This is a genomic window from Streptomyces sp. NPDC004327 (assembly GCF_042873935.1).
Classification (GTDB): domain Bacteria; phylum Actinomycetota; class Actinomycetes; order Streptomycetales; family Streptomycetaceae; genus Streptomyces.
This window is the reverse complement of the sequence record NZ_JBIAME010000001.1, coordinates 619,261-675,138: the sequence shown is the minus strand read 5'-3', so window position 1 is coordinate 675,138 and position 55,878 is coordinate 619,261. Positions and strand designations below refer to the sequence as shown.

Here is a 55,878-nt window from a genome sequence, read left to right as displayed (position 1 = left end):
GTCCCCGGTGCGGATCCAGCCGTCGCGCAGCACCTCGGCGGTCAGCTCGGGCCGCCGCCAGTAGCCGCTCATCATCATGGGCGTGCGCACATGGATCTCACCGGTCTCGCCCGGTGCCAGAACCGCACCGTCCGCGCCGCGGATCTCGATGTCGACGCCGGGCACCGCCCGCCCGGCCGTGGGCCGGCCGCCGGGTCCCGTCCTGCCGTGTTCGTGCGGCAGCACCTCGGCGATGTTGCCCGCCTCGGTCTGCCCGTACCAGCCGTGCAGCACCGGGCCGAGCGCCCGGGCCGCCTCCTCCAGGCGGCGCGCCGACGCGGCGGTCCCGCCGTAGAACACGCGGCGCAGCGCGGAGACGTCGGTCGCGGGAAGGTCCGGGTGGTCGAGGAGTTCGTACAGCAGGGGCGGCAGCAGCCAGATGTCGGTGACGCGCTCACGGGCGAGGGCGGCGAGCACCGCGCCGGCGTCGAACCCGGCCTGGAGCACCACGCTGCCGCCGGCGAGAAGGGTGATGTCGGCGAGGATGCCGGCCATGTGCGCGAGCGGGGTGCAGGCGAGGGCGCGGGGCCGTGATCCGGCCGGGATCCGGGCGGCGTAGTGGGCCAGCGTCGCCGCGTACGGGCCGTGGGCCATCCGGATGCCCTTGGGGATGCCGGTCGTGCCGCCGGTGAAGCGTACGCACCAGTCGTCCCCGGCGCGCGCGGCGCCCGTCATCGGCCGGGGCTCCCGGCGCGCCGAGGCGGCCGGCAGGTCCTCGCCGACCGGGGACGGCCCGAGGGCGAGGACGGCGGGGACGGGGCCGCGGGCGAGCAGTGCCTCGGCGGCCGTCCGCGCGGCTGGGTCGACGAGCAGCATCGCGGTCCCGGCCTCGGCCGTGATCCGCGCCTGGACCGCGGGGGCCGTGCCCGCGTTCAGGAACACGGCCCGGGCGCCGAGCAGGTTCACCGCGTACCGGGCGACGAGCGCCTCGGGCCGGTTGCCCGTCAGGAACGTGACGGTGGCGCCGCGGCCGATGCCGCGCGCCGCCAGTTCCGCCGCCGTCCGCAGGATCTCGTCGCGTAACGCGCCGGCCAGGAGGGTGCGGCCCGAGGGCGCGACCAGGGCCGGGCGCCCGGGGTCACCGGCCAGCACGTCCAGGAGCGAATCGACGTAACTCTCGTACGCAAAGCAGGTGTTCTCGGTCATGGGCCGAGGCTATGGGCGGCTCGCTCATACGGTCCAAGACCGGTTCGGCCATGAAATGATGCCCCGGCGGTGATGAGAGAGAGGGCCGGGATGGATCTGCTCGCGCTGCGCTGTTTCCAGGTCGTCGCCCGTCACGAGCACATCAGCCGGGCGGCCGCCGAACTGCGGGTGGCCCAGCCCTCGGTGAGCCGCACCATCGCGCGCCTCGAAGCGGACCTGGGCGTGGAGCTGTTCGAGCGCCGCGGCCGCCGCATCCGGCTCAACCGGCACGGCGCGGCCTTCCTGCGCCGGGTCGACCGGGCGCTGGGCGAACTGGAGGACGGCCGCCGCGAGTTGGCGGACGCGGCGGGCTCCGGAAGCGGCGCGGTGACGGTGGCCGCCGAGACGCTGATGACCCTGGCCGCTCTGCTCCTGCGCTTCCGTGGCGCCCGGCCCGGCGTGGACGTCCGGCTGCGCCAGTGTCCCGCCGACGCGATGGCGCACCTGCTCCGCACCCGCGAGGTGGACCACTGCCTCACCTCCCGCCCGCTCTCCGGACCCGGCATGGAGGCGGTGGAGCTGCTGCGGGAGGAGGTGCTGCTCGCGGTGCCCGCCGGGCACGCGCTGGACGGCCGGGAGGGTGTCCCGATGACCGCGCTGGACGGCGAGCCGTTCATCGCCCCCGGTCCGGGGCACTGGCAGCGGGACCTCACCGACAGGCTGTTCGCGGGTGCGGGGCTGCGGCCGCTCATCGTGTGCGAGGGCAACGAGCCGGGCGCGATCCTGGACATGGTCGGCACGGGCCTCGGGGTCGCCCTGCTGCCGGCCATGGTGCGGGACGCCGGCGATCGCGCCCCGGCCACGGTCGGCTGGGCACGGCTCGCGACGCCGGACAGCCACCGGGTGCTGTGGCTCGTACGGCACCGGTCGGCCTATCTGCCGCCCGCGGCCCGGGATTTCGGCGACTTCACCGTCGGGTACTTCCAGGGGGAGGGCCGGGGGCGGGTGCCGCGGGATTCTTGACGATTCCCTGACGCGGCGCCCGGATCCGCCGGGCGCCGTCCACGGTCCTCCTCTCTGTCAGGTTCGCCTCATGAGAAGGGCAGTCGCCATGGACGGCGCTGTTGTCGCATTCGTGGTCGTCATCGTCTTGGTCCTGCTGGTGCTGCGGAGCGGGATGCGGGTGGTCAATCAGGTCGATCGCGGGGTGGTGTTCCGCCTCGGCAAGGCGCTCCCCGGCTACCGCAAGCCCGGCATCACCTTCCTCATCCCGTTCGTCGACCGCATGCGCAAGGTCAATGTGCAGGTGGTGGTGCTGCCGGTGCCGACACAGGAGGGCATCACGCGCGACAACGTGTCGGTGAAGGTCGACGCCGTCGTGTACTTCAAGGTGACCGACCCGGTGCGGGCCGCCATCGAGGTGCAGGACTACGTGTTCGCGGTGGGCCAGGTCGCCCAGTCCTCGCTGCGCTCCGTCATCGGCAAGAGCGAGCTGGACGCCCTGCTCTCGGACCGCGAACGGCTGCACGAGGGGCTGGCGTTGATGATCGACAGCCCGGCGGCCGGCTGGGGCGTGAACATCGACCGCGTCGAGATCAAGGACGTACAGCTGCCGGAGTCGCTGAAGCGGTCGATGTCCCGCCAGGCCGAGGCCGAACGCGAGCGGCGGGCCCGGGTGATCACGGCGGACGGCGAGTTCCAGGCGGCGCAGCAGCTGGCCAACGCCTCGCGCATCATGTCGGACACGCCGGAGGCGATGCAGCTGCGGCTGCTGCAGACGGTGGTCGAGGTGGCGGCGGAGAAGAACTCCACCCTGGTGATGCCGTTCCCGGTCGAGCTGCTGCGCTACTTCGACCGGGCCGCGCACCGGCTGGGGCAGGAGGCGACGGCCCGTACGGGCGCGGGCGACACGATCCCCGCCCAGGCGCCGGACGGCCCGGCAGCGAACGACACGATCGCCCAGGCGCCGGAGCGCCCGGCGGCGGACGCCGCGAGCCCCGCCGCGGTGCCGGACGCGCCCAAGGCGCCGCAGGATCCGCGCGCGTAGGGGTCGCGAGCCCGGCATGACCGGGCCGGGACCGGCACGACACCGGCTGGGGCCTGTCCGGCGGATCAGGCCCTGGGGCCGGAGCGGCCCCGGCCGCCGCTTCCCGGGATCAGCGGCGCTCCCGCTCGAAGGCCAGGAGCAGGTCGGCCGCGACGCTCACCGCGATCGTGGCGGGTTCCTTGCCGCTGATTCCGGCGATGCCGATCGGCGTCTTGATGCGGTCGATGGTGGCGTCGTCGTGGCCGCCCTCGTCCGCCAGGCGCTTGCGGAAGCGCGCCCACTTGGCGGACGAGCCGATCAGGCCGATCGAACCGAGGCCGCCGGTGCGCAGGGCGGCGTCGCAGAGCGCGGCGTCCTCGGCGTGGTCGTGCGTCATGATCAGCACGTGGGTGCCGGGCGCGAGCTCTTCGAGCACCTCCTCCGGGAGGAGCGGGGTGTGGTGCACGTGGATCTGCGCGACCGCGTCCGCCGTGAGCACGTCGAGCCGTTCCTCGGCGAGCATCTCGGCGCGGGAGTCCGTCAGGTGCAGGTCGATGTCGTGGCGGGCCAGGATGCGGGCGAGCTCCAGGCCGACGTGCCCGATGCCGAAGACCGCCACGGCGGGGACCACCGGCAGCGGTTCCAGGAACACGGAGACGGCGCCGCCGCAGCACTGCACGCCGTGCCGGCCGGTGACCTTGTCGTTCAGGGCGAACTCCATCAGCTCCGGCTCCGCGTCGGCCTTGCCGATCAGCTCACGGGCCCGGTCGATCGCGACGGCCTCGATGTTCCCGCCGCCGATCGAGCCCCATGCCTGGTCACGTCCCACGACGAGTTTGGCGCCGGCCTTGCGAGGTGCGTGACCGCGCACGGTCGCGACGGTCACGAGCACGCCGGGTTCCCGGCGGGCCCGCAACCGCGCGACCGCGGCGACCCAGGTCGTGTCAGGCATGGCTGAGCGCGGTCGCGCCGGCGGGGATCCCGCCGTCGCGTCCGTCTTCCTGACGGACCGATTCGATGGCCCAGTACACCGCTTCCGGTGTCGCCGGGCAGGCGAGGTCCACGCTGGCGCCGGCCGGCCCGAAGGCCGCGGCGGCCTGGCGCAGTGCCTCCCGCACCGAGAACGCGAGCATCAGCGGAGGCTCGCCGACGGCCTTGGAGCCGTAGACGGCACCCTCCTCGGTGGCGTTCTCCATCAGGGTGACGTTGAACTCCTCCGGCATCTCCGAGAAGCTCGGCAGCTTGTAGGTGCTCGCGGCCTGGGTCAGCAGCCGGCCCCGGTTCGGGCCGTCGCTGGTGTCCCAGCGCAGGTCCTCCAGGGTCAGCCAGCCGGCGCCCTGCACGAAGCCGCCCTCGACCTGGCCGATGTCGATCAGCGGGGACAGGCTGTCGCCGACGTCGTGCACGATGTCCACGCGCCGGATGCGGTACGCGCCGGTGAAGCCGTCGACCTCCACCTCGGTCGCGGCCGCGCCGTGGGCGAAGTACTTGAACGGCGAGCCCCGGAAGGACTTCGCGTCCCAGTGCAGCCCCTCGGTCCGGTAGTAGCCGGCCGCCGACAGCTGTACCCGCTGGAAGTACGCGGTGTGCACCAGGTCGTCCCAGGCCAGCTCCTTGTCGCTGCCCAGGGCGCGCGCGACGCCCTCGACGATGCGCACGTCGGAGGCGTTGGCGCCCAGCTGGGTGGCGGCCACCTGCAGCAGTCGCCCGCGCAGCTGCTCGCAGGCGTTCTTGATCGCGCCGCCGTTCAGGTCCGCGCCGGAACTGGCCGCGGTCGCCGAGGTGTTGGGAACCTTGTCGGTACGCGTGGGGGCGAGCCGCACCTTGTGCAGCGGGATGCCCAGCGTGGTGGCGGCCACCTGCATCATCTTGGTGTGCAGGCCCTGGCCCATCTCGGTGCCGCCGTGGTTGATCAGGACGGAGCCGTCCTTGTAGATCAGCACCAGCGCGCCGCCCTGGTTGAAGGCGGTGAGGTTGAACGAGATGCCGAACTTGATGCCGGTGAGCGCCAGCGCCCGCTTGGTGTGCGGATGCGCGGCGTTGAAGGCGGCGATCTCGCGCTTGCGGTCGGCGATGCCGGCGTCGTCCTGCACCTGGTGCCAGACGGCGGCGATCCGCTCGGGCTGGGTGACCGGCTGCCCGTACGGCGTCGTGTGGCCCTGGCCCGGCTGGTAGAAGTTGCGCTCGCGCAGCTCCATCGGGTCCAGGCCGAGCAGCGGCGCGCAGCGGCCCAGGATGTCCTCGATCACCAGCATGCCCTGCGGGCCGCCGAAGCCGCGGAAGGCGGTGTTGGAGACCGTGTTGGTCTTGGCGATGAGGCCCGCGACGCGGGCGTTGGGGATCCAGTACGTGTTGTCGATGTGGCACAGCGCGCGGGCGAGCACCGGCTCGGACAGGTCCAGGCTCCAGCCGCCGTCGGCGACCAGGGTGGCGTCGAGGGCCTGGATGCGGCCCTCGGCGTCGAAGCCGATCTTCCAGGTGGCGTTGAACCCGTGCCGCTTGCCGGACATGGTCAGGTCCTGGGTCCGGTTGAGCCGGAAGCGGACGGGCCGGCCGGTCAGCTTGGCGCCGAGCGCGGCGACGGCCGCGAAGCCGTGCGGCTGCATCTCCTTGCCGCCGAAGCCGCCGCCCATCCGCAGGCACTGCACCGTCACCTCGTGGGCGGGGACGCCGAGCACGTGCGAGACGATCTCCTGCGTCTCCGACGGGTGCTGGGTGCTGCTCTGGATGAAGATCTGCTCGTTCTCGTCGACCAGGGCCAGCGCCGCGTGGGTCTCCAGGTAGAAGTGCTCCTGGCCGGAGAACTGGAACTCGCCGGTGAACACGTGCGCGGAGTCGGCGAAGCCGGCGTCGATGTCACCGGTCTCCATCAGGGGCCGGGCGCCGTGGTAGCTCTCGGCCGCGATGGCGTCCTGCAGCGTGACCACGGCGGGCTTCTCGTCGAGTTCCACCTCGACGGCCGCGGCACCGAGACGGGCCGCCTCCAGGGTCTCGCCGAGCACCCAGGCCACCGCGTGGCCGTGGAACATGACCTCGTCCGGGAAGAGCGGCTCGTCGTGCTTCATGCCGGCGTCGTTGACGCCGGGCACGTCGGCGCCGGTCAGCACCCGGACCACGCCGGGCACGGCGAGCGCGGGCTCGGTGCGCAGCGCGGTGATCCGGCCGTGGGCCTTCATGACCTGCACCGGGTAGGCGTGCAGCACGTCCTTGGTGCGGTGGACCAGGTCGTCGGTGTAGAGCGCGGTGCCGGTGACGTGCAGGCCGGCGCTCTCGTGCGGCATCGAGACGCCGACTACGGGCTTCTCGGGACGCTCGGACAGATGACTCATGACGACACCGCCTCGGTGGTCTGGGCGTACAGCTTCAGCAGGCTCTGGCCGAGCATGGCGGAACGGTAAAGGGCGCTGGCGCGGTGGTCGTCCATCGGCGTGCCTTCGCCGCGCAGCTCGCGGGCTGCGGCCTCGACGGTCTCCGCCGACCAGGTCCTGCCCTCCAGGGCGGCCTCGGTGGCGAGGGCGCGGATCGGGGTGGCGGCGACGCCGCCGAGGCCGATGCGGGCCTTGCGGACGATGCCGTCCTCGATGTCCAGCGCGAAGGCGACGGCGACGCTGGAGATGTCGTCGAAGCGCCGCTTGGCGATCTTGTGGAAGGCCGTGACGGGCGCCAGCGGGAGCGGGATCCGCACCGCGCGGATCAGCTCGTCGGGGCGGCGCACGCTCTGCCGGTAGCCGGTGAAGTACTCCGCCAGCGGGACCACGCGCTCGCCGTCGGCGTCGGCGAGCACCAGCGACGCCTCCAGGGCCAGCAGCACCGGCGGGCTGTCACCGATCGGGGAGCCGGTACCGAGGTTGCCGCCGAGGGTGGCGCTGTTGCGGATGAGCCGGGAGGCGAACTGCGGGAACAGCTCGGCGAGGAGCGGCACTTCGCCGTCCAGGCGGCGCTCGATCTCGGTGAGCGTCACGGCCGCGCCGATCTCGACGTGGTCGGACTCGACGCGCAGCTCGCGCAGTTCGGGCAGCCGGTCGATGGCGACCACGCAACCCGCGCGGCGGGAACGGATGTTGACCTCGACGCCGAAGTCGGTGCTGCCGGAGACGAGCACGGCGTCGGGACGCTCGCGCAGCACCCGCAGCGCCTCGGCGAGGGTGCCGGGCCGCAGGAAGGTGCTGCCGTCCTGGCTGTAGTCGGTGGCGACCGGCTCGGGCGGGGCCTGGTCGCGGCGCTGTGCGAAGGGGTCGTCCTCGGCCGGCTCGCCGACGGCGAACGCGGCGTCGCGGATCGGCCGGTAGCCGGTACAGCGACAGAGGTTTCCGCTCAGCGCGTGCAGGTCGAAGCCGTTGGGACCGTGCTCGGCGTCCGCGTGGCCGGCGGCGTCCGCGTCCGCTTCACCGTGCGCGCAGCGGTCGGGGCGGTAGTACTCCGAGGCCATGCTGCAGATGAAGCCCGGGGTGCAGTAGCCGCACTGGGAGCCGCCGCGGACCGCCATCTCCTCCTGCACCGGGTGCAGCGTGGGGGGCGTGCCGGGCTCGCCGGGGGTGGCGAGGCCCTCGGCGGTGACGATCTCCTGGCCGTCGAGCGCGGCGACCGGCACCAGGCAGGCGTTGACCGCCACCCAGTCGGTCGGCTTGTTCACGCCGGGACGGGCCACCAGGACCGAACAGGCGCCGCACTCACCCTCGGCACAGCCTTCCTTGGTGCCGGTGAGGCCGCGGTCGCGCAGAAAGTCCAGGACCGTCGTGTGGGGTGAAGCGGGTGAGATCGGCGCTTCTTTCCCATTGACCGTGATCCGTGCCTCTACCATGACATGTCCCCATTTCGGTGCACGGTCGATCGGTTTAGCCTAGTCGCCATTTAAGGAGCCTTCTACTATCGGTGGCGCAGCTCAAGAAGCCGGATCGCACATCGGGGCGCGGAAATGCGCGGAGAATGTGCGGACCCGGTGACAGATGTCAGATGACAGAAATCAGAAAATGCCGGGGCCACACAGGGGCACTCCGGAAAAGGGCTGTTCAGCAGCCGTGTGCGACACGACCCGGAACCCAGGCGGTCCGCAGAGCGAGGCGATGCAGGTCGGAGAAGATCGACATCCGACTTCGCCCCCTTTCCGCAGCTCACGAGTCGGTGCGCCGAAAGTACGTCGCCGCGGGTCGATCGGTCAAGCCTGATGCGACGAAATATGAGACGGCGTGTTCCGCGGTGTGCGGGAGGCCGCGTCGCCCGTCCCGGAACGCCCCGCCACACGGTCACCACGATCCCCTCGATCCACCCCGCGGGAAACGGCAGCGTCAGGGGGCGTCGGCCGGGCGACAGGACACGCCCGGTCGCCTGGGGTATGCCTTTCTCATGGACCCGCGCGAGCCAAGGCTCACCCCCCGCCTCTCCCGGCGCGGGGGCCGGCTGCTGCTCGCCGCGCCCTTCGCACTCATCGCGGCGGTCACCGTGGTGGACGTCCTGGCCCCGCCCGACGTCCACCTGGGGCCGTTCCTGATCGCCGCGCCCGCGGTGACCGCGTCCTTCGCGGGGCCGCGGATGACGGCGTTCGTCGGCGCGGTCGCGGTCCTCGCCCAGACGGTGGTGGCGGTCGCGCGGACGACGCTCACGGACCTGAACCACACCTACCAGATCATCGCGCTGGTGCTGATCTCCGTCATCGCGACGTTCTTCGCCTATCTGCGGGAGCGGGACGAGAGCCGGGTGACCCGGTTGCGGGCCGTCGCCCACGCCGCGCAGAGTGTCGTCCTGCGCCCCCTCCCCCAGCGCGCCGGGCCGCTGCGCATCGCCTCGGTCTACCTGGCCGCCGAGGCGGAGGCGCAGATGGGCGGCGACCTGTACGCGGCGGCCCGTACGGCGCGCGGCACCCGGCTGCTGATCGGCGACGCCCGGGGCAAGGGGCTCGACGCGATCAGCGAGGCCTCGCTGGTCCTCGGCGCCTTCCGGGTCACCGCGCGCCGCGAGCAGGAGCTGCCGGAGCTGGTCGGGCACCTGGAGGAGGGCGTCGGCTCGGAGGAGGACACGGGCGCGCCGGGGGCGGGGGGCGACGAGGCGGCCGGCGACACGGCCGAGGCGTTCGTCACCGCGCTGGTGCTCGACATCCCGGACCAGGAGCCGGTCGTCCGGCTCGTGAACTGCGGCCACCCGCCCCCGCTGCTGCTGCGCGAGGGGCGGGTGATCCCGCTCGACTCGGCCGACGCCAGCCCCCCGCTCGGCCTGTCCGACGTCGTCCCCCCCGACGTGACGGTGGAGACCTTCCCGTTCGGCGTCGGCGACGTGCTGCTGCTCTACACGGACGGTGTCATCGAGGCCCGCGACCACTCGCGGGCCTTCTATCCACTGACGGAGCGGCTCGCCGCCTGGACGGGCGACGACCCGCGCACGCTGCTGGGCCGGCTGCGGGCCGACCTCCAGGCGTACGCGGGCGGCCACCTCGGCGACGACGCGGCGCTCGTCGCGGTCGAACGGCTCCCGGCGGAGGCGTAGGGCGGCCTTCGGCTCCTGCCGGGCCCGGCCCGCGCTCGCGGACGGGCCGCTCAGCCGAAGTCGGGGATCGGGTGCCCCGGAGCGAGGGCGGCGGCGATCCGCTGGGTGATCACATGGGCGTGGTGGCCGTCCGTGCTCGTGGGGCCCTGGGTGGTGGAGACCGCGATGGACAGGTGCCGGGACGGCAGGTAGGCCATGGAGGCGGAGTAGCCGAAGAAGAGCGGGTGCTGGGAGATCCAGTCGCCGAGGACGAGGATGCCCAGCCCGTCGTGGGTGGCCTCGGTCTGCGCCAGGCAGACGGTGGCGGGGCACTTCTTGGTGGCGTGGCCGAGCCCGACCGTGCCGGGGTTCAGCAGTTCCCGGTACGAGGACGGGGAGAGCAGCTCGCCGGAGCCCAGGCCGCCGGCCGAGCGTTCGAGGTCGCAGATGTCGGTGGTCTCGACCGCGCCGGGCGCGGTGGTCCAGGAGGGGTTCCAGAAGGTGGACTCCTCGTAGCGCCCGCGGTCGGCGTCGAAGGCGTGCAGGACGGGTTCCGGGATGTCGGGGGTGAAGGCGTTGCGGGTCTCGCGCAGGCCGAGCGGACCGGTGACCTCCTGCCGGAGCAGGCGGTCGAGCCGGGTGCCGGTGATCTTCTCCAGGGCGGCGCCGAGGAGGACGAAGTTGGCGTGCGAGTAGCTCCAGTTGGTGCCGGGGTCGTACCACCGCTCCTCGTGGGTCGACAGGTCCACCACTTCCTTCGCCGTCCACTGGCGGAACGGGTTCGCGCCGACGGCCTGCTGGAACGCGGGGAGGCGGACGTAGTCGACGAGGCCGGTGGTGGACGCGCCGAGCATGCGCAGGGTGATCCTGTCGGCGTCCCGCAGGCCGGGCAGCCAGCGTTCGACGGTGTCGTCGAGGCGGACCCGGCCCTGGTCGACGAGGCGCAGCAGGGCCGTGCCCAGGTAGCTGATGGCGATGTTGCCGTTGCGGAAGTGCATGGCGGGGTCCGCCGGGACCCCGGTCATCGACTCGCCGAGCGCGGTGGTGATCACCTCGCGGCCGTCGACGGTGACCCGCAGGATGACGGACCGGAGGTCCAGGTCCTTCTTGGCCCGCTCGGCGATCCGCAGGATCTCGGCGGCCGGGCCGTGCCGCGCCGGCCGCGAGCTCGCGCAGGGCCGGTGGTGGCCGCCCTCGCCGCCCGTCGCGCCGCCGGCGGTGGTGACCGGGGCGGCGAGGGCGGCCAGGGCGGTGAGCGCGGCGATCAGGGCGAGGCGCGGCCGCGAGGTGGTACGGGCTGGTGTCATGGCCGGAGTATCGGCCGGGCCGCTCGTGCGGCGGCCCCGCCTCTCGCCGACCCGCGCGAACATCACCCGTCAGGCCCGCGCCGGGCCCGGGAGGCGGCGTCGGCAGTACGGGTCGCCGCCGTGCGGCCTGCCCGCCGGCACACCGACAGCGACGCAATCTGATCAGTTGCTGTCAATTTCAGAACAGAATTCGTCGACTTATGAGTTCGAATTGATTGATGGAGGCTTCCGCTCCATCGAGGTCACATGTCAAACCCGAACTGACTATGCTCCCCACATGTGTTGCGCTGCGCTCACAGCGAGTCATGACCGCTGAAGTGGGCGCGGACGGAACGTGGCTGCGAGGAATATTTCCTGTCGGCGCGACACACCGCCTCAGTCCGCTCATTCCAGACTGTTTAGGGACCCTCTTGATGGTTCGTGCAGGTTCGACTTCCAGAGCCAGGCCCGGCGCAGTGGCTCCGGTGTGGCTCATCCCTCCCGGAACCCTGGCCGTCGCCCTCGCCATAGGACTGCTCTTCACCCCTGCGCAGATACGGACACCGCTCGCCTGGTCCGGCCTCGCCGCGGTCGCCCTGACGACCCTCACCTCGGCCGTGACCGTGCACCGGCTGCGGTCGGCGGAGGCGGTCCGCCGGGCGCGGGCGTTCACCGAGGCGCAGGAGTACCACGCCGGGCGCGAGGCCGCGCTGCTCGGGCGGCTGGCCGACCAGCGGTCCACCACCGTGTGGATGGCCGAGTCGCTCCTCCCGGCGGCCGTCGCCCGCCTGAAGAAGGGCGAGTCGTCGTCGGACATCCTGCACTCCGCCGCGTTCGGCGAGCACCTCGACCCCGACTTCGCCGAGGCGCTCCGCGAGGCCCTGCGGACGCTCCTCGAAGCCGTGGAGACCGAGGAGACCACCAAGGACTCGTCCCAGCGGGCCCTGGTGGCGGTCGCCCGCCGGATGCAGGCGATCGTGCACCAGCTCGCCAAGGACCTGCACGCCATGCAGATCCTGCACGGCACGGACGTCGTGGTCTCCCGCGGTCTGCAGGGCATCGACCACCGCAACGCGCTGATCGGCCGCCTGGCCGCCAGCATCGCGGTCCTGGGCGACGCCCGGCCCGGACGCCAGTGGTCCAGGGCGATCCCGCTCTACGACGTGCTGCGCGGCGCCATGTCCCGCATCGTCGACTTCCCCCGCGTCAAGCTGCAGTCGGTGACGGAGGTGGCGGTGGTGGGCCCCGGCGCCGAGCCGCTGATCCATCTGCTCGCCGAACTCCTCGACAACGCCACGACGTTCTCGCCGCCGCACACCCCCGTGGAGGTGACCGCGAGCGAGGTGCCCACCGGCATCGCGATCGAGATCGAGGACCGCGGGGTCGGGCTCACCGAGGAGGTCCGGGCGCGCATCGACCGCGTCATGGCCCAGGCGGCGCGGGGCAACCTGATGTCGGGGCTCGGCGAGGTGACCCAGCTCGGCCTGCCCGTCGTGAGCCGGCTGGCCCGCGAGCACGGCTGCGTGGTCGATCTGCGCACCTCCGCCTACGGCGGCGTACGGGCCGTCGTGCTCGTGCCCCGGCGCCTGATCACCACGGTCCCGCAGCCGCTCGTACGGATGCCGGAGCCCCCGCGCAAGCGCCCGGCCGGCCCGTCGCGTCCCCGGCCGCTGTCGACGCCCCCGCCCTCGCTCCCGGCGGCGCCGGTGCCCGCGCCCGCGACCGCGGCGGATGCCGCGACGGATCCGGCCGGGACGGCCGGCACCACCCTCAACGGCCTGCCCCGGCGGCGCCGCGAGTCACCCGTACCGACGCCGCTCGTCCGCACGCCCCCCGCGCCCGGCACGGCTCCGGCCGCGCCCCGGGGGACCTCCGGCACGTCCCCGCAGCCGGGCCTGATGTGGGAGGCGTTCAACGGCGGCGGGCGACCGGCCGCCGAACCTTCCACTCCCCACAGCCATCCGTCAGATGAGGTCGAGTAACCATGCAGCCACTGCCCAACATCGACTGGATGCTCACGGAACTCGTGGGCGGCGTTCCGCACGTACGGCACGTGGTCGTCCTGTCGTCCGACGGCCTGTGCATCGGGCAGGCGAACACGGCTCCCGACACCGCCGACGCCATCGCCGCCGCCTGTTCCGGCATCCAGAGCCTGGCCAAGGCCATCGCGCAGATGTTCCCGCACGGGGACGGCTCGACGCGGATGGTCGGGATCGAGGCCGACGGCGGGTACTTCTCCATGATGGCGGCCGGCCCCGGGGCCTATCTCGCGGTGCTCGCCGACGCGGAGGTGGACGCCGGACTGCTCGGCGACCGCATGCGGACACTGGTCGTCCGGATCGGCCAGCACATGACCAGCCCGCCTCGTGATGACGTCCGGCAGGCGATGTGACATCGGAGAACCAGTCCCCCTGGGACGAAGGCACTCCCGTTCCGCTCTACGTCATTACCGGTGGCCCGGGTTCCTCGGCCAAGGCGTTCGACCTCGTCACCCTCATCGCGTCCCGGGCCCAGCCCGACCCCGCGATGCAGCCCGAGCAGGCGGCCATCCTCTCGATGTGCCAGTACCCGCTGTCGGTGGCCGAGGTGTCCGCGCACCTCAGCCTCCCGTTCAGCGTCGTCACCGTGTTGCTGTCCCAACTCGTCGAGGACGAACGTGTCGAGGCCATTGCACCCGTGCCCGTCGCGGCGTACCCCGACCGCGGCCTTCTGGAGGCGGTGATCCATGGACTACGTAAGCTCTGACGCGCCCCAGGCGGGCGCCGGCGGCACCGACCTGCTGCTGCCGCACGGCGCCCGGGGCGTCAAGGTCGTGATCGTCGGCGGCTTCGGCGTCGGCAAGACGACCATGGTCGGTTCGGTGAGCGAGATCCCGCCGCTGACCACCGAGGAGCGCATGACCCAGGCGGGCGTGGGGATCGACCAGAATCCCGGCGTCGCGGGCAAGAACACCACGACCGTCGCGATGGACTTCGGCCGGATCAGCATCAACCGGGAGCTGGTCCTCTACCTGTTCGGCACCCCCGGACAGGAGCGCTTCTGGTTCCTGTGGAACGGCATCTTCGAGGGCGCGCTCGGCGCCGTCGTCCTCGTCGACACCCGCAGGATCGAGGTCTGCTTCGAGGTCATCACCCGCCTGGAGGACCGCCGGGTCCCGTTCGTGGTGGCCGTCAACGCCTTCCCTGAAGCCCCCCGGTACCCCGTACCCGAACTGCGCAGCGCGCTGGCCCTCAGCGAGTCCGTGCCCATCGTCGACTGCGACGCACGTGACCGGGCGTCCTGCCGTGACGCCCTTCTCTCGCTGATGGTCTACCTGTGCACCCTCGCCGCCCAGGAGACCGCATGACCGTCCCACCCCCCGAACACCCCTCCCTCGCCGCCGGGCCGGTCCCGCCGCCGGGCTGCCCGGCGCACGCCACGACGGGCCCCGGCGGAGCGACCCGGCTCTACGGCGAGGCCGCGGCCACCGATCCGATGGGCCTGTACGAGGAGCTGCGCGCCAAGCACGGCCCGGTGGCGCCCGTGCTGCTCGACGGCGACGTACGCGCCTGGCTCGTCCTCGGCTACCTCGAGAACCGTGACGTGGCCACCCGCTCCACCCAGTTCTCCCGCGACCCCCGCGTCTGGCACGGCTGGACGAGCGGCGAGATCGACGCGGCCACCTCGCCGCTCGTGCCGATGATCGGCTGGCGCCCGGACTGCGTGTGCGCGGACGGCGAGGAACACCAGCGGCTGCGCGGGGCGGTCACGGCCGGCCTCGACCAGTTCGACCACCGGGGCGTCCGCCGGCACATCACGCGCTTCGCCCACGAGCTGATCGACGGGTTCTGCGAGGACGGCGAGGTCGAGCTGGTGGGCCGGTTCACCGAGCACCTGCCCATGCTCACCCTCACCCGGCTGCTCGGCATGTCGGACGAGTCCGGGCCCGCGCTCGTGCACGCCGCCCGGGACCTCTTCAAGGCCACCGAGACCTCGCTCGCCAGCAACGCCTACGTCCTCGAATGCCTGGAGAAGCTCGTCGCCGAGAAGCGGCTGCGTCCGGGGCACGACATCGCCTCCGCGCTGCTCGCCCATCCGGCCGGCCTCACCGACGAGGAGGTGCAGCACCACCTGCGGCTGATCCTCCTGGCGGGCTACGAGACGACCGCCAACCTCATGTCCAACGTGCTGCGGATGGTGGTCACCGACCCGCGCTTCCGCGGGTCGCTGGCCGGTGGACAGATGACGGTGCCGGAGGCGGTGGAGCAGGTCCTGTGGGACGAGCCGCCGCTGATGGTGTGCCCGGGCCGCTGGGCCAACAGCGACACCACCCTGGGCGGGCAGCGGATCAAGGCGGGAGACATGCTCCTGCTCGGTCTGGCCGCCGGGAACGTCGACGAGGCGATCCGTCCGGATCCGGTGGCCCCGGTGCACCACAACCGGGCCCATCTGTCGTTCAGCGCCGGCAACCACGAGTGTCCCGGCCAGGACATCGGCCGCATCATCGCCGACACCGGCATCGACATCCTCCTCACCCGGCTGCCCGACATCCTGCTGGCCGTCCCCGAGGAGGAGCTCGACTGGCGCTCCTCCACCTGGGCGCGGCACCTGACGGCGCTGCCGGTGACCTTCGCCGCGCGTCCTCCCCGGGCCCCGGACATCACGGCGCCGTTGCCGGTCCCGCCCGCGCGCAGCAGCGGGCTGCCGCCGGCGGCGCCGTGGCCGCAGGGGCCGGACGGGCCGGCGGGCGTCCCCGTGCCCGGGCAGCGGCCGGCGCCCGCCGCCTCGTGGTGGGTGCGCCTCGGGCGTCGGCTGCTACGGCGATAGCCGCGCCACCGAGGGGGTCGCCGGCGGGCGTTCGCCGGCACCCCTTCGGTGCTGCTCCGTGACGGCGGGGTCGGCGGGTACGTAGCGGGGTGCCCCGGTGTACCAGGCGTGCAGACCGGACAGGAAGCCGCAGGCGCCGCGGAGCCACGCCGCCAGCTCGGCCCGCTCGCCGTGGTGCAGCCCGGACCGCTGGACCAGCAGGGGGAGTTCGCCGTGACCGAGGCGGTCGAAGTCGCGCAGCCGGGCGTTGACCAGGTGCACGGCGGCGGGCACGGCCTCGTGGAGCGGGATGCCCAGGGAGGTGCCGATGACGACGACGAGGTTGTTGACGTCGCGTTCCTCGTGGACCTCCCGTTCGTAGGAGGCGATGTCGTTGGCCAGCCCCATGACGTCCATGAAGGCGTCGAGCAGACCGCGGACGACCCGGCTGTGCCGTATCTGCTCGGGTATTCGCGCGCCGGTGGCGAGTTCGACGGAATAGGGGGCGGTGTGGGCGGCGAAACTCTCCCGCCGGAACGGCGCGTATTCGATCAGATCGGGAACCCGTCCGCCGAGGCTGTTGGCGAGTTCCAGTACGCCCGCGTCGATGTATTTCGCCAGCGCGACATTGAAATCGCGCCGCCAGTGCGCCAGCCTGGCCGGAAAGAGATCTCGTTGAAGATCCGCTATTCCCCGCTCGACGGCATTCACCGGCTCGGGTAAGCGCGCGCCCGGCTCCGGTCGCAGGAAGGCGTGGAGCCGGGCGGTGAATTCCAGTGCGGCCGGGAGGTCACCGGTGCGCTTGAAGGTGGCGGCGAAGTAGTCGTCCCAGGCCAGCGCCCAGATGTTGAAGCGGTGGTTGAGCCTGAGCTCGGCCGGCCCCGCGTCGGGCAGGGTCCAGGCGGTCAGCTGGTCCACGGTCATGGCGTGGAACTGGGACCGGGTCCAGATCGCGCGAGGGGCCGCCGGCCCCTCGTCGTCGGCCAGCATGCCCATCTCCCGCGCCCAGGTCTCGCTCTCCGCGCGCAGATCCGGCAGATGCGGGTTGCCCCGTACCGGATACGGCATCCACAACTCCGGGAGCTCGACGGCACTCACGGTCATGGCGGATCAACCTCCTTCTCCCCGACGGTCAGGTCGACGATCCGGGCTACGGCGCCACTGCCAGGTGCCTATGCCACTGACGCCGGACCCTTCCCCGCGTGCCGCCCGGCAAACCCGCCACCCTGGCCGATTCGCGCTCCGCCGTCGCGCGGGCCGCCCGGGCGGGGCCCCGGGGTCAGGTGCGCGCGGTGATGTCGACCATCCACGTGATGCCGAACTTGTCGGTGCACATGCCGAACTCGTCGCCCCACATCTGCTTCTCCAGGGGCACGGAGACGGTGCCGTCGGCGGACAGCTTCGCCCAGTAGCCGCGCAGCTCGTCCGCGTCGTCGCCGCTGAGGCTCACGGCGAAGTTGTTGCCGGGCTCGTGCGGCATGCCGGGCGGCACGTCGGCGCCCATCAGCGTGAAGCCGCCGTCCGTCTCCAGCATGCCGTGCATGACCTTGTCCTCGTACCCGGGCGGCGTCTCGGAGCCGAACTCTCCGTAGCCGCTGAGGCTCAGCGTGCCGCCCAGGACCGTCTTGTAGTACTCCATGGCCTGCCGCGCGTCGCCGGAGAAGCTGATGTAGGGGTTGAGCCGCGATGCCACGAGATGCTCCCTTCAGGGGTGGGTCGGTGGGGGCAGCGTACGGGCATAAGTGATCAAATCAGGATAATGAGCTTGATAACACGCCACCTCATCGCCGGTGGGCCGGCGCCGAGGTGGCGTGGGCGGCCGGAGCGCGCCCGGCGGTACGGGCCGCGCGCGGGCTCAGCAGCTGATGGTGCCCCTGCGCAGGGCGTGGCCGCCGGTGTTGCTGTCGTCGGACCAGTAGACGGGCTTGCTGCCGGCCACGCACTCGTCGGCGCCGGCCAGGGTGAAGCCCTCGTTGTTGATGTCGGGCATGCCGCTCGGGCGGTCGTAGACGGCGTCGAGCGTGAAGGCGCCGGAGGTGCCGACCTTCATCGTGCGGTGCTGCCCGGAGCAGGTGTCGTCGCAGACCACCCAGAGCCGGGCGGCCTGCGGCTCCCACTGGAGCTCCATCACGCCGGACATGCCGCTCGCAAACGTGGCGACCCTGGTGGCGGCGCCGCTGTCCTGGAGCACGTAGGCGTGGACGGTGGCGGTGCCCTCGACGCCGAGGAGGAAGATGCCGCCGGTGTGGGCGCCGTAGCGGTTCGGGTCGTAGGCCGCGCCGGTCGACTCGTCCTTGAAGCCGGCGGCGGTGAGGGTGGCGTCGGGGATCCAGGTGACCGCCTCGAAGCCGAGGTTGGAGCCCACGGCCGGCAGGCCGGCGGTCAGGTTCCACTCCTTCGTCGCGGTCAGGGTGCCGCCGGTGCCGGTGGTGACGTCGTAGCGGAGCACGGAGAGCCGGCTGGTGCCGGAGGCGTCGCCGTTGCGCTCGGTCGCGACGTACGCGCCGCCGGCGGCGCCCGCGGCGGTCAGGGTGACGGCCTCGCTGTCGGGGCTGCCGGTGCCGTCGGGGTAGCGCAGCGTCTTGCCGGAGGCCCAGCCGTTCGCGGTGTCGGGCTTCCAGCCGCCGGAGCCGTCGCGGACCAGCCGCCACAGCTTGCCGGAGTTCTGCGCGCCCCAGAGCACGGGGCCCTCCTGGTAGAGGCCGCTGAGGTCCTGGCCGAAGACGTTGGCGCCGTCGGCGGTCGCCACGGTGCTCGCGCCGGGCCACGGCACCGGGCCCGTACCGCCGCCGGAGCCGCAGGAGTTCGGCGCGCCGAGCGTCAGGGGCGCCTTGCCGAAGGCCCCGGTGCCGTCGGGACAGCGCGACCAGGACGGGTTGGAGTGGCTGGTCCAGCCGAAGCTGTCGACCAGGGTGCTGCCGTCGGGCAGGTAGAGGCGGGCCTTGTCGCTGGAGCCGAGGCCGAAGGAGCCGGCCACGTCGAAGGCGCGGGCGGCGCCCGGGGCGAGCGTCGTCCCGGACGGCACCGTGTACTTCGAGCTGTTGTTGTCGTCCCTGAGGATCCAGCCCGAGACGTCGACGGCGGCCGTGCCCTTGTTGAACAGCTCGATCGAGTCGTCGACGCTGCCGGTCGTCACCACCTCGTTGATCCGGACGTCGTCGGCCGGCGCCGCGTGGGCGGCGGGCGCGAGCAGCGCCGCGGCGGCGGCCAGGGTCGCCCCGACGACGGCGAGGCGGCGAGGGAGGCGACGCCGCCCCCGGGGAGTGTGGACTTCGCGCACGGTGTCCGTCCTGACTGGAGTGGAGGTGTGGGGCCGGGCGACACGAGGCTCGCGGCCGGCACCGAACGCCGGTCGGCTTCGGACGGGTTGCCGTGTGAACGCATGTCGAACGGCAGGTCGACCACGGCCAGTCGTACGAGGGCTTGACCCGGGACCGTACACCGTCGTGATCAAGCCTTTCCGCAGGTGCGCCGCATGGCGCCGGGGGCGGCGGGGCACCGTTGCCCGCGTGCCCATCACAGACGAGATTCACCGCTTCAGCGCCGTGTCGGCGCGGCTGACCGGCTTCGACGGAGCCGACCTGGCGGCCACCGGACTGACCGAGGTCTACCGGGCGTTCGCCGCGGACCGGCTCGGCGCGGAGCGGTACGGGCGGCTGCTGCGCGAGCTGCGGGAGCCGTACGAGGCCCTGGACGACCGCACCGACGACGAGCTGCGGGACGCGGCCCGGGCGGTGACGTACCTCTGGTACACCGGCAGCTGGCCGGGCCGGCCGCCGGTCCTGGTGTCCCCGCGCGCCCAGGCCGAGGGCCTGGTGTGGAAGGCGGCCGGTGTGAAGGCTCCCGCCACCGGGCCGGAGGGGTACGGGAGCTGGGCCCGGGCCGGCACCGGCGCCGGCCCGGACGGCGGGGGCGGCCGGTGACGCGGTACGACGTGATCGTCGTCGGCGCGGGTGTCGCGGGCTCGCTCGTGGCGCACCGACTCGGCGCGCACGGGCGGCGGGTCCTGGTCCTGGAGGCGGGCGCCGCGGGCGACGGCGCACCGCCGCCCGGCCCGTCGTACCGGGCCCATCCGGCGGCACCCTGGCCCGAGGCCACGGACCTCGTCGGCACCGACGGGACGCCCGGCTTCCGGACGGGCGGCCATCTGTTCCAGGACGGCCCGCTGCCGTACGCGAGCGGCTACGTCCGGATGAACGGCGGCACCGGCAACGTGTGGACCGGGCTCGCGCCGCGGATGCTGCCGGAGGACTTCGACACCGAGTCCTTCGGCTACGGGCGGCGGTGGCCGCTCACCTACGACGAGCTGGAGCCCCACTACCGGGCGGCGGAGCGGGAGCTCGGGGTGGCCGCCGACGCCGGGGAGCAGCGCGAGCACGTCGGCCTGCCCTTCCCCGACGACTACGTCTTCCCCATGCGGGCGCTGCCCGCCGGACGCCTGGACCGGCTGCTCGCGGCCCGGCTCGACGGGCGCCGCGTCAAGGACCCGGTGGCCCTGAGCGAGGTCGAGCTGCGGGTGACCGGCACTCCGCACGCGCGCAACGGCATCCCGGACCCTCGCTACGACGGCGGCCGCGGCTATGTGCCGCTCGGTCGGGACGGGCGGCCGGAGCCGGACAGCCGGTGCGTGGGCAACGCGACCTGCATCCCGCACTGCCCCTCCTACGCGAAGTACACCCCGCTCAAGACGCAGGGGCGGTGGAGCGGTTCGGTGCGGCTCCGGGACCGCTCGGTGGTGAGCCGGGTGCTCGTCGACGGCCGCGGGCGGGCGACGGGCGTGGAGTACCGCTCGTACGACGGGGAGGTGTCCGTCGCGCACGCCGATGTCGTCGTGCTGGCCGCGCACGCCGTCGAGAACGCCCGGCTGCTGCTGCTCTCCGGGCTCGCCGGCGGCAGCGGCCAGCTCGGCCGCAATCTGATGGACCATCCGGTCCTGCTGACCTGGGGGCTGTTGCCGGAGGACACCGGGCCCTACCGGGGCCCGGGCTCCGTCTCCGGTTTAGAGGGCTTCCGGGCCGGTCCGGGGCGCCGGCTGCGGGCGCCGTTCCGGATCGAGTTCGGGGCGTGGGGCTGGCTCTGGGCGAAGGGGCCCGTCGACACGGACGTGGCCCATTTCCTCTCCGAACGCGGCCTGTTCGGGCGGGAGTTGCGGGAGGCCGTCGGGGACAGGATCCGCCGCCAGTTCACCTTCCAGTTCGAGATGGAGCAGGGCGCCGACCCCTCGAACCGGGTCACCCTCCATCCGACCGAGCGCGACGCCCTCGGTCTGCCCCGCCCGCTCGTCACCTACGACCTGGACGAGCACGTGAAGGAGGGCATGGCGGCGGCCCGGGCGGTCTCGGAGCAGCTCTTCGCCCTGCTCGGCGCCGAGGACCACACGGACTACACGCCGGTGGCGGCCTGGCCGGGGCGCTTCGAGCACCGGGGCCGTACGTACGGCTACCGCGGTGCCGGCCATGCCGCCGGCACCCATCTCATGGGCGACTCCCCCGCCACGTCCGTGGTGGACTCCTGGCAGCGCTGCTGGGACCACCCGGGGCTGTACGCGGTCGGCTGCGGCAGCATGCCGTCGGTCTCCACCGCCAATCCCACCCTGACCATGGCCGCGCTCGCCCTGCGCAGCGCCGCACGCGTCGAGGCCGACCTCGCGGCCCGCGACCGGCCCGTCTCCGCCGGCTCCCCCACGCCGTCCGCTCCCGCCCTGCCTTCCACGCCCTCCCTGCCCTCCACGCCCTCCGCCCCGTCGACCCCGGGAGCCCCCGCATGACCCCGCTGCCCCTGCCGCCCGTGACCGAGCCCTTCCAACTCCCCTTCCACTACGGGGCGTTGCATCAGATCGGCGTCGACTGGCTGGTCGCCCCCGACCCGGTCCGCGAGCTGCTCGCCAAGCACCACCCGGACCTGACCGCGGCGACGTTCGAGGGCGGGCGGGCGCTGGTCTCGCTCAACTACCAGCTGTACTTCGCGCAGTACGCGTTCGGCGGCGGCGTCACGCAGGAGATCGAGTTCAGCGTCATCGCCTTCCCGACGGCCGAGGAGAAGCGGCTGCCGGGCCTGACCTACGCGCAGTACGCGCAGGGCTGGGACCAGACGAAGCTGCTCGGCATCGCCCGGATCCACGTCGTGTGCGACAACCCGTTCGCGATCACGGCCGGACGCGAGCTGTACGCGGAGCCGAAGTACCCGGGCTGGTTCGAGGTGGCCCTGCCGTCCCTCAACGGACCGGCGGGCGACACCTGGACCGTGCGGTGCAACGGGGCCTCGATCGGCGCGGACGGCGCCCTGGAGCAGGCGGACGCCCCGCTGCTCGACCTCACGGCGAAGCTGGACGGCCTCGCCGCCGTGGCCGCCAACTCCGCTCCCGTCACCGGCTACGGCACCGACCGGGAGGGCCGTCTGCTCGCCGGCCCCATGAACGTCTACCAGCCCTACCGCTGGTACGACCTCTCCGCCGCCGCGCACTCCGGGCGCACCCGGATCACGCTGCACGCCCCGGACGGCGACCTCGGCCGTGACGTCCACGCGCTCCTCGGCGACGACGCGCCGGCCGCGGGCGCGTGGACGTACCAGTCGCCCCCGGTGGCCGCCCACAACCGGCCGTACTACCTGCCGTCGTCCCACGGGTGACCGCGCCGGGACTCACTCGATCGGAGTAAGCCGTCCGTCGTGCGAGGCGGCCGGTGTTTACGCAGGTCGGGCGGGGCGGGAGCGCGGGGAGGTCGCGGTGCGGCGGCCGCGCCACATGGCCGCGAGCCGGGGCCGGTCGTCTCCTGGCAGCAGCGTCGCCAGGAGATGGGAGAAGCTCATGGCCAAGAAGGACAAGAGGCAGGCCGTCCCGCCCGAGAAGGCGAAGGAGACCCGGGTGCTGGGGCTGCAGGGACTGCAGACCGGTGAACCGGTGTCCGGGATCGCCGGTTTCCACAGCACGCAGTCGATCGGGTGCAGCTCCATCAGTATCGGCTGCCCCGGCGGCGGCGGCACCACGATGCAGCAGTGATCACGGAACGTCGTCTCGTCCGCCGGGGCCCTCTTCGCGGCTCCGGCGGCTGAGCGCCCGTGGAGCGTCACGCGGCCATGGCCGCCCACCATCTCTTCGGTCTCGTCGATCCGCGGCACTACGAGCCCCTGTCCCGTCGCGAGATCACCCCCGAGTACCGCGACGCCCTCACCGGGCTGCTGCCGGACACCTGGAGTCTCGAGCGCGGCGACGTGTGGTTGCAGGCCCGGCGGCCCGCGGGCCCCGGGCCGCGGACGGCTCCGTCGCCCACCCAGGGCTTCAAGATCCATGTCTCCTCGGCGCCCGCGCACACCTTCCGGCTGTTCGAGCTCGTCGTGCCGGTGTGCGTGGAGCACGACGTCGAGTTCAAAGCCGCCGCCGACCCGGTGATGCTGGGCCTGATCAACTCGAAGACCCAGGAACGCGGCTTCGCCGGCAAGTTCATGACGGTCTATCCGCCCGACGAGGACGTGTTCGTCCGGCTGATCGAGACCCTGTACCGGCGCACGGCCGACGAGCCGGTCGAGGGACCGTACATCCTGTCCGACCGCCGGTACCGGGACAGCAAGGTCCTGTTCTACCGGTACGGGGGCTTCCGGCCGCCGCGGCGGCTCGGCGTCGACGGAACGCAGACCACCTTCCTGGTCGCGCCCGACGGCACGTACGTGGCCGACGAGCGCTTGCCGTGCTTCAGACTGCCGTCGTGGGTCCGCGACCCGTTCGAGGAGGAGCCGGAGCCCGGTCCGGAGCAGGAGCAGGAGCGGGAACCGGGGCCGGAGCCGGAACCTGACGGCACCCTGCTCAAGGACCGCTACCTCGTCGAGGGCGCGCTCACCTTCTCCAACGCGGGCGGTGTCTACCACGGCACCGACCGGGTCACCGGGCGGCAGGTCGTCGTGAAGGAGGCCCGGCGGCTCACCAACTGCACGGCGATCGGGGGCCGTACGGTCGACGCCGTCGACATGCTGCGCCACGAGTACGACGTGCTGCGCCGGCTGGACGGCCTGGAGTTCGTGCCCCGGCCCGTCGACCTCTTCCCGGAGTGGGAGCACACCTTCCTGGTCGAGGAGCGCGTGACGGGCATCGCCTTCCACGACTTCTGGGCCCGCGACGACGTCATCCTCGCGCCGTACCTGCGGCGGCCGGGCCGGGTCGAGGGGTTCGTCCCGCTGTTCAGGGAGGTCGCCGGTCGCCTCGTCGCCATGGTCGAGGCGGTGCACGCCCGTGGGGTCGTGCTCGGCGACCTGTCGCCGAACAACGTCCTCGTCGATCCCGAGACCCGCCGGATGTGGTTCATCGACTTCGAGAGCTCGGTCGGCGAGGACGACGATCCGGCGCTGCTGGCCTACGGGACCCGCTGGGGCACGCCCGGGTTCCTGCACCCGCGGCGCTCCTCCCGGGACCGGCTGCTCCCCTGCGACGACTGGTACGCCGTGGCCATGCTGCTCTACAGCAGCGTCGCGCCCACGACCGCTTTCTTCGCCCTCAATCCCGTGGCGCAGGACCTCATCCTCGACGAGCTGGTCGCCCTGGGCGTCCCCGACCGGGTGAGGTCCGTGGTGGCGTGTCTGGCGGCCGCCGACGTGGCCGGGGCGAAGGCCGTGCTGGCCGACTGGGAGGAAGGGTGAGGCCATGACGCCCCTGGTGACCGGGACATACCCGGCGGCGGAAGCCGTCCGGGCCCACCCGTACCCGGAAGTGCGGCGCACCCTGCGCGGCCTCGGCGACACGCTGCTGCGGACCTACGACGGGCAGCGCACCGACCGTCTCTGGCCGGCCGACTACATGGTCTACGCGACGAACCCGCTCAGCGTGGCCTACGGCGCCTGCGGGCCGGCCCTGTTCCTGTCGGCCGGCGGCCCGCGCTCCGGCGGTCCGCGGTCCGGCGGCCTGCCCGAGGAGGCGGCCGCGTGGATGCTGAGCCGGCCCCTCGACAACGACACCTACCCGCCGGGCCTCTACGTCGGCCTTGCCGGCATCGCCTGGGCCTTCCAGGAACTCGGCATGCGGGAGCGGGCCGAGACCGCGATGGCGACGCTCTACCGCTCTCCCCTGCTGTTCGACGATCCGAGCCTCTTCCTCGGCGTCGCCGGGTGGGGGCTGGCCTCCCTGCGCTTCCACGCGGCCACCGGCCGCCAGGTCTACCTCGACCACGCCGTGCGGGCGGGCGAGGAGCTGCTCCGTACGGCGCGGCGCGAGGGCGACACCTGTTTCTGGCCGACCTCCCACGACGGCCGGGTCCACCACGGGTACGGCTACGGGCCGAGCGGCATCGCCCTCTTCCTGCTGTACCTGCACCTGGCGACCGGCGACCCCCGCTTCCGCTCCCGCGCCGTCGAGGCCCTGGAGTTCGACCTGGCGCACGCGGGCGAGAGCGGTCTCGGTCTGCAGTGGCCGCGCTTCCAGGGCGACTCCGTCCTGTATCCGTACTGGATCCACGGCAGCGCCGGCATCGGCAGCGTGCTGGTCCGCTTCCACCGGCTGCTCGGCATCGAGCGGTACGGCGAGCTCGCACGACGGGTCGCGGACGACACGTACGTCACCTACGCCTACGCGCCCGGCCTCTTCGAGGGGCTGGCGGGGATCGGCGAGTTCATGCTGGACATGTACCGCGGCACCGGCGAGGAGGAGTACCGGGACCGGGCGGCCGCCATCGCCCGGACCGTCCTGTGGTTCCGGATCGAGAGCGCCGGAACCACCGAGAAAACCGAGAAGCCCGCGAAAGCCGGGGACGGGGCCGGGATCGCGTTCCCCGGCCGCTGGCTGAACCGGATCGCGCACGACTACGCGACCGGCTCCGCCGGCATCGGCATGTTCCTGTCCCGGCTGGTGGACCCGGGCCCCCGCCTCCTCGTGGACCTGTGAGCGTACGGCGGTCAGGCGAGCACGTGGAGCGCGGCGGGCCGCACCCGCACGGTCACCGGGAGGGTCGCGTCGACCTCGCCGTCGGCGCCGTACGGGAGGGCGCGGTCGGCCTCGATGCGGATCTCCTTGCCGCGCAGGATCTCGACCTGGGGCCGGTCGACGTGGGCGCCGGTCTTGAGCTCGTTCATCATGGCGAAGAACAGGTGCTTCGGCGCCTTGTTGATGACGACGACGTCGAGCATGCCGTCGTCTACGCGGGCACCGGGCGCGACCTTGCGGCCGAAGCCGTAGAAGCCGGAGTTGGCGGCGATCACGGTGTAGCCGGTGCGCTCGTGCCGGACGCCGTCGACGGTGATGCGGTAGGCGGCGGGCCGCCAGGCGAGGACGGCGCGCAGGCCGCCGGCGTAGTAGGAGGCGGCGCCGCGCAGCAGCCGGGAGTGGTTGGCGTGCCGGTTGGCGACCGCGTCGACGCCCGCGTACACGCTGCCGAGGACGCTGATCCGCGGGTGGGCCGCGGACTCGACCTCGATGGTGTCGACGGCCCGCGGCTCGCCGTGGAGCAGGATCTCGGCGAGCCGCTCGGGGTCGGTGGGCAGGCCGAGTGCGCGGGCGAAGTCGTTGCCGCGGCCGGCCGGGACCAGGCCGAAGACGGTGTCCGTGCCGCTGAGCGCGCCGCCGATCCGCCCCGCCATGCCGTCGCCGCCGACGGCGAGGACGACATGGCCGCGCGCGCCGGCGTCATGGGCGAGCTCCTGGGCGTGCTCCAGGCTGCGGCTGTAGACGGTGTCGAGCCGGGCGCCCGCCTCCCGCAGCAGCCGGGCCAGCGGGAGCAGGCCCGCCGTACCGCTGGACCCCCCTGCGGTGGGGTTGACGACGGCGGTGAACTGTCGCATCGAGCATGCCTCCGGGCGGCGGGAGTGGGACGGCGGGAGCGGGGATTCGGCGGGCGGTGCGGCGGGTGCCTCAGCGGACGGGGATGAGGACCCCGGGGCTGAGCACGCCGGACGGGTCGATCTCGGCCTTGACCGCCTGGAGCATGCGGATGCCGAGCGGGCCGATCTCGCGGACGAACCAGTCCCGGTGGTCGGTGCCGACGCCGTGGTGGTGGCTGATGGTGCCGCCGGCGGCCAGGATCGCGTCGTTGGCGGCCTGCTTGACCGGGGCCCAGTGCGCCACCGCGTCCTCGCCCTGCGCGGAGACGACGGTGAAGTAGAGCGAGGCGCCGTTCTCGTAGGTGTGCGAGATGTGGCACATGACGAGCGGCGGGGTGCCGGCCGCGGTGAGCGTGCTGGTCAGCGCGTCGCGCACGGCGGCGTAGAGGCCGGGGATGGCGGACCAGAAGGCGGCCGTCTCCAGGGTCTCGGCGAAGGCGCCGGCGTCGAGGAGGGAGTCGCGCAGGTAGGGCGCGTTGTAGCGGCCGTGCTCCCACTTGTCTCCGGGTTCCTCGCCGAGGTACTCGCCGCCGGAGGCGAGCAGGACCTCTCGGGCGGCGGCGCGGCGGGCGGCGGTGTCGGCCTCGGTGCCCTCGTAGCCGACGATCGCCATGCAGCCGGGGTTCTGCGGGAGTTCGGTGTCGCCGATGGCGTCCGGCTGGGCGAGGCCGACGAAGGTCTCGGACTCGTCGGACAGGCGCAGCACGGTGGGCCGCGGGCCGTCCTGGGCGAGCCGGCGCAGGGCGGCGGTGCCGGTGGCGAAGTCGGCGAAGCGCCAGCCCTCGTAGACCCGCTTCGCGGGCAGCGGGCGGATGCGCACGGTGACGGCGGTGATGACGCCGAGGGCGCCTTCGGAGCCGAGGATCAGCTGGCGCAGGTCGGGGCCGGCCGCGGAGCGCGGGGCGCGCCCGGTCTCCAGGGTGCCTTCGGGGGTGGCGACGGTGAGGCCGAGGACCATCTCGTCGAAGCGGCCGTAGCCGGCGGACGCCTGGCCGCTGGAGCGGGCCGCGGCGAAGCCGCCGATGGTGGCCCACTCGAAGGACTGCGGGAAGTGGCCGAGGGTCCAGCCCTGTTCGTTGAGCAGCTCCTCGCACCGCGGGCCGCGCAGTCCGGGCTGCAGGGTGGCGGTGCGGGACACCTCGTCGACGGCGAGGAGCGCGTCGAGGCGGCGCAGGTCGAGGGCGACGAAGGGCCGCTCGGTGGTGGGCGCGAGGCCGCCGACGACGGAGGTGCCGCCGCCGAACGGGACGGCGGCGAGGCCGTGGTCGGCGCAGGCGCGCAGCACGGCGAGGACCTCGTCGTGGCTGCCGGGCAGGACGACGGCGGCGGGGATGTCGGCGACCTCGCCGGCGCGGATGCGCAGCAGGTCCGGGGTGGACTTGCCGCGGGTGTGCCGGATGCGGCTCTCGGCGTCCTCGCGCAGGGCGTCGGGCGCGGCGAGGGCCGCGGTCAGGGCCTTGCGGGCCTCGGCGGTGAGGGCCGGGGCGGGCGCCTCGATGTCGGCGAGGCCGGCCGGGCCGCTCTCGCGCGGGGTGACGCCGAGCAGGTCCCGCAGCAGTCCGGTCACCGCGTCGGGCAGCGGGGCCGCCTTGGCCGGGTCGCCCCAGCCGCTCCACAACATGTCCACTTCGAAGGTCCTCACGGTGCTGTTCACGCTGCTGTTCAGGTCTGTTTCCGGGGTCGGTCCCGAGTCGGCGCTGCCGCTCTCCCCGTCCTGCCATTACACTGTGACAGATGACGCCCATTCGTCACAACGCCTCGGACGCAGATTCCGTACTCGACGCCGCCCGCGACTGCGTCCTCGCCGTCGGCGTGCGGCGCACCACCCTCACCGACATCGCCCGGCGCGCGGGCGTGTCGCGGATGACGATCTACCGGCGCTGGCCCGACGTACGCAGCCTGGTCGGCGACCTGATGACCCGCGAGTGGATCGCGGTGGCCGCCGGTGCCATGCCGCCGGCCGGCGACCCGCGTCCCGTGCGCGCCCGGATCGTCGACGGACTGGTCGCGGGCGCCGCCGCGTTCCGCGCCCATCCGCTGTTCCACAAGATCCTCGACGTGGACCCCGAACTGCTCCTGCCGTACATCCTCGACCGGCGGGGCGCCAGCCAGGAGGCCCTCCTGGAGATCGTCGCCGCGGCGCTCGCCGAGGGGCACGAGGACGGATCGGTGCGGCGCGCCCGCACGGACCTGCAGGCCCGGTCGCTGCTGCTCGTCGTCCAGTCCTTCACGCTCTCGCTGCGCACCATGACCGACGAGACCGATCCCGAACTGAGCGAAGCCGCCTTCCTCGACGAGCTGCGCACCCTGCTGGAGAGGACCCTCACCCCATGAACCCCACGAGCAGCCCCGCCGCCGCCCTGCCCGGCTCCTCCCTCGACGCCGCACGGCGCCGCCGCGAACTGGAGCAGCTCGGCCAGGGCACCACCGTCGACGTGCTGGTCGTCGGCCTCGGCGCCACCGGCGCCGGCGCCGCCCTCGACGCGGCCGCCCGCGGACTCTCCGTCGCCGCGATCGACGCCCACGACCTCGCCTTCGGCACCTCCCGATGGAGCTCCAAGCTGATCCACGGCGGACTGCGCTACCTCGCCTCCGGACAGCTCGACGTCGCCCACGAGAGCGCCGTCGAACGCGGCATCCTCATGGAGCGCACCGCGCCCCACCTGGTCCGCGCCCAGCCCTTCGTACTGCCGCTGACCCCGCTGGTCAGCCCCGCCCAGGCGACCCTCGCCCGGGCCGGTTTCCTCGCCGGCGACATGCTGCGCCTCGCCGCCCGCACCTCGCGCCGCACGCTGCCGAGGCCGCGTACGCTCTCCGCCGTCGAGACCCGGCACCTCGCCCCGGCCCTGCGCTCCACGGGGCTGCGCGGCGGACTGCTCTCCTGGGACGGCCAACTCGCCGACGACGCCCGGCTGGTGACCGCGATCGCCCGCACCGCGGCCGCTCACGGCGCGCGCGTCCTCACCCGCACCCGCGCCCTGGAACTCCACCGTGACGGCGCGCTCGTCCGCGACGAGACCACCGGCCAGGAGCTGACCATCCGCGCCCGCGCGGTCGTCAACGCGACCGGGGTGTGGGCGGGCGGCCTCGTCGACGACATCCGGCTGCGGCCCTCCCGCGGCACCCATCTCGTGCTGCGCTCCGAGGACCTGGGCCGGCTCTCCGCCGGTCTGCACATCCCGATCCCCGGCGAGACCAACCGCTTCGTGCTCGTCCTGCCGCAGGGCGACGGCCGGGTGTACGTGGGCCTGACCGACGAGCCCGTCGACGGCGACATCCCGGACGTGCCGGAGGTCCCGGAGACCGACATCGGCTTCCTGCTCGACGTGCTCGGCTCCGCGCTCGACGTCACCGTCCAACGCGCCGACGTGGTCGGGGCGTTCGCCGGCCTGCGCCCGCTGCTCGACACGAGCGGCGACGGCGGCCGCACCGCCGACATCTCGCGCAGGCACGCCGTGCTCACCTCGCCCGACGGCGTCGTCACCGTCGTCGGCGGCAAGCTGACCACGTACCGGCGCATGGCCCAGGACGCCGTCGACGCCGCCGTGGCCGCGAGCGGCCTCGACGCCGGCCCGTGCCGCACCGCGTCCCTGCCGCTCGTCGGCGCCGCCCGGCCCCGGACTCTGGCCGGGCTCGACGCCCCGACGCGCCTGGTGCGCCGCTACGGCTCCGAGGCCCCGGCCGTGCACGCCCTCGGCCTCGCGGACCCGGCGCTCGCCGAGCCCGTCGTGCCCGGCCATCCCGTCACCGGCGCCGAACTGCTGTGGGCCGTACGGCACGAGGGCGCCCTCGACACCGGCGACCTCCTCGACCGCCGCACCCGCGTCGGACTCGTCCCCGAGGACCGGGCGAAGGCCGAGCGGGCGGCCCGGGAGGTCCTCGCCCGCACCGAGTAGCGGGAAGCAACTCCGTGCCCCCGCGGGCGGCGTTGAGGCAGGATTCCTCCGGTGCGTCACGGACCGCGGCCGGCGGCCCGGGCGCACCCGGCCGACCCGTTCGTGAACAAGGAGAGTTCGACGTTGAATCCCGCATACCCGCTGGTGCGCACCGACCGCCCGGTCCCCGACGCCGAGCGCGCGGCCGTCCTGGCCGCGCCCGGTTTCGGCCGGCACTTCACCGATCACATGGCCTCGGCCGTCTGGACGCCCGAGGCCGGGTGGCACGAGCGCGGGGTCGGCGCGCTGAAGCCGTTCTCGCTGCACCCGAGCGCGGCCGTGCTGCACTACGCGCAGGAGATATTCGAGGGCCTCAAGGCGTACCGGCACGCGGACGGCAGCGTCTGGCTGTTCCGGCCCGGGATGAACGCGCGCCGCTTCGCCCGGTCCGCGGAGCGGATGGGCCTGCCCGAGCTGCCCGCCGAGGACTTCCTCGCGAGCATCGAGGGGCTGGTGCGCGCGGACGAGGCGTGGGTGCCGGTGTCGGAGGGCGAGGAGAGCCTCTATCTGCGCCCGTTCATGTTCGCCGCCGAGGCGTTCCTCGGGGTCCGGCCGGCCGAGCGGGTCGTCTACTCGGTCATCGCCTGCCCCGCGCAGCAGTACTTCGCGGCCGGTTCGGGCGGCATCACCCTGTGGGTCAGCACGAACTACACGCGGGCGGCCAAGGGCGGCACGGGCGCCGCGAAGTGCGGCGGCAACTACGCCTCCAGCCTCGCCGCCCAGACCGAGGCGCAGCAGCACGGCTGCGACCAGGTCCTCTACCTCGACAGCACGGGCGACGACGGCTGCGTCGAGGAGTCCGGGACGATGAACCTGTTCCTGGTCACCTCGGGCGGCGAGCTGATCACCCCGGCGCTCGGCACGATCCTGGAGGGCGTCACCCGCGACTCGGTCCTGGCGCTGGCCCATGAGTTCGGCCTGACGCCGGTCGAGCGGCCCATCTCCTTCAGGGAGTTGAGCGCCGGCGTCACCGACGGGACGGTGACGGAGATCTTCGCCGCCGGCACGGCCGCCGTGATCACGCCGGTCACCGGCATCAAGGGCGAGGGCTACGCGCTCACGGTCGGCGACGGCAAGCCGGGCGAGCGGACGACCGCGCTGCGCGAGCGGGTGCTCGGCATCCAGTACGGCCGGTCCGAGGACACCTACGGCTGGCTGCACCGGGTGGTGTGAGGACGCGGCCGGCAGGCGACGGCACGGCGGCCGGTGCCCGGCCCCATGGGGGACGGCCGGACCCCGGCTGCCGTGCTCGCCGCAGGCCCCGGCGTCACTGCGCGCCGAAGACCTGCGTCCAGTAGGGACCGCCGGCCGGGTGGAGGCCGATGCCGATCTCCTTGAAGGAGCAGTTGAGGATGTTGGCCCGGTGGCCGGGGCTGTTCATCCAGGCGTCCATCACCTCGGCCGGGGTGCGCTGGCCCTTGGCGATGTTCTCGCCGTACGTCGACCAGCGGTAGCCGGCGGCGGTGACGCGCTCGCCGGGGCCGTCGCCGTCCGGGTTGGTGTGGTCGAAGAAGTCCCGGGCGGCCATGTCGTCGGAGTGGCCCTGCGCGGCCCGGGTCAGCAAGGCGTTCTCGGTCAGCGGCCCGCATCCCGCCTTCGCCCGTTCGGCGTTGACCAGCTCGATGACCTGGCCGGACTCGGACGTCGGGGCGGGCGGCGCGGGCGTGTCCGCCGTGGGGCGCGGCGGGCGCGCCGGCCGCGGCGGGGCGGGCTTCGACGTGGTCCGGGCCGGGGACGGCTTGGGCGGGCGGGTCGTGGGGGCCTTGCTCGGGGTCGCGCTCGGCGTCGGCGTGGCGGGCGCGGCGGAGGTGGTGGTGGCCGGGGGCGCCCCCGGGACGGTGGCGGTGTCGGGGGCCGACGCCTGGGTCACGTCCTCGGGGTCCGCGGTGCCGCCGTCGGGGCCGGTGAGCAGGTGGAAGGTGCCGCCGGCGACGGCCACCACGGCGAGGCCGGCGGCGGCGACGGCACGCCGGCGGCCCCGGCGGCGCTGTTCCGCCTTGCGCCGGGCGCCGCGCGTGCCGGCTCCGGATCCGGCGGCGTGCCGGGCACCCGTACGGGACGCGGCCACGGATGCCGAGCCGGCGGCGGAGCCGGACGGTGCCGGGGCGGAGGCGGCGGCGAGTCCGAGGCCCGCGCTCTCGCGGACGCCGGTGAGCAGCAGCGCGGACGGGGGCACGAGCAGCAGTCCGGCGAGCAGCCCCTCGGCGGGGACGAGACCGTGCCAGAGTCCGGCGCAGTGCGGGCAGGTGCGGGCGTGGCGGGCTATGCGCTTGCGCCAGAGTGCGGACGGGTGGCCGTCCCAGCTGCCGAGCCCGTCGCGCAGGGTGGGGCAGAGCGGGTCGGCGGTCAGGGCGCGTACGACGATCCGGGCGGTCTCCAGGCGTTCCTTCATCCGCTGCACCCGGACCGCGGTGTGTTCCGGGGTCAGTTCCAGGGCGGCGGCGACCTCGTGGCGGCTGAGTTCGCCGGCGCATTCCAGCCACCACAGGGAGAGCAGGGCGCTGTCCTCGGGTTCCATCCAGCGGGTGGCCTCGGCGGTCTCGCGGCGCTGGCCGGAGAGCTGGAGCCGGGCCACGGTGAGCTCGACGAAGTCGGCGCCGGGGTGGGCGAGGTCGCGGGCGTCGTCGAGGGCTCCGGCCGCGTGGCCGGCGCTGCGGCGCTGCCAGTGGGCGCGCAGGGTGTTCATGGCGATGGCGACCAGCCAGGAGCGGAAGCTGTCCGGGGCGCGCAGGGTGCCGAGCCCGTCGAGGGCGCGCAGCATGGTCTCCTGCACGACGTCGTCGACGTCGTGGTGTCCGTTCATCGCCCGGCCGACGATGTTGTAGACGAGCGGCAGATGGGCGGCGACGAGCCGGTCCCGCGCCGCCGGGTCGCCGCCCTGCGCGGCCCTCACCAGCTCCGTACCGACCATGGTCACCGTCCCCGTCCGCGTGCCCGTCGCCGCCGTCATGCCGTGCTTCATCCTGTTCGTCCCGCCTGTTGCCGATGCCCTACGACTGGGAGACCGGAGAGCGGGAGCCGGATAACGGAAATCGCGAAAGAACTTTCGATGCCCGCTCCGGGGCCGCCGGGGCGGGCCGACGCCGGGTCAAGAACGGTAAAAATCCCGGGAATTGGTCTATGCCAATCATCGTCGCCATGGACAGGGAAAACGATGACGGAAGGCGCACGCCGGTCTACCCGCCATTTGGTCCAGACCATTGACCCGCCGCGCGGCGCGCCGCTATCTCCTTAGCGACCCCACCCGACCCCTCACACCCCCTGGGACTGACATGAGACGCACGCGCTTCCTGCGCGCGGTCATCGCGGCCGTCACCACCGCCGTCGCCGCGGCCGGCCTGACCGCGCTCGGCGGCGGCACCGCCCAGGCGGCGACCCCGCTGCCGTCGCGGGTGTTCGCCCCGTACTTCGAGGCGTGGACCGGCGAGAGCCCGGCCGCCCTCGCCGCCGCCTCCGGCACCAAGCACCTGACGATGGCGTTCCTGCAGACCGCCACCAAGGGCTCGTGTACGCCGTACTGGAACGGCGACACCGGCATGCCGGTCTCCTCGGCGGTCTTCGGCAACGACATCAAGACGATGCAGGGCCGCGGCGGTGACGTGATCCCCTCGTTCGGCGGCTACACCGCGGACACCACGGGCACCGAGATCGCGGACAGCTGCACCGACGTCAACCAGATCGCCGACGCCTACGAGAAGGTGCTCACGACCTATGACGTGAGCCGGCTCGACATGGACATCGAGGTCGACTCGCTGGACAACACCGCCGGCATCGACCGCCGCAACAAGGCCATCAAGATCCTCCAGGACCGGGCGGCCGCCGCCGGCCGCAAGCTGGAGATCTCGTACACGCTGCCGACCACGACCACGGGGCTCGCCGCGAGCGGCCTCAACGTCGTGAAGAACGCCGTGAGCAACGGCGCCCGCGTCGACGTCGTGAACCTGATGACCTTCGACTACTACGACAACGCCGCGCACGACATGGCCAAGGACACCCAGACCGCGGCCGGCGGACTCTACGACCAGCTCGCCAAGCTGTACCCCTCGAAGACCTCCGCCCAGCTGTGGGGCATGATCGGCGTCACCGAGATGATCGGCGTCGACGACTTCGGCCCGGCCGAGACCTTCAGCCTGGCCAACGCGCGCACGGTGTACGACTGGGCCGTGTCCAAGGGCATCAACACCCTGTCGTTCTGGGCGCTGCAGCGTGACAACGGCGGCTGCGCGGGCGGCGCCGCCGCGGACAACTGCTCGGGCATCGCGCAGAACACCTGGGACTTCAGCCACGTCTTCGCCCCGTTCACGGGCGGCACGACGGTGCCGTCCGACGACTTCTCGCTGACGGCGAGCCCGGCGTCCGGCACGGTGACGGCGGGCGGCACGGCCACCGGCACGATCGCCACGGCGGTCACGTCGGGCGCGGCCCAGTCGGTGAGCCTCGCGGCGAGCGGCCTGCCCGCCGGCGTCACCGCCACCTTCAGCCCGGCCTCGGTCACCGCGGGCGGCTCCGCGACGCTGTCGCTCGCCACGACGGCGGCGGCGGTCTCGGGAACGTACCGGATCACGGTGACCGGCTCCGGCCCCAAGGCCGCGCACACCGCCACGTACACGCTGACGATCACCGGCGGCAGCGGCCACCAGTGCACCGCGGCTCCGTGGTCCAAGACCGCGGTCTACACCGGCGGCCAGCAGGTCTCCCACCAGGGGCACACCTGGAAGGCCAAGTGGTGGACGCTGGGCGAGGAGCCCGGCACGACCGGCGAGTGGGGCGTGTGGCAGGACCTCGGCGCCTGCTGAACGACTCCGAACCGGTCCGAGCCGGCCTGAGCCGCTCCGAACCGACCTGAGCCGACCTGAGACGGCCTGGCACAGCCTGGCACGGCCTGGCACGGCCTGAGCCGGCATGAGCGGCTGAACCGACTCGATCCGGCGGGGCCGGTGCCGGGGGACCTCCCCCCGGCACCGGCCCCTTCGCATGCCGCCGCCCGCGCTCCCGCCGTCTCGTTGACAGCCCGCCCCGAGCTCCCGATACTGACTGATGGTTCAGTCAGTAGGTCCAGTACGCACGGAGGCACCATGTCCGACCTCTCCAGGAAGGACGCGCTGTCCGGCGGCGAGGCGCTCGTCCGGGCGCTCGCCGCGCACGGGGTGACCGACGCCTTCGGCATCCCCGGGACGCACAACCTGGAGGCCTACCGGCACCTCCAGGCGTACGGCATACGACATGTGACAGCGCGTCACGAACAGGGTGCCGGGTACGCGGCGGACGGCTACGCCCGTGCTTCCGGGCGTCCGGGCGTCGCGATCACCACGACCGGTCCTGCACTGCTCAACATCGCGGCCGCCGTGGGCCAGGCGTACTCCGACAGCGTGCCGCTGCTCGTCGTCTCCCCCGGCATGCCGCTGCGCCACCCCCGCCAGTCCACCGGGCTGCTGCACGAGATGCGCAGCCAGACGGAGGCGCTGCGCGGTGTCGCCGCCTTCAGCCACCGGGTGTCGTCGGTCGACGAGATCGGCGCGGCGGTCGCGCGGGCCTTCACCCTGTTCCGTACGGGGCGGCCGCGGCCCGCGCACATCGAGGTGCCGCTTGACCTCCTGGAGGCCGTGGAGCCGGCCGGTCCGCCGCGGCTCGCGCCGCCGGCCGGACCGGCGCTGCCGGACCCGGCCGCGGTGGAGGCGGCGGCCGCCGCCCTGCGGAGCGCCCGGCGGCCCGCCCTGGTCCTCGGCGGCGGGGCGCGGGCGGCGGGCCGCGAGTGCCGGGCGCTCGCCCAGCTGCTCGGCGCGCCGGTGGTCACGACCGCCAACGGCAAGGGGATCGTCGACGAGCGGCATCCGCTGTCGCTCGGCGTCTCGCTGCACAGTCCGGCCGTGCAGAAGTGGCTCGCGGCCCGGGACGTCGTGCTCGCCGTGGGCACGGAGCTGGCCGAGTCCGACGTCTGGGGACCGCTGCCGGCCCTGACGGGCGCGCTGCTGCGGGTCGACGTCGACCCGGCGCAGATGTACGCGGGACTGCCGGCGGACACGGCCCTGGTGGGCGACGCGCGGACCGTGCTCGCGGCGCTGCTGGAGACCCTGCGCCCGGACGAGGCGGGCGAGCCCGTCGACACGGCCGCCGAGGTCACCGGCCTGCGGGCCACCCGCGACGACGAGACGCGCGGCCGGGACGCGCGCTGGCTGCCGTATCTGCGGGCGATGCGCCGGGTCCTCGCCGAGGACGCGGTCGTCACCTCCGACAGCGCCCAGTGCTGCTACTACGGCGCGCTCCCCCATCTGCCGCTCGGCCCCGAGGCCCGCTACCTCCATCCGACCGGCTTCGGCACGCTCGGCTACGCGCTGCCCGCCGCGATCGGCGCGAAGACCGCGTACCCGGGGCGCCAGGTCGTCGCGCTCAGCGGTGACGGCGGGCTGCAGTTCTCCGTGCAGGAGCTCGCGACCGCCGCGCAGCTGGGCCTGCCGCTGCCGGTCGTGGTCTTCGACAACGGCGGCTACGGCGAGATCCGCGAGGAGATGGCGGCGCGCGGCGACCGCCCCACGGCCGTCGACCTGCCGGACGTGGACCTCGCCGCGCTGGCCCGGGCGTACGGCGGCCGGGGCGGCACGGTGCGCTCGCCGGACGAACTCGCCGACGCCCTCACCCGCGGCCTCGCCACCCCCGGCCCCACCGTCGTCACCGTCCCCGAGGAGTCCTCCCGATGACCCACGCCACCAGCTCCCCCCTCATCTCCCTCACCTGGACGGACCACGTCACCGGCCGGAACGGCTATCTGGTGGTCGACCGGCTGGTGCGCGGGGTGTGCAGCGGCGGACTGCGGATGCGCCCGGGCTGCACCCTCGACGAGGTCGCAGGGCTCGCCCGCGGCATGACGATGAAGGAGGCCCTGCACTACGACCCGCGGGGCCGCTACATCCCGCTCGGCGGCGCCAAGGGCGGCATCGACTGCGATCCGCGCGACCCCGAGGCGTACGGCGTGCTGGTCCGCTATCTGCGCGCGATGCGCCCGCACATCGAGCGGTTCTGGACCACCGGCGAGGACCTCGGCCTCACCCAGGACCTGGTCGACCGGGCCGCCGCCGAGGCCGGTCTGGTCTCCTCGATCCAGGCGGTCTATCCGCTGCTCGACGACGAGGACGCGGCCCGGCGGCGGCTCGCCGACGCGTTCGCGGTGGACGTCGACGGCATCGGCCTCGACGAGCTGGCGGGCGGCTGCGGGGTCGCCGAGTCGGTGCTCACCGCGCTCGACCGGGCCGGGGTGCCGCACGCCGGGACGCGGGTGGCGGTGCAGGGCTTCGGGACGATGGGCGGGGCGACCGCCCGCTTCCTGGCGCGGGCGGGCCTGAAGGTCGTCGCGGTCGCCGACGTGAAGGGGACGGTCGCGAACCCGGACGGCCTGGACGTCGAGGCGCTGCTCGCCGCGCGGGACGCGTTCGGGACGGTGGACCGTGCGGCCCTGCGGGCCGACGACCGTGAACTGCCCGGCGACGCCTGGCTGTCGGCGGACGCCGAGGTGCTGGTCCCGGCGGCCGTCTCGTACGCGATCGACGCCGCCAACCAGGCGTCGGTCACGGCCCGCTGGATCGTCGAGGCGGCCAACATGCCGGTCCTGCCGGAGGCCGAGGAGCTGCTCGCCGCGCGCGGCACCGTCGTGCTGCCGGACGTCGTGGTCAACTCGGCCACCAACGCCTGGTGGTGGTGGACCCTGTTCGGTGACATCGAGGCCGACGCGGAGCAGGCGTTCGCGCACATCCGGCGTGCGATGCGCGCGCTCGTCGGGCAGGTCCTCGAACGGGCCGGGCGCGAGGGGACGACGCCGCGGGCCGCCGCGCACGGTGTCGTCGCCGACCGGCTGCCGGTGATCGCCGAGCGCTTCGGCTGGTACGCGTGACGTCCAGGCCTCTCGGGCACGGCGGGCGCTGAGGCGGCGCGCACCGGAGCCCTACCGGGCGCCCTCGGACACGGGCTCCCGGGATTCCGGGCGCTCCGCGTCGGCGGCCGGGGCGGCGGCCATCAGCGCCGCCTCGACCCGGCGGTTGGTGGTCATGGTCGACGTGACGGCGGTCATGGCGAGGAGCAGGCCGGCGGCGGTGTAGAGCGGGGTGCGCACGTCGTAGGCGGTGGCCAGCCAGCCGCCGAGGAAGGCGCCGAACGGTGCGGCGCACATGGCGAGCATCCGGGAGGTGGAGGCGACCCGGCCCATCAGATGGGCGGGGACGATCGCCTGCCGCAGGGAGGGGGCGAGCACCATCGTGGCGCCCATGCCCGCGCCGCAGACGGCGAGCGCGAGCCCGGCGACGTACGCGTTCGGGGCGGCGGCGAGGCCCAGGATGGCGAGGCCCTCGACGGCGGCCGTGCAGGTGAGTGCGGCGCCGGTGCCGAGCCGCCGGCCGAGGAAGGAGGCGATGCCCGCGCCGAGCAGACCTCCGGTGGCCTCCGCCGTGAGGAGCAGACCGAAGCCGAGGGCGCCGATGCCGAGCCGTTCCCGCGCGAAGAGGGCGAGGACGGTCTCCACCGCGAGGAAGGCGATGTTCCCGACCGCCGGACGCAGCGCGAGCCCGAGCAGCAGCCGGTCCCGGAACACGTACGAGGCACCGGCCCGTGCCTGCCGCAGCAGCGACTCACGCGCCTGCGGTGCGGGCGGGGGCACGGCGGGCAGCGACCGTACGAGCAGCGCGGAGAGCGCGAACGAGACCGCGTCGGCGAGCAGCGGAACCGCCCGGCCGAGTGCGAGCAGGGCGCTGCCCGCAGGCGGCCCCGCGAAGCCGGACGCGGCGGTCTGGGCGCCGCGCAGGCGGGAGTTGGCGCGCTCCAGGAGCGCGGGGTCGCGGTGGAGCAGGTCCGGCAGATAGGCCGTGGCGGCCGTGTCGAAGAAGAGTCCGCCGAGGCCGAGCAGGAAGGCGACGACCGCGAGCAGCGGAATGCTCAGGCTGTCGAGCGCGGCCGCTGCCGCCGGTACCGCGAGCAGCACCGCACGTGCCGCGTCCGTGACCCACATCGTGCGCCGGCGGTCCCAGCGGTCCACCAGCGCACCGCCGAGCACGCCGAAGAGCAGCCACGGCAGCGTTCCGGCGGCCGTGACGACGGCGAGCGCCAGCGGATCCCGCGTCAGCGTCAGCGCGAGCAGCGGCAGCGCGGCGTGCGTCACCCCGTCACCGAGCGAGGACACCGTCTGCGCGGTCCACAGCCGACCGAACCCGGCGGGCAACTTCTTTACGTCTGAGGTCACTTGGCATCCCCTTCGACCTGCTGGATCTTTGCCGGGTGGAACAGCGCGAAGACGAGTGAGGCGTCCGGCAGCGCCGGATCCGACAGCTCCCGGTACTCGTCCGCCAGCGCCTGCAGTCGCGCCCCCAGCTCGGCGAACTGCTCGTCGGTGAGCCGCAGATGGGCCATCCGCACATGCCGCTCGGCATCCGCCGGCGCGGCCTCCAGGTCCGCCACCGCGTGCCGCATCAGCACGTCGGGGCCGCCCTCGCCCGGATCCGGCAGCTCGATCGAGCGCGCGGCCATCGCGTAGTACCGCTCGGTGACGCCGCGGACCTTCCGCGTCCGCACCACCTTCACCAGGCCGGCCCGTTCGAGCAGCCGCACGTGATAGCTGGAGCTCCCCTTCGCGAGGCCCACGCGCTCGGCGATCTGGGTGATGGTCGCGGGCTCGAAGCGGAGCACGGCCATGATCCGGTGGCGCGTGAGGTTGGAGACGGCGCGCAGTTGCTCGTCCGTGGTGACGTGAAACGTCTCGGGAAGATCGTCGTCGGTTGGCATGGACACAATGGTCAACGTTTCTTGACCATTGCGCAAGTGCTTTCGCGGACGTGTCCCGAATCCGCGCCGAAGCCGTGCCCCGCCGAAGGGGAGGGGCACGTGACGCACGGGCCGGCTTGCGGCCGGCGCTGTGTAGGGTGAAGCCGTGGCCAGAGTCCGGTTGAGCGTGGAGGAACGGCGCGAGGAGATCCTGCGCGTCGCGGTCGAGCAGATCGAGGCCCGCGGCATCGGCAACGTGCGCATCGCCGACGTCGCCTCCGCCCTCGGCGTCAGCAGCTCGCTGGTGCTCTACCACTTCTCCAGCAAGGAACTCCTCGTCTCCGCGGCCTTCGCGCACGCCGCCGAGGCCGACCTCGCCCAACTGCGCGAGCTCCTGGACAGGCCGCGCCTCACCGCCGCCCGCCGGCTCCGGGCGGCCGTGCGCTGGTACGCCCCCACGGGGCAGGCCAAGGGCTGGCGGCTGTGGATCGAGGGCTGGGCGGCCTCCCTGCGCGACCCCGGACTGCGCACGCTGACGCACGACCTCGACCGGCAGTGGAAGGCCGCGCTCGCCGAGGTCATCGCCGAGGGCGTGGCGGCCGGCGAGTTCGTCTGCGACAGCCCCGAGGACGCCGCCTGGCGTATCACCGCACTGCTCGACGGCCTCGCCGTTCAGGCCACCTCGTACCGGGGGCCGCTCGGCCGGGCCCGGATGCTGGAATGGGTCGACGACGCGCTCGTACGCGAACTGGGCGTCGAGCGCGAGGCGTTGACGTCCGCCCGCTGAGCCCGCCACCCCCGTCGGGGAATGCTGATCCCATGAGTGACGAAATCGAGGGCGCCGCAGAGGAGTTCGCACGGTCGGTGGAGTGGGTGCGCACCGAGGTGGAGGCCGTCGCGGCCGCCGTCGCACCCGGTGTCGCAGCGCGCGCCGAGGAACGGACCGACGACCGCTACTCCGTCTACGGCCACATGGGCAAGCTCTTCTCCCTGGTGCTGACGTTCCCCCGGCTGCCCTACGAACCCGCGGCCACGACCGCCGCCCGGCTGCTGCGGTCCGCGGGCTGGCACACCGAGGAGAGCGACCTTCCCGGCGGACGGCGTCTGCTGAAGGCGCGGCACGGCGAGTTCGAGGCCGGCGTGAGCTCGGCGGGCACGGCGCTGCGGATCTCCGGGCGCACGCCCCTGGTGTGGATCCACGCGCGCTGGGTGCGCCCGCCCCGGGTGGCCACGGAAGCGACGCTGCCGCCGGGATACCGGCTGTGCGTGATGTGCGAGGGGTGGGGCTCCTGCCGGGAGTGCGAGGGGCTCGGCTTCGTGGACGGTCGCCGCTGCGAGGAGTGCGGGCTCGGAATGGACTGCCCGGACTGCCGGGGCACGGGGCGGGAGGCGGTACGGGAGGGGTGAGCGGGGGGGGCGGACCCCCGGCGGGTCCGCAGGGGCCCACGCCCTCACTCGTAGCACCCCGCCGGGCTCAGACCGCCGCGCCCTCCGGTGTCGCCTCCCGGTCCGGCTCCGGGGCGCGGCCCAGCGCCCGGATGGCGGGGACGCAGAGCATCGCGGCGAGGAGGGCGACGGACACGGCCGAGGAGAAGAGCAGGACCCGGTCGGCGCCGAAGGCCGCCGCGGGACCGGCGAGCGCGCGGCCGACGGGGATGACCATGATGGAGCCGGCGACGTCGTAGGCCGAGACGCGGCTCAGGACGGTCAGCGGGATGTGGGACTGGACGCTGGTCGCCCACATCACGCCCCAGAAGGCGAAGCCGCAGCCGGCCAGGACGCCGGTGACGACGGTGGCGGTGAAGTTCCAGCCGAGCGCGGGCGCCAGGGGGTTGAGCGCGAAGAAGAACATGGCCGAGGCGCCGGCGACGAGCGGACGGCGCGGCCGGACCCGCATCCCGAGGAGGCCGCCGACGATCGTGCCGGCGCCGTCCGCGGAGGCGATCCAGCCGTAACCGGCGGCGCCGTGCTGGTCGGTGAGCAGGGCCGCGCCCAGCGGCAGGGCCGGGCCGAACACGAACAGGCCGTAGACGGCCCACAGGGCGATGACGCTCCACAGCCAGGTCCGGGCGCGGAACTCGTGCCAGCCGGTGGCGAGCCGGCGCCAGACCGGGTCGTCGCTCTCGTCGCGTGCGGTGGCGAGCCTGCGCAGGGGTGCCAGGCCGAGCGCGCTGAGGGCGTAGGCGGCGGCGATCACCGCGTACGAGCCGGACACCTGCCAGTAGGCGACGAGGAAGCCGGCGAGGCCGGGGCCGATGAGGGCGCTCATCGCCTCGGAGACGCGCAGCAGGGCGTTGGCGCGCTGGATGTCCTCGGCGACCTGGGGGACGATGCTCGCAAGACCGGGCTGGAACATGGCGGTCGCGGCGCCGCTGACCGCCATCAGCGCCATGATCTGCCACAGCTCGGCCCGGGGCCCGCCGCCCGTGCCCGCGTCGTACAGGAGCGCGGCCATCGCGAGCATGGCGAGCATGCGCACCACGTCGGCGCCGACCATCATCACCTGCGGGGTGAAGCGGTCGGCGAGCACGCCGCCGAAGAGGACGAGCAGCACGATCGGCGCCATCCAGGCGGCCAGCGCGTAGCCCACTCCCCCGGCTCCGTAGCCGGCGCCGAGGACGGCGGTGGTGAGCGAGACCATCAGCATGCCGTCGGCGAGGAGCGAGGTGCTGCGGGCGGTGAAGAACAGGCGGAAGCGGCCGGAGCTCCAGGGGCTGGGGAGCCGGTCCGCCGCCGGGCGGGAGGTCGTGCCGTCGGTGGCGTGGTCGGTCGTCATGTCGCATCGGCCGCTTCCCGGCCGGTTCCTTCCGTCAGAATCGGCTGGTCGGGCCATGCGCCGCCGCGGTCCGCCCCGGTCGTGGCGGGCGCGTCGGCGACGATCACATAGCGCCGTGGGGCGAGGACGCCGGGGCGCCCCGGCAGCGCGTCCATGAGCCGGCGGTGGGCCTCGGCCGGGGTCGGCGGCTCGGCGCCGGCGGCCAGGTGCGCGACGAGCGAGCCGTCCGCGTCCACCTCGACGTGCGCGGGCCGGCCGCCGAGGACCCGGCTCAGGGTGTCCGCCACGGCGGGCGGCGAGACCCAGCAGCCGTCGACGCGGACCCAGTCGGCGCCGCGTTCGGCCGGCCGGACTCCGGTCACCCCGGTGAGCGAGCCGAGCGGCACGTCGCCGTCGGCGGCCGCCTCCAGGAGCCGTACGAGCCCGGTGGCGAGCCCTTCCGCCTGCTCGCGGGGGAAGAGGGCCGGGTCGGTCCAGGTGGCGAGGCGGAGCACGGGGGCCGTCTCGTGGACGAAGGTGAGCACGCGGCTGGGCAGCGGCTGGGCCGGGCCCCAGGTCAGTTCGAGGTCGGGCGCGGTGGCGTCGGGGGGCGCGGCGCCGGCCAGGGTCGCGGGCAGGGCGCTGATGTCGTTGAAGACGATGTCGCGGGCGAAGTGGCTGCCGCGCTCCCGGGTGACCCGCCCGATCATGTCCCAGAGCCGGTCGGCGTCGAACTGGCTGTGCCGGTACGCCTTGAGGGCCGCGCCCCACGCCTTGCGCAGCAGCGCGTCGAAGGACGGCGCGGCCTGGACGTCGAGGGCGAGCAGCGCGTCCTGGGAGAGCGGGGCGATCGTGCGGGCGAGGCGGGACTGGAAGCGGTTGGCCGTCGGAACGGCGGCGACGCAGACGGGCTGGCCGGCGCGGTGGGCGAGGAGCGCGCACCAGGCGGTGAGCAGCGCGGTGGTGGGCAGCGCGCCGGTGCGTGCGGCGATTCGGGCCAGGGCGTGGGCGCCGCGACGGGAGCGCAGGGTGAGTCCGGGCGCCCGGGTCTCGGTGCCCTGGGCGGCCGGTTCCGCGAACATGGCCTGGGGTCCGGTGCGCAGGACGCGTTCCCAGTGCCGCAGCGACGCCTCGGACGTGCGCCGTCCGGCCGGGCTCGTCTCCTGGGCGGCGAGGGCGAGCGGAGTGAGGGTGGTGGAGTCGGCCGGGTCGGGGAGTTTCCCGCCGGCGAGGAGGGTGAGCCATTCGTCGCGGAGGAGGGCGAGGGCACTGCCGTCGGTCGCCGCGTGGCTGGCGGCGAGGGCGAGGTGGCGGGGCGCGCCGGCCCGGGTGACGAGGGTGACGCGGAGCGGGAAGTCGCGGTCCAGGTGGAAGCGGGTGTCGCGGGCCGCGCGGGCCAGCTCCTCGGCGTACCGCGCCCCGTCCGCGGGCAGTTCGTCGTGGTCGAGGACGGTGACGGTGAACGTGCCCTCGGCGGCGATGACTTGTTCGCGCGGCGCGGTGCCGGGGGTGTGCGGGAAGGTGGTGCGCAGCGCCTCGTGGCGGACGACGAGGGCGCGCAGGGCGTCGAGGGCGTCCTCGGTGCCGGTGCCGGCGGGGACGGGCCACACGTCGTGGATGTTGATCTGGCCGGGTTCGTCGCGCAGGACGCAGCGGATCATGTTGGCCTGGCCCATGGTGAGCGGGCCGCGCCGGTTCTCGCCGCCGCTGTGGGCGAGCGTGACGGTGGCGGTGCGCGGGGCCTTCGGCGGGGTGCGGCGGGCGTGCGCGGTCAGGGCGGCCCAGGCGTCGACGAGCAGGGCGAAGTCCGCCATGTCGGCGCGCGCTTCGGCGAGGAGCCGGGCGCGCCGTGCGGCGAAGAGGTCGGCGGCGTCGGCGTAGCGGCCGCCGAGTGCCCGGTAGCAGCGGTCGAGGACGTCGAGCCGTCCGGCGTTGCCGTCCGCCGGGCCGAGGTCGGCGGCGGCCCGCACGCGGGTGGCGACGGCGGCGGCCCGGAGGCGGCCGCGCTCGTCGAGGAGCCGGTCGCCGGCCTCGGTCAGGCGTGCGTACACGTCCTCGAAGTGGGGCGTGGACAGCAGGTACTTGGCGAAGCGCCACTGGTAGGCGAGGAATCCGGCGTCCGAACGCCGTTCTCCGGTGTGGTAGTTGACGATGTGCCGGTTGTGCAGCACGCCGGGCAGCCGGGCGTCGTGGACGAGGTGGAGGAGGAAGTAGTCGCTGCCGATGGTCTCGGTGGCGGGCGGCAGCGGCACGCGCGCGTAGACCTCGCGGTCGAGGGCGATGTTGCACATGTCGACGCGGGCGGGGCTGACGTGGGTGAGCGTGGTGCGGTCGGTGGTGAAGGGGGTGGCGCCGGCGCCGCGGAAGGCTTCGTCGATCAGGTTGCGGCGCCAGATCTCCGGATATCCGTCGGGCACGGACAGGCCGATGACCTCGCGGTAGACCGCCGGGTCGAGGCGCCGGATCTCCGCGACGTCCACGGACATCTCGCCGGTGAAGGAGCCGCCGACCAGGGCCACCGGGCGGTGCGCGGCGGCGGGGTCGAGCCGGCTGCGGGTGACGAGCGGGGCGACGTCCGCGGCGGGCAGGCCGAGGGCGGTGAGTTCGTGGTGGATCGGGAAGACCGGCCGGCCGTCCCGTTCCTGATAGCGGCTGTCGGAGTCGCGGCGGTGCACGGAGGCGCAGCCGAGGGCCTCGGCGAGGAGGAAGGCGCGGTTGGTGCAGGCGCCGTAGGACACCGCCGACGGCAGCATGAGATCGAGGATCCGCTCCGGGCGGGCGACTCCGGCGCGGGTGATCACCTCGCGCAGGAAGCGCCGCTGCTCGGCCTCGTCGAGGTGGTGCACGACCACTCCGGGGGCCGGGGGCAGGGCCGCCAGGGCGGCCCGGTGCGCGGCGCGCTCGGGCGCGGTGGAGGAGTCCAGGACGAGGAGGTGCACCTCGACGCCGAAGTGCCGGGCGCCGTAGGCCGCTTCCCCGGCGACGGCGGTGATCGTCTCCGTGCAGGCGCGGTGGGTGGGGAGGGTCAGGCAGACGCGGCGCACCCGGGCTCCTCGGTCCAGGAGGCGAGTCCGAGCAACCGGGCGCCGAGCTCGTCGAGTTCGGCGGTGGCGTACCGCTTGGACTCGTGCAGGACCGGGTCGCCGACCAGGGTGCGGTTCCATCGCGGGGTGCGCAGGTGGCGCCAGGACTCGACGCGGGAGCGGCGCAGCCGCTCGTGCCCTTCGAGGGCGGGCATCATCGACAGGTACTGCACGGCCCGCACTCCGCTCGCGGAGACGTTGCGGGCGACGCCGTGGGCGAGCAGGCCGTTCCAGATGAGCAGGTCGCCGGGGTGCAGTTCGGGCCGGACGACGGGCAGCTCCGGCCGGTCCGGCGCCCGCCGGTCCAGGTCGGGCCGGAGCGGGTCGCGGCCGGCGGGCTCGCCGGTCCTCCACTCCTCGAAGGTGCGGAAGAGCTCGGGGCAGCACTGGAAGCCGCCGGTCTCGGGGCGGGTGTCGTTGAGCGCGATGATGCCCTGGACGCGCTGCGGCGGGACGCCGAGGGTGGTGTCGATGTCCCAGTGCAGTTCGATGTCGAAGCCGCGCTCGGTGGGTTCGATCAGGGCGCGGTCGCGGTTGCGCACATTGGGCGGGTTGAGGTTGAGCCGGTCGAGGGTCACCCACAGTTCCTCGCAGTCCCATACGTCGACGAAGGCGTCGTAGACGCGCCGGGCCTGTCGGCTGTCCCACAGCAGCTGGTGGTGGTACGCCTCGACGAAGCCGTAGACGTGCAGCTGCCGGTCGAGCTGGTGGCGGAACGGCCGGTCCTCGTACCAGCTGTCCGGCCGGTCCGGGTCGAGCCCCTGGAACTCCCAGGTGAAGTCGAGGAGCCGGCGCGCGTCGGCGGCCGGGATCGCCTCGCGGACGACGACGTAGCCGTACGTCTGCCAGTGGGCGAAGTCCTCCTCCGAGAGCACGCGCAGCGGGCGTGACTTGGTGAGCTCGCGCAGGGTGGTCTGGGCGAGGTAGGACTCGCCGTCCGCGCTGAAGTACGGGCGTTCCGAGGCGGCGCGGTGGAGGTACGGGCGGGGGCGCGGGCGGGCTGCGGGCGTCGTCATCGGTTCCCTCCGAGCGGGTGACGCACTGATGCCGCCCAGAATTGGTGTAGACCATCTACGCTGTCAAGTGACGCCCCGATATGCGGCGCGTCCATGTCAATACCTCAAGGGCCCTTCCTCAAGCGGTAGTTGGGCGTCCGGTGGAGTTCATCAAATTGGTCTAGACAATGCGCGTGGCGCTGGCCTACTGTCCCCACGAACCCAGGGAAGCGCGCCACCGCGGCGCATGCCGAGAGGGGACGGATTCCTTGAACACACCCGGCACCACGGCCCTGCCCGACGGCGGCCTGAAGAGCCCCGGTCCGGGCCTGATCACCCTCGACCCGGTCCGTACGGCGCTGCTGCGCGGGCTCGACGAGCTGCTCACCGGCCTCGCGGCGCGGCTCTCCGCGCCCGAGGTGGTCGGCCCGCCGCTGCTGTCCGCGGCCGGGCTCGCCCGCCTCGACTACTTCCGCAACTTCCCCCATCTCGGCGTGTCCGCGGGCCGGTTCACGCAGGAGGCCCTGGACGGACTCGCCGCCGGCACGCCGCCCGCCGGGCTGCCGCTGGAGCCGACCGGACATCTGCTGCCGTCCGCCACCTGCTACGGACTGCTGCTCTCCCTGGAGGACCGGGACGTCGGTGAGGACGGGCTGCGGCTCTCCGCGACCGGCCGCTGCTTCCGCAACGAGACCCACTACGACGGCCTGCGCCGGCTGTGGGGCTTCCACATGCGCGAGGTCCTGTACCTCGGCACCAAGCAGGGCGCTCTCGAACACCTCGCTCGGGGCGCGGAGTTCATCGAGGAGGCGGCCGGCCGGCTCGGCCTCGCGCTCACCCGGGCGGCCGCCGACGACCCGTTCTACGACCGGGGCGGCTCCAAGGCCCGGCTGATGGCGCTCGACCCGGTCAAGCACGAGTTCAGCGCGCCGGACGGCACCGCCATCGCCTCCGTCAACCGGCACCGCAACTTCTTCGGCGAGCGGCTCGGCATCCGCGCGGGCTCGCACGGCCCGGCGTACAGCGCCTGCGTCGCCTTCGGGCTCGAACGCTGGGTGCACGCGATGGTCCTCGCCCACGGCGGGCCCGGGCAGGCACTCGACCGGCTGCGCGCCGCGACCGCGGCCTGATCCTCCCGAAGCAGCACGCGCCCCCACCGCAGACACCGGCACCACCCGCACGCCCGCACGCCCGTACAAAGAGGAGTACCGCCCCATGGACCGCGTCACCGCCTGGCTCCACGAGAAGAACCCCGGCCTCGACGGGCCGATCGACGCCGACGAGGACCTCATCGAGGCCCGGCTCGTCGACTCCATGGACTTCCTGGAGTTCATCGACCTCCTGGAGGAGCTCTCCGGCAGCTCCATCGACCTGGACGAGGTCACGATCGACGACTTCCGCACGCTCAGCCGCGTAAGGGAACGATTCCTCAGCGCCGCCGGGTGACGGGAGCGGAACCCGCCGGAGCGACGGACGCGCCGGATGTGGCGGGAGTAGCGGAGGTGACGGACGTGGTGGGAGTGGCGGCGGCGGTGACCACCGCCGAGATCCTGGCCGGGACGGCCCTCGGCGAGGCCCTGCTCGCCCCGTGGGAGCGGGGGCGGCTGGCCCGGATCCGGTTGCCCGAGCGCCGCGCCGACGTCCTCGCGGCCCGGCTGCTGCTCCGGCTGTGCGCCGCCCGCGTCACGGGCCGGCCGCCGGACGCGGTGGTCCTCGCCCAGCGCTGCGCCGCGTGCGGCCGGGCCGGCCACGGCCGCCCGTATCTCCCCGGGCGCCCGGACCTGGGCGTCAGCCTGAGCCATGCCGACGGCCTGGCCGCGGCGGCGGCCGGCCCGGGCCCCGTCGGCATCGACACCGAACCGCGCACCCGCCGCCCCGGTCCCCTGCCCGTGCTCAGCCGGCTGCTCCCCGGGCCCGCCGTCCGCTCGGCCGCCACCGCGCCTGACCCGGGCCACGCCCTGCTGCGGCTGTGGGTGCGTCACGAGGCCCTGTTCAAGGCCGGGCTCGCCGAGAACGGCGCCCGCCTCCTGGAGCGGACCGACGACCGGCGCGGGGCCGTGACCGCGGTGGCGAGCGCGGCGCCGGTCAACTGGATCCCGTTGGACCGGCTGTAGGCGGCTCGTCGCGCCGCCGGTAGAGCAGGCAGGAGGCGACCACGACCAGCGGCCACACGGACTGGAGGCAGGTCACGAAGCGTTCGGCGACGCCGGCCGCGCCGTGGCGGGCGGTTTCCAGGAGGTACCAGCCCGCGCCGACGGCCATCACCGTGGTGACGGCGACGGCCGGCACGGGGCGCAGCGCCCAGGGCGCGGACCCGCTGCCGGCGGCGGCCAGGACCGGCCAGACGGCGAGCAGGGCGAATCCGACGGCGGCGGCGGAGCCGTGCCGGAGGGAGCCTCCGCTGAGCGGGGGCGGGACAAGCGCCACGACGAGGGCGACCGCCCCGCCGCCCGCGAGGGCCAGGCGGCCGGCCAGCCGCGCCGCGCGCAGCCCCCAGGCGGTGAGCAGATGGCAGACGCCGAGGCCGAAGAGCGCGCTGGTCATCACCCAGAAACCGGCGGCTCCGTACGCCGCCAGCACGCTGATCGTCTGGGTGACGGGGTCGTAGGCGGGCCCCTCCAGCGCGCCCGCCGCCGTCCAGCCACCGACCAGGATCACCGGGGCGGCCCCTGACGAGATCAGAGCCCATCGGGGAACAGATCGCATCGAACCACCCTAAGCCGCCGATCTCCGGCATGCCTCGGCGGCACGGCGACCGGTAGACGGGCGGGGCGGGTCGGGCGGGTGGACGACCCGGGCGCCGACGCCTGATCGGGCCCCGGGGCGCGCCGCCGCCGGTACGCCGGGGGCGCGGGCGCGACGTATCCTCGGGCCCGGCACGGGCGGCGAGGGACGGAAGAGGTCGGGCGAGTGACGCAGAAGAAGAGGACCGGCGCGGACCCGGCGGCGGCTGCGGCCACGGCGGCCACCGGGAGGACAGCGCCGCGGACCCCGGCACGGGCCACCGCTCCGGCCCCGGCCACCGGCGCGGCGCCGCTCAGCGCGCGGGCGCGCGAGGAGGTGCTGCAGCGGATCGTCGACCGGCGGTACGCCCAGGGCGCCCGGCTCGTCGAGCGCGAGGTCGCCGAAGAGCTGAGCATGTCCCGCGTCCCGGTGCGCGAGGCGCTGCGCGCGCTGGTCGCGGAGGGCCTGCTCGAACTGCTGCCGCACAGCGGAGTGCGGGTGCGGCGCCTGGAGCGCGCCGACGTGGAGCATCTGTACGAAGTGTGGGAGCCGCTCGCGGTCCAGGCGTCGCGGCTCGCGGCGCGGGCGGCGGCGGCCGGGGACCGAGGCGGCCTCGCCGCGCTGGAGGCGGCGCTGCGGCAGGCGGAGTCGGCCGCGGCGGCGGACGAGGGGACGCGCGAGGTGGCCGCGCACACGGAGTTTCACGACCGGGTCGTCGCGATGGCGGGCAATCCGCTGCTCGCGAGGACGATGGAGCAGCTGAGCTGGCAGCTGCGGTTGCTCTTCGGGCTGCGCGCGGAGCCCGGACACATGCGGGCCCAGCACGCCGAGATGTACCGGCACATCGCGGCCGGTGACGCGGAGGCCGCGGCGGCCGGCACGCTGCTGCACGTGCGCGACAGCAGGGCGGTCGCGCTGCGCTCGCTCTTCGGCCCGGACGGCGACGGCGGCCGGGAGGCCTGAGGCGCACCCGGCGCACGGAGTATTTGTATACCAATAGCGACAGACCTGAAAGAGGGTCCTGAGCGGCACCCGCGATTCCTCTGCCCCTTGCCGCATTTTCCCTGCGCGATCCCGGTTTCGGGATCATGACCCTTGTTCGCTCGCTCGCCCTTGGTATACAAAACGGGGAACCACCGGTTCCTCTCCCCAAGGAGCTCCCATGTGCGTCGACGCCATCGAGCCGCCCTCCCCCCGCCTGACCCGCCGCGGTGTCCTCGCCGGCGCGGCCGCGCTCGCCGGCACCGTGGCCGTGACCGGAACGGCCGCCGCGGCCGCCCCCGACGGCCAGGAGGCCACCGGCCCCGCCCCGGCCCGGGCCCGGACCGGCGACCTCGTCATCCGGGGCGGCACCCTGCTCGACCCGGCGACCGGCGCGGTCACCGAGGACGCGGTCGTCGTCATCGAGGGCGGAACCGTGCGCGCCGCAGGGCGGCTCGGCACCGTCTCCGTGCCGGGCGGCGTCGAGGTCCTCGACGCCCACGGCCGCTGGATCCTGCCGGGCCTGACGGACGCGCACATCCACCTCTCCACCGCCGCCGAGGCCCGCGCCGCCGTCCGTCAGGGCGCGACCAGCGCGCGCAGCGGCTCGACCTCCTTCTACCAGGACATCGCCGTCCGCGAACTGGCCCGGCACAGCCCCGAGCTGGCGCCGCGGCTGCGGGCCGCGGGCGTCTTCGTCACCCCGGACCTCGGCGACACCGTACTCGCCGACCCCGACCTCACCCCGCTCGCCCGGCTCGCCGGGGGCGTGCGCTCGGCCGAGGCGCTGCGCCGGGTCGTCGAGGTGAACCTGACGCGGGGCGCCGACGTCATCAAGACCCGGGTCAACGAGCGCGCCGGGCTGCCGGAGCAGGACCCGCTCGTCCAGGTGTACTCGCACGAGCAGCTCTCCGAGATCGTCGCGGCGGCCCGCCGGCGCGGCAAGGGCGTGCTGTGCCACAGCTACAGCGAGAAGGGCTGCCACGACGCCGTCACGGCGGGCATCCGCTCCCTGGAGCACGGCGCCTTCGTCGGCGAGCGCACGCTGCACGAGATGCGCCGCCGGGGCACGTACTTCACCCCGACCCTCACCGCGATCGCCGGTCTCGCCGAGGAGTCGGACCCCGTGCTCGCCGAGCGCGGCCGCACCTTCCTGCCCGTCCTGAAGCGGGCGGTGCTCGCCGCGTACGAGCTCGGCGTCCCGCTCGCCGCGGGCACCGACTCCTCCGGCGGCACCGTCGACCCGATCGGCCGCGAGGTGGAGCTGATGCGCTCGGCCGGCCTGCCGGCGCTCGACGCGCTCCGCACCGCGACGACCGGCGCGGCCCGGCTGCTCGGCCTGGAGCGCACGGCCGGCCGCCTGGTGCGCGGCTTCGCCGGCGACGCGCTGCTCCTGGACGGCGATCCGCTGGCCGACGTCGCGGTGCTGACGCGCCCGGTGCGCGTGGTGCGGGCCGGCATCGCGCTCTGACCGCGGCCCTTCCTCGCCGGCCCCCGCCCAAACCCTCACCCTCACCTTCACCTTCACCGTTTCACGCGAAGGAGTCCCCATGCAGTCCTCTCCCACCCCTTCCGGCGCGCTCTCCCGCCGCACCATGCTGGCCGGTGCCGCCGCCCTGGCCGGCACGACGGCGGCGATGGCCGCGGCCGTCCCCGCCTCCGCCGCCACTCCCGCCGCCACCCCGGCCGGCAAGGCCGACCGGCGCGCCCGCACCGTGGTCTTCCGCGACGTCCGCCCGTTCGGCGCGGCCAAGGCCGTCGACCTGGTCGTCGTCGACGGGAAGATCGCGGACGGGCCCGCGCCGCACGGCGCGAAGGTCGTCGACGGCGGCGGCCGGATCGCCCTGCCGTCGCTGGTCGACGCGCACATCCACCCCGACAAGACCACCTGGGGCGGCGACTGGGTGTCGCGGCGCCCGGCGAGCACCATCGCCGACTACGTGGCCCAGGACGTGGAGCTGTTCAGGGCCCAGACCCGGCCGGTCGCGGAGCGCGCGTACGGCCTGATGTCGCACGCCGTCAGCCGCGGCACCCGCGGCATGCGCGCCCACGCCGACGTGGCCCCGGCCTACGGCCTCGCCGGTGTGGAGGGCCTGGCGGAGGCCCGGGAGCGGCTGCGGCACGCGCTCGACGTGCAGATCGTCGCCTTCCCGCAGCACGGCGTCGTCCGCACCCCCGGCACCGCGCGGCTCCTGGAGCAGGGCGCGCGCAGCGGGGCCGTCGACATGATCGGCGGCATCGACCCGATCGGCTTCGACCACGCCCTCGACGAGCAGCTCGACATCGTCTTCGGCATCGCTGACCGGCAGGGCGTCGGCGTGGACATCCACCTCCACGACCGCGGCGACAAGGGCATCCAGGCGATGCGCGGCATCATCGACCGCACCCGCGCGCTGGGCCTCGCCGGCAAGGTCACCGTCAGCCATGTCTTCTGCCTGCCGGCCCTGTCGGACCGCGACCTCGGCGCGATCGCGGCCGACCTCGCAGCCCAGGACATCGCGCTCACCACCGTGGCGCCCTCCGACTCGCTCGTGCTGCCGATCGCCCGGCTGCGCGAGCACGGCGTCCGGGTCGGTCTCGGCTCCGACGGCGTGCGCGACTCCTGGAGTCCGTTCGGCAACGGGGACATGCTGCACCGCGCCCACATCCTCGGCTGGGTGACGGACATCCGTCTCGACGAGGAGCTGACCGACTGCTACCGCGTCGCCGCGCACGGCGGCGCCGACGTCATGCACCTGCCGCACGCGGACCTGACGCCGGGCGCGCCGGCCGACTTCGTCCTCGTACGCGGCCAGGGCCTGCCCCAGGTGGTGGTGGACATGCCGCAGCGCGACCTGGTCGTGCACGGCGGCGTGGTCGTGGCCCGCGACGGCGAGTTCCTCGCCTGACGGATCACCTCACCCCGACCGCTCCGCCGCCGCGAGACCGGCATGATCGGCAGGACACCCCCTGGCGCAGCCGCTCCTCGGCCGGTTCCCCGGTGGGGGCAGTCGGGCACGACGAGGATCTCGATGTCCGCGGGGCAAGGATCGCCGACGCGCCGGACGCGTGGCACGATCGGCTCATGGCCTCCGTACCGGAATTCGATCTCCCGCGCATCGGCGCGCCCGCGACGCGCGCCCTGGCCGCCGCCGGGTACACCCGGCTCGATCAGCTGGCCGGGGTGTCCCAGAAGGAACTCAAGGCCCTGCACGGCATGGGCCCGAAGGCGCTGGGCCTGCTGCGCGCGGCGCTCGCCGAGCGCGGTCTCGCGCTCGGCGACTGACGGCCCGCGAGCGAAAGCCCCCGCACCCCGGCGGGGGGCGGGGGCGCGCAGGCCTCAGGGGGTCACTGCTGCGGCGGGTTCTCCGGGGGCCGCGGGTCGGTGCCCAGCTGCTCCTTGAGCTTGTCCTGGGCCGTGTCGACCTGGCTGCTGTACTTGCCCTGCGTCTTCTGGTCGACGTAGTCGCCGGCCTTGTCGACGCCCTGGCTCGCCTTGTCCTCGTGCCCCTTGAGCATCTGCTTGAGCTTGTCCATCACGGACATCCGGGCCTCCTTGTACGGGTCCCCCTCGTCCCGTACAGCATCCAGGAAGCGTCCGAGGGCCGCATCCGCAGCCACCGGCCGCCCCCCGGCCGCCCCCCGGCTCTCGTACCGGCTCCCGTACCGGCGCCGCGCGCCGGTGCCGCCGCGGATCAGACGAGGACGACGGGGGTGCCGATCAGTTCGACGCCCTCCGTCTTCAGCTCGGCCATCGCCCGCTCGGTGGTCTCGGGGGTGCAGCCCACGGTGTGGTCGAGCAGCACCCGCACCTCGAAGCCCGCCCGCACGCCGCCCAGGGCCGTCGCCTTCACGCAGTGGTCGATGCCGACGCCGACGACGTCCACCACGTCGACGTCCCGCTCCCGAAGCCACGCGGCGAGGCCGACGCCCCCGCCGCTCTCCCCCTCGAAGCCGCTCTTCGACGCGGAGTACGCGCCCTTGAAGAACACCTCGTCGACCGTGCCCGCGGCGACGACCTGCTCGAAGTCGGCGTGGAACTCGGCGCCCTCGCTGCCGGCCAGACAGTGCGGGGGGAACGAGTCCTCGAAGTCGGGCTCGGAGGAGAAGTGGTCGCCGGGGTCGAAGTGGTGGTCCCGCGTGGCCACCACCCGGCGGTACGTCTCCCCCGCTTCGGCCCGGACCAACTCCGCGAGGGCGCCGGCCAGTTCGTCGGCACCCTTCACCGGGAGGCCGCCGCCCTCGCAGAACTCCTTCTGCATGTCGACGACGATCAACGCTCGGCCCGCCATCGGACCTCCTTCTCGGTCGGAACTCTGTCGACCACTCGGTCGACCACTCGGTCGAACTCGGTCGGATCACCCCGGGAACCCGCCACGGGTCCGGTCCGACACGGCGCCGCGGGTGATCTTCACCCGCTTGGTGGTGCGGCGACGCCCGGGAGAGGTACTCCCGCGTCCGACCGGGGGCTGACGCGACCGGGCCGGACTCCGACCGTGGTCGGACGCCGGGCGCGGGCGGGGGCCCGTAGCGTCCTGGCCATGGTCACGTTCACCCGGGCGGCCGCGGCCGCCCTCTTCGCCTGCGCGGCCGCGTTACCCGCGACCGCCCTCCCCGCCGCCGCGGCGACCCCCGCTCCGGCCGTCTCCGCCTCCGCCCCGGCCGACCCGGCCGGCGCACTCCGGCTGCCCCCGCCCACCGGCAGGTCCGGCGTGGGCGCCTCCGTCCTCCATCTCGTCGACCGGTCCCGGCCCGACCCGTGGGTGCCCTCGGCGGGCCCGCGGGAGCTGATGGTGACCGTCCACTATCCGGCGGCCCGCACCGCGCGGGCCGGCGCGCCCGTGCCGTACGCGACCGAGGAGGAGGCCCGGCTGATCCTGGTGGGCCTCGGGAAGACCGACCCGGCCGTGATCCGCGCGCTCGCCGGCGTCGGCACGTACAGCGCGAAGGACGTGCGGCCGGCGCCCGGGCGGCATCCGCTCGTGGTCCTCTCGCCCGGCTTCGGCGTGCCCCGCTTCCTGCTCACCGGCCTCGCCACCGACCTCGCCTCGCGCGGCTACGTCGTCGCGTCCGTCGACCACGCCTACGAGAGCTCGGGCATGTCCGTGCCGGGCAGGCCGGCCCTCACCTGCGCGGCCTGTACGGAGCGGCGCGCGGGCCGGATCACCGACACCGAC

50 protein-coding genes (2 of these 50 cut by a window edge) are annotated in these 55,878 nt (G+C 74.0%); 30 read left to right on the top strand and 20 right to left on the bottom strand.

Translation table 11 applies throughout. The features are described from left to right. Positions 1 to 1,185: the 5' portion of an AMP-binding protein gene (locus ACFYU9_RS02935; protein WP_389210319.1), read on the bottom strand. The gene continues 354 nt to the left of window position 1, outside the view; only the first 1,185 of its 1,539 coding nucleotides appear in the window; the start codon lies at positions 1,183 to 1,185; the stop codon falls past the left edge of the window. A gap of 90 nt (positions 1,186 to 1,275) precedes the next feature. Here ACFYU9_RS02935 and ACFYU9_RS02930 point away from each other — a divergent pair, with 90 nt between their 5' ends. Beyond that, positions 1,276 to 2,187, top strand: a complete 912-nt coding sequence (locus ACFYU9_RS02930) for a LysR family transcriptional regulator (protein WP_389341765.1) — start codon at positions 1,276 to 1,278, stop codon at positions 2,185 to 2,187. An 88-nt stretch (positions 2,188 to 2,275) separates the two neighbouring features. Continuing rightward, the gene (locus tag ACFYU9_RS02925; protein WP_389341762.1) at positions 2,276 to 3,211 is read left to right on the top strand and encodes an SPFH domain-containing protein; all 936 of its coding nucleotides are present in this window, start codon (positions 2,276 to 2,278) and stop codon (positions 3,209 to 3,211) included. A 109-nt stretch (positions 3,212 to 3,320) separates the two neighbouring features. Here the strand turns inward: ACFYU9_RS02925 and xdhC are convergent, their stop codons facing one another. From xdhC to ACFYU9_RS02910, 3 genes are read right to left on the bottom strand one after another with little or no spacing between them, the layout of a single operon-like run. Further along, positions 3,321 to 4,142: a xanthine dehydrogenase accessory protein XdhC gene (gene xdhC / locus ACFYU9_RS02920; protein ID WP_389210313.1), complete on the bottom strand. Its 822-nt coding sequence runs from the start codon at positions 4,140 to 4,142 to the stop codon at positions 3,321 to 3,323. Next, entirely contained in the window at positions 4,135 to 6,519 is a 2,385-nt protein-coding gene (gene xdhB / locus ACFYU9_RS02915) for a xanthine dehydrogenase molybdopterin binding subunit (protein WP_389210311.1), read from the bottom strand. Before xdhB ends, xdhC begins: the two co-directional genes overlap by 8 nt. Next, positions 6,516 to 7,991 carry a xanthine dehydrogenase small subunit gene (locus ACFYU9_RS02910; RefSeq protein ID WP_389210309.1) on the bottom strand — a complete coding sequence of 492 codons (1,476 nt, stop codon included), beginning with the start codon at positions 7,989 to 7,991 and terminating at the stop codon, positions 6,516 to 6,518. The genes xdhB and ACFYU9_RS02910 overlap by 4 nt, the downstream gene beginning before the upstream one ends. A gap of 542 nt (positions 7,992 to 8,533) precedes the next feature. Here ACFYU9_RS02910 and ACFYU9_RS02905 point away from each other — a divergent pair. Next, positions 8,534 to 9,667 carry a PP2C family protein-serine/threonine phosphatase gene (locus ACFYU9_RS02905; protein WP_389210307.1) on the top strand — a complete coding sequence of 378 codons (1,134 nt, stop codon included), beginning with the start codon at positions 8,534 to 8,536 and terminating at the stop codon, positions 9,665 to 9,667. Positions 9,668 to 9,717: 50 nt separating this feature from the next. Here the strand turns inward: ACFYU9_RS02905 and ACFYU9_RS02900 are convergent, their stop codons facing one another. Further along, on the bottom strand, positions 9,718 to 10,953 hold the full coding sequence (locus ACFYU9_RS02900) for a serine hydrolase domain-containing protein (RefSeq protein ID WP_389341759.1): 1,236 nt from the start codon (positions 10,951 to 10,953) through the stop codon (positions 9,718 to 9,720). 464 nt (positions 10,954 to 11,417) lie between these two features. Here ACFYU9_RS02900 and ACFYU9_RS02895 point away from each other — a divergent pair, with 464 nt between their 5' ends. The 5 genes from ACFYU9_RS02895 to ACFYU9_RS02875 are packed head-to-tail and all read left to right on the top strand — an operon-like array spanning position 11,418 to position 15,738. Further along, on the top strand, positions 11,418 to 12,914 hold the full coding sequence (locus ACFYU9_RS02895; protein WP_389341756.1) for a sensor histidine kinase: 1,497 nt from the start codon (positions 11,418 to 11,420) through the stop codon (positions 12,912 to 12,914). A 2-nt stretch (positions 12,915 to 12,916) separates the two neighbouring features. Next, positions 12,917 to 13,324: a roadblock/LC7 domain-containing protein gene (locus ACFYU9_RS02890; RefSeq protein ID WP_389210301.1), complete on the top strand. Its 408-nt coding sequence runs from the start codon at positions 12,917 to 12,919 to the stop codon at positions 13,322 to 13,324. Further along, positions 13,321 to 13,677 (top strand): DUF742 domain-containing protein, encoded by a 357-nt coding sequence (locus ACFYU9_RS02885; protein ID WP_389210300.1) that lies wholly within the window; start codon positions 13,321 to 13,323, stop codon positions 13,675 to 13,677. Before ACFYU9_RS02890 ends, ACFYU9_RS02885 begins: the two co-directional genes overlap by 4 nt. Then, entirely contained in the window at positions 13,658 to 14,278 is a 621-nt protein-coding gene (locus tag ACFYU9_RS02880; RefSeq protein ID WP_389210298.1) for an ATP/GTP-binding protein, read from the top strand. The genes ACFYU9_RS02885 and ACFYU9_RS02880 overlap by 20 nt, the downstream gene beginning before the upstream one ends. After that, a complete protein-coding gene (locus ACFYU9_RS02875; RefSeq protein ID WP_389341753.1) occupies positions 14,275 to 15,738 on the top strand; it encodes a cytochrome P450 in 1,464 nt (487 codons plus the stop codon). The genes ACFYU9_RS02880 and ACFYU9_RS02875 overlap by 4 nt, the downstream gene beginning before the upstream one ends. Here ACFYU9_RS02875 and ACFYU9_RS02870 read toward each other — a convergent pair. The 3 genes from ACFYU9_RS02870 to ACFYU9_RS02860 all read right to left on the bottom strand — a co-directional run bounded on the left by ACFYU9_RS02870 (position 15,727) and on the right by ACFYU9_RS02860 (position 18,928). Further along, positions 15,727 to 16,821 carry a hypothetical protein gene (locus ACFYU9_RS02870; protein ID WP_389341750.1) on the bottom strand — a complete coding sequence of 365 codons (1,095 nt, stop codon included), beginning with the start codon at positions 16,819 to 16,821 and terminating at the stop codon, positions 15,727 to 15,729. The two genes, ACFYU9_RS02875 and ACFYU9_RS02870, sit on opposite strands and share 12 nt — an antisense overlap. Positions 16,822 to 16,996: 175 nt before the next feature. Then, a complete protein-coding gene (locus ACFYU9_RS02865) occupies positions 16,997 to 17,410 on the bottom strand; it encodes a VOC family protein (RefSeq protein WP_389210293.1) in 414 nt (137 codons plus the stop codon). Between the two features lie 162 nt (positions 17,411 to 17,572). Further along, positions 17,573 to 18,928: a lamin tail domain-containing protein gene (locus ACFYU9_RS02860; RefSeq protein WP_389342957.1), complete on the bottom strand. Its 1,356-nt coding sequence runs from the start codon at positions 18,926 to 18,928 to the stop codon at positions 17,573 to 17,575. A gap of 298 nt (positions 18,929 to 19,226) precedes the next feature. Here ACFYU9_RS02860 and ACFYU9_RS02855 point away from each other — a divergent pair, with 298 nt between their 5' ends. The 3 genes from ACFYU9_RS02855 to ACFYU9_RS02845 are packed head-to-tail and all read left to right on the top strand — an operon-like array spanning position 19,227 to position 22,344. Further along, positions 19,227 to 19,640 (top strand): hypothetical protein, encoded by a 414-nt coding sequence (locus ACFYU9_RS02855; protein WP_389341747.1) that lies wholly within the window; start codon positions 19,227 to 19,229, stop codon positions 19,638 to 19,640. After that, positions 19,637 to 21,484 carry a GMC oxidoreductase gene (locus ACFYU9_RS02850; RefSeq protein WP_389341744.1) on the top strand — a complete coding sequence of 616 codons (1,848 nt, stop codon included), beginning with the start codon at positions 19,637 to 19,639 and terminating at the stop codon, positions 21,482 to 21,484. Before ACFYU9_RS02855 ends, ACFYU9_RS02850 begins: the two co-directional genes overlap by 4 nt. Beyond that, a complete protein-coding gene (locus ACFYU9_RS02845) occupies positions 21,481 to 22,344 on the top strand; it encodes a hypothetical protein (protein WP_389341741.1) in 864 nt (287 codons plus the stop codon). Before ACFYU9_RS02850 ends, ACFYU9_RS02845 begins: the two co-directional genes overlap by 4 nt. Positions 22,345 to 22,401: 57 nt before the next feature. Here ACFYU9_RS02845 and ACFYU9_RS02840 read toward each other — a convergent pair whose 3' ends face one another. Continuing rightward, the gene (locus ACFYU9_RS02840) at positions 22,402 to 22,524 is read right to left on the bottom strand and encodes a hypothetical protein (RefSeq protein ID WP_389341738.1); all 123 of its coding nucleotides are present in this window, start codon (positions 22,522 to 22,524) and stop codon (positions 22,402 to 22,404) included. Between ACFYU9_RS02840 and ACFYU9_RS02835 the strand changes: the two genes are divergently transcribed. Genes ACFYU9_RS02835 through ACFYU9_RS02825 form a run of 3 tightly spaced genes read left to right on the top strand, consistent with a single transcriptional unit; the run spans position 22,523 to position 25,579 of the window. Next, on the top strand, positions 22,523 to 22,714 hold the full coding sequence (locus tag ACFYU9_RS02835) for a hypothetical protein (RefSeq protein ID WP_389210285.1): 192 nt from the start codon (positions 22,523 to 22,525) through the stop codon (positions 22,712 to 22,714). The genes ACFYU9_RS02840 and ACFYU9_RS02835 overlap by 2 nt on opposite strands. A 59-nt stretch (positions 22,715 to 22,773) precedes the next feature. Further along, the gene (locus tag ACFYU9_RS02830) at positions 22,774 to 24,342 is read left to right on the top strand and encodes a hypothetical protein (protein WP_389341735.1); all 1,569 of its coding nucleotides are present in this window, start codon (positions 22,774 to 22,776) and stop codon (positions 24,340 to 24,342) included. A gap of 4 nt (positions 24,343 to 24,346) precedes the next feature. Further along, complete coding sequence (locus ACFYU9_RS02825) at positions 24,347 to 25,579, top strand: lanthionine synthetase C family protein (RefSeq protein WP_389341732.1); 1,233 nt, start codon at positions 24,347 to 24,349, stop codon at positions 25,577 to 25,579. 11 nt (positions 25,580 to 25,590) lie between these two features. Here the strand turns inward: ACFYU9_RS02825 and ACFYU9_RS02820 are convergent, their stop codons facing one another. Beyond that, a complete protein-coding gene (locus ACFYU9_RS02820; RefSeq protein ID WP_389210279.1) occupies positions 25,591 to 26,472 on the bottom strand; it encodes a diacylglycerol/lipid kinase family protein in 882 nt (293 codons plus the stop codon). 70 nt (positions 26,473 to 26,542) lie between these two features. Beyond that, a complete protein-coding gene (locus tag ACFYU9_RS02815; protein WP_389342954.1) occupies positions 26,543 to 28,138 on the bottom strand; it encodes an FAD-binding oxidoreductase in 1,596 nt (531 codons plus the stop codon). Positions 28,139 to 28,245: 107 nt separating this feature from the next. Between ACFYU9_RS02815 and ACFYU9_RS02810 the strand changes: the two genes are divergently transcribed. The 3 genes from ACFYU9_RS02810 to ACFYU9_RS02800 all read left to right on the top strand — a co-directional run bounded on the left by ACFYU9_RS02810 (position 28,246) and on the right by ACFYU9_RS02800 (position 31,619). Next, complete coding sequence (locus ACFYU9_RS02810) at positions 28,246 to 28,845, top strand: TetR/AcrR family transcriptional regulator (RefSeq protein WP_389210275.1); 600 nt, start codon at positions 28,246 to 28,248, stop codon at positions 28,843 to 28,845. Next, positions 28,842 to 30,407, top strand: a complete 1,566-nt coding sequence (locus ACFYU9_RS02805) for a glycerol-3-phosphate dehydrogenase/oxidase (RefSeq protein WP_389341729.1) — start codon at positions 28,842 to 28,844, stop codon at positions 30,405 to 30,407. Before ACFYU9_RS02810 ends, ACFYU9_RS02805 begins: the two co-directional genes overlap by 4 nt. Before the next feature lie 123 nt (positions 30,408 to 30,530). Next, a complete protein-coding gene (locus ACFYU9_RS02800; protein WP_389210271.1) occupies positions 30,531 to 31,619 on the top strand; it encodes a branched-chain amino acid aminotransferase in 1,089 nt (362 codons plus the stop codon). Positions 31,620 to 31,713: 94 nt separating this feature from the next. Here ACFYU9_RS02800 and ACFYU9_RS02795 read toward each other — a convergent pair whose 3' ends face one another. Continuing rightward, positions 31,714 to 33,396: a sigma-70 family RNA polymerase sigma factor gene (locus ACFYU9_RS02795; RefSeq protein ID WP_389341726.1), complete on the bottom strand. Its 1,683-nt coding sequence runs from the start codon at positions 33,394 to 33,396 to the stop codon at positions 31,714 to 31,716. 322 nt (positions 33,397 to 33,718) lie between these two features. On the opposite strand from ACFYU9_RS02795, the gene ACFYU9_RS02790 reads away from it, so the two are divergent. From ACFYU9_RS02790 to ACFYU9_RS02780, 3 genes are all read left to right on the top strand, one after another. Then, positions 33,719 to 35,242, top strand: a complete 1,524-nt coding sequence (locus tag ACFYU9_RS02790) for a glycosyl hydrolase family 18 protein (protein ID WP_389341724.1) — start codon at positions 33,719 to 33,721, stop codon at positions 35,240 to 35,242. A 279-nt stretch (positions 35,243 to 35,521) separates the two neighbouring features. Further along, positions 35,522 to 37,141 carry a thiamine pyrophosphate-binding protein gene (locus tag ACFYU9_RS02785; RefSeq protein WP_389341722.1) on the top strand — a complete coding sequence of 540 codons (1,620 nt, stop codon included), beginning with the start codon at positions 35,522 to 35,524 and terminating at the stop codon, positions 37,139 to 37,141. Then, a complete protein-coding gene (locus ACFYU9_RS02780) occupies positions 37,138 to 38,328 on the top strand; it encodes a Glu/Leu/Phe/Val dehydrogenase dimerization domain-containing protein (protein ID WP_389341719.1) in 1,191 nt (396 codons plus the stop codon). The genes ACFYU9_RS02785 and ACFYU9_RS02780 overlap by 4 nt, the downstream gene beginning before the upstream one ends. 51 nt (positions 38,329 to 38,379) lie before the next feature. Here ACFYU9_RS02780 and ACFYU9_RS02775 read toward each other — a convergent pair whose 3' ends face one another. Next, on the bottom strand, positions 38,380 to 39,666 hold the full coding sequence (locus ACFYU9_RS02775; RefSeq protein WP_389341716.1) for an MFS transporter: 1,287 nt from the start codon (positions 39,664 to 39,666) through the stop codon (positions 38,380 to 38,382). Beyond that, on the bottom strand, positions 39,663 to 40,205 hold the full coding sequence (locus ACFYU9_RS02770) for an ArsR/SmtB family transcription factor (RefSeq protein ID WP_389210259.1): 543 nt from the start codon (positions 40,203 to 40,205) through the stop codon (positions 39,663 to 39,665). The genes ACFYU9_RS02775 and ACFYU9_RS02770 overlap by 4 nt, the downstream gene beginning before the upstream one ends. Positions 40,206 to 40,350: 145 nt before the next feature. Here ACFYU9_RS02770 and ACFYU9_RS02765 point away from each other — a divergent pair, with 145 nt between their 5' ends. After that, positions 40,351 to 40,971 carry a TetR family transcriptional regulator C-terminal domain-containing protein gene (locus ACFYU9_RS02765; RefSeq protein ID WP_389210257.1) on the top strand — a complete coding sequence of 207 codons (621 nt, stop codon included), beginning with the start codon at positions 40,351 to 40,353 and terminating at the stop codon, positions 40,969 to 40,971. Positions 40,972 to 41,003: 32 nt separating this feature from the next. Further along, the gene (locus ACFYU9_RS02760) at positions 41,004 to 41,591 is read left to right on the top strand and encodes a hypothetical protein (protein WP_389210255.1); all 588 of its coding nucleotides are present in this window, start codon (positions 41,004 to 41,006) and stop codon (positions 41,589 to 41,591) included. Positions 41,592 to 41,658: 67 nt separating this feature from the next. Here ACFYU9_RS02760 and ACFYU9_RS02755 read toward each other — a convergent pair whose 3' ends face one another. Genes ACFYU9_RS02755 through ACFYU9_RS02745 form a run of 3 tightly spaced genes read right to left on the bottom strand, consistent with a single transcriptional unit; the run spans position 41,659 to position 47,038 of the window. Continuing rightward, positions 41,659 to 42,960 (bottom strand): MFS transporter, encoded by a 1,302-nt coding sequence (locus ACFYU9_RS02755; RefSeq protein ID WP_389341713.1) that lies wholly within the window; start codon positions 42,958 to 42,960, stop codon positions 41,659 to 41,661. Beyond that, a complete protein-coding gene (locus ACFYU9_RS02750; RefSeq protein ID WP_389341710.1) occupies positions 42,957 to 45,983 on the bottom strand; it encodes a DUF6271 family protein in 3,027 nt (1,008 codons plus the stop codon). The genes ACFYU9_RS02755 and ACFYU9_RS02750 overlap by 4 nt, the downstream gene beginning before the upstream one ends. Continuing rightward, complete coding sequence (locus ACFYU9_RS02745; protein ID WP_389210250.1) at positions 45,965 to 47,038, bottom strand: phytanoyl-CoA dioxygenase family protein; 1,074 nt, start codon at positions 47,036 to 47,038, stop codon at positions 45,965 to 45,967. Before ACFYU9_RS02745 ends, ACFYU9_RS02750 begins: the two co-directional genes overlap by 19 nt. Before the next feature lie 248 nt (positions 47,039 to 47,286). On the opposite strand from ACFYU9_RS02745, the gene ACFYU9_RS02740 reads away from it, so the two are divergent. From ACFYU9_RS02740 to ACFYU9_RS02730, 3 genes are all read left to right on the top strand, one after another. Further along, positions 47,287 to 48,147 (top strand): hypothetical protein, encoded by an 861-nt coding sequence (locus ACFYU9_RS02740; RefSeq protein ID WP_389341707.1) that lies wholly within the window; start codon positions 47,287 to 47,289, stop codon positions 48,145 to 48,147. 85 nt (positions 48,148 to 48,232) lie between these two features. Beyond that, positions 48,233 to 48,463, top strand: a complete 231-nt coding sequence (locus ACFYU9_RS02735) for an acyl carrier protein (protein WP_389210246.1) — start codon at positions 48,233 to 48,235, stop codon at positions 48,461 to 48,463. Between the two features lie 56 nt (positions 48,464 to 48,519). Continuing rightward, positions 48,520 to 49,131, top strand: a complete 612-nt coding sequence (locus ACFYU9_RS02730) for a 4'-phosphopantetheinyl transferase family protein (protein ID WP_389341704.1) — start codon at positions 48,520 to 48,522, stop codon at positions 49,129 to 49,131. Here ACFYU9_RS02730 and ACFYU9_RS02725 read toward each other — a convergent pair. Then, positions 49,103 to 49,723, bottom strand: coding sequence for a DUF998 domain-containing protein (locus ACFYU9_RS02725; RefSeq protein ID WP_389210242.1), 621 nt, complete (start codon positions 49,721 to 49,723; stop codon positions 49,103 to 49,105). The genes ACFYU9_RS02730 and ACFYU9_RS02725 overlap by 29 nt on opposite strands. Before the next feature lie 204 nt (positions 49,724 to 49,927). Between ACFYU9_RS02725 and ACFYU9_RS02720 the strand changes: the two genes are divergently transcribed. From ACFYU9_RS02720 to ACFYU9_RS02705, 4 genes are all read left to right on the top strand, one after another. After that, positions 49,928 to 50,704, top strand: coding sequence for a GntR family transcriptional regulator (locus ACFYU9_RS02720; protein ID WP_389341701.1), 777 nt, complete (start codon positions 49,928 to 49,930; stop codon positions 50,702 to 50,704). Between the two features lie 199 nt (positions 50,705 to 50,903). Further along, positions 50,904 to 52,193, top strand: coding sequence for an amidohydrolase family protein (locus ACFYU9_RS02715; RefSeq protein WP_389341698.1), 1,290 nt, complete (start codon positions 50,904 to 50,906; stop codon positions 52,191 to 52,193). A 79-nt stretch (positions 52,194 to 52,272) separates the two neighbouring features. Next, positions 52,273 to 53,610, top strand: coding sequence for an amidohydrolase (locus tag ACFYU9_RS02710; RefSeq protein WP_389341695.1), 1,338 nt, complete (start codon positions 52,273 to 52,275; stop codon positions 53,608 to 53,610). Positions 53,611 to 53,786: 176 nt separating this feature from the next. Next, positions 53,787 to 53,987 carry a DNA-binding protein gene (locus tag ACFYU9_RS02705; protein WP_389341693.1) on the top strand — a complete coding sequence of 67 codons (201 nt, stop codon included), beginning with the start codon at positions 53,787 to 53,789 and terminating at the stop codon, positions 53,985 to 53,987. A 62-nt stretch (positions 53,988 to 54,049) separates the two neighbouring features. Here the strand turns inward: ACFYU9_RS02705 and ACFYU9_RS02700 are convergent, their stop codons facing one another. Together ACFYU9_RS02700 and ACFYU9_RS02695 are read right to left on the bottom strand one after the other, a co-directional pair. Beyond that, a complete protein-coding gene (locus tag ACFYU9_RS02700; RefSeq protein ID WP_389210401.1) occupies positions 54,050 to 54,247 on the bottom strand; it encodes an antitoxin in 198 nt (65 codons plus the stop codon). Positions 54,248 to 54,396: 149 nt separating this feature from the next. Next, entirely contained in the window at positions 54,397 to 54,993 is a 597-nt protein-coding gene (locus ACFYU9_RS02695; protein WP_389210231.1) for an isochorismatase family protein, read from the bottom strand. A 249-nt stretch (positions 54,994 to 55,242) separates the two neighbouring features. On the opposite strand from ACFYU9_RS02695, the gene ACFYU9_RS02690 reads away from it, so the two are divergent. Beyond that, positions 55,243 to 55,878, top strand: partial view of an alpha/beta hydrolase family protein gene (locus ACFYU9_RS02690; RefSeq protein WP_389341690.1) — the 5' portion only. It continues 567 nt past the right edge of the window; the window shows 636 of its 1,203 coding nt (coding positions 1-636); it begins with the start codon at positions 55,243 to 55,245; its stop codon lies beyond the right edge, outside the window.

Bases quoted from the DNA above. Each gene is read 5' to 3' on its own strand.
- xdhC (WP_389210313.1), bottom strand. From the start codon at position 4,142: ATGCCTGACACGACCTGGGTCGCCGCGGTCGCGCGGTTGCGGGCCCGC.
- ACFYU9_RS02795 (WP_389341726.1), bottom strand. From the start codon at position 33,396: ATGACGGCGGCGACGGGCACGCGGACGGGGACGGTGACCATGGTCGGT.
- ACFYU9_RS02810 (WP_389210275.1), top strand. From the start codon at position 28,246: ATGACGCCCATTCGTCACAACGCCTCGGACGCAGATTCCGTACTCGAC.
- ACFYU9_RS02770 (WP_389210259.1), bottom strand. From the start codon at position 40,205: ATGCCAACCGACGACGATCTTCCCGAGACGTTTCACGTCACCACGGAC.
- ACFYU9_RS02760 (WP_389210255.1), top strand. From the start codon at position 41,004: ATGAGTGACGAAATCGAGGGCGCCGCAGAGGAGTTCGCACGGTCGGTG.
- ACFYU9_RS02705 (WP_389341693.1), top strand. From the start codon at position 53,787: ATGGCCTCCGTACCGGAATTCGATCTCCCGCGCATCGGCGCGCCCGCG.
- ACFYU9_RS02910 (WP_389210309.1), bottom strand. From the start codon at position 7,991: ATGGTAGAGGCACGGATCACGGTCAATGGGAAAGAAGCGCCGATCTCA.
- ACFYU9_RS02780 (WP_389341719.1), top strand. From the start codon at position 37,138: ATGACCCACGCCACCAGCTCCCCCCTCATCTCCCTCACCTGGACGGAC.
- ACFYU9_RS02905 (WP_389210307.1), top strand. From the start codon at position 8,534: ATGGACCCGCGCGAGCCAAGGCTCACCCCCCGCCTCTCCCGGCGCGGG.
- ACFYU9_RS02755 (WP_389341713.1), bottom strand. From the start codon at position 42,960: ATGACGACCGACCACGCCACCGACGGCACGACCTCCCGCCCGGCGGCG.
- ACFYU9_RS02930 (WP_389341765.1), top strand. From the start codon at position 1,276: ATGGATCTGCTCGCGCTGCGCTGTTTCCAGGTCGTCGCCCGTCACGAG.
- ACFYU9_RS02890 (WP_389210301.1), top strand. From the start codon at position 12,917: ATGCAGCCACTGCCCAACATCGACTGGATGCTCACGGAACTCGTGGGC.
- ACFYU9_RS02875 (WP_389341753.1), top strand. From the start codon at position 14,275: ATGACCGTCCCACCCCCCGAACACCCCTCCCTCGCCGCCGGGCCGGTC.
- ACFYU9_RS02700 (WP_389210401.1), bottom strand. From the start codon at position 54,247: ATGTCCGTGATGGACAAGCTCAAGCAGATGCTCAAGGGGCACGAGGAC.
- ACFYU9_RS02725 (WP_389210242.1), bottom strand. From the start codon at position 49,723: ATGCGATCTGTTCCCCGATGGGCTCTGATCTCGTCAGGGGCCGCCCCG.
- ACFYU9_RS02790 (WP_389341724.1), top strand. From the start codon at position 33,719: ATGAGACGCACGCGCTTCCTGCGCGCGGTCATCGCGGCCGTCACCACC.
- ACFYU9_RS02900 (WP_389341759.1), bottom strand. From the start codon at position 10,953: ATGACACCAGCCCGTACCACCTCGCGGCCGCGCCTCGCCCTGATCGCC.
- ACFYU9_RS02825 (WP_389341732.1), top strand. From the start codon at position 24,347: ATGACGCCCCTGGTGACCGGGACATACCCGGCGGCGGAAGCCGTCCGG.
- ACFYU9_RS02820 (WP_389210279.1), bottom strand. From the start codon at position 26,472: ATGCGACAGTTCACCGCCGTCGTCAACCCCACCGCAGGGGGGTCCAGC.
- ACFYU9_RS02785 (WP_389341722.1), top strand. From the start codon at position 35,522: ATGTCCGACCTCTCCAGGAAGGACGCGCTGTCCGGCGGCGAGGCGCTC.
- ACFYU9_RS02735 (WP_389210246.1), top strand. From the start codon at position 48,233: ATGGACCGCGTCACCGCCTGGCTCCACGAGAAGAACCCCGGCCTCGAC.
- ACFYU9_RS02710 (WP_389341695.1), top strand. From the start codon at position 52,273: ATGCAGTCCTCTCCCACCCCTTCCGGCGCGCTCTCCCGCCGCACCATG.
- ACFYU9_RS02805 (WP_389341729.1), top strand. From the start codon at position 28,842: ATGAACCCCACGAGCAGCCCCGCCGCCGCCCTGCCCGGCTCCTCCCTC.
- ACFYU9_RS02840 (WP_389341738.1), bottom strand. From the start codon at position 22,524: ATGAGCTTCTCCCATCTCCTGGCGACGCTGCTGCCAGGAGACGACCGG.
- ACFYU9_RS02925 (WP_389341762.1), top strand. From the start codon at position 2,276: ATGGACGGCGCTGTTGTCGCATTCGTGGTCGTCATCGTCTTGGTCCTG.
- ACFYU9_RS02835 (WP_389210285.1), top strand. From the start codon at position 22,523: ATGGCCAAGAAGGACAAGAGGCAGGCCGTCCCGCCCGAGAAGGCGAAG.
- ACFYU9_RS02870 (WP_389341750.1), bottom strand. From the start codon at position 16,821: ATGACCGTGAGTGCCGTCGAGCTCCCGGAGTTGTGGATGCCGTATCCG.
- xdhB (WP_389210311.1), bottom strand. From the start codon at position 6,519: ATGAGTCATCTGTCCGAGCGTCCCGAGAAGCCCGTAGTCGGCGTCTCG.
- ACFYU9_RS02695 (WP_389210231.1), bottom strand. From the start codon at position 54,993: ATGGCGGGCCGAGCGTTGATCGTCGTCGACATGCAGAAGGAGTTCTGC.
- ACFYU9_RS02845 (WP_389341741.1), top strand. From the start codon at position 21,481: ATGACCCCGCTGCCCCTGCCGCCCGTGACCGAGCCCTTCCAACTCCCC.
- ACFYU9_RS02880 (WP_389210298.1), top strand. From the start codon at position 13,658: ATGGACTACGTAAGCTCTGACGCGCCCCAGGCGGGCGCCGGCGGCACC.
- ACFYU9_RS02745 (WP_389210250.1), bottom strand. From the start codon at position 47,038: ATGACGACGCCCGCAGCCCGCCCGCGCCCCCGCCCGTACCTCCACCGC.
- ACFYU9_RS02715 (WP_389341698.1), top strand. From the start codon at position 50,904: ATGTGCGTCGACGCCATCGAGCCGCCCTCCCCCCGCCTGACCCGCCGC.